Genomic DNA, 55,529 nt, shown 5'->3' with positions numbered 1-55,529 from the left:
GGACAAGACCCTGGTCGGTTTCCGCGAGCAGGATCCGCGTTTCGTCGCCGACCTGTCGGTCTGCCACACGGTGATCCCGCAGATCGGCTTCAAGGTGACCGCGCTGGCCGACCTGGTCGAAAGCCTGGACGGCAAGCGCGACATCCCGCAGATCGAGTTCATCGCCGGCGACGCCGCGGTGGCGCTGACCTTCCGCCACATGCAGCCGCTGAGCGCGCGCGACCAGGACGCGCTGATCGCCTTCGCCCAGGAGCACGAGTTCGCCATCTTCCTTCAGCCCGGCGGCGTGGACAGCGTGCACCCGCTGTACCCGCAGGAGGTACCGCTGTCGTTCCGGCTGCCGCAGTGGGACGTGGAGTTGGCGTTCCGGCCGCTGGACTTCATCCAGGTCAACGCCGCGCTCAACGAGAAGATGATCGCGCACGCGCTGGCGTTGCTCGACGCGCAGCCCGACGACCGCGTGCTGGACCTGTTCTGCGGCCTGGGCAACTTCACCCTGCCGCTGGCGCGCACCGTGCGCGAGGTGGTCGGCGTGGAAGGCGACGCCGGGCTGGTGGCGCGCGCGCGGGAGAACGCGCAGCGCAACGGCCTGGACAACGCGCAGTTCTTCGCCGCCGACCTGACCCAGGACCAGCGCCAGGCGCCGTGGATGCGCCAGGGCTTCGACAAGCTGCTGCTGGACCCGCCGCGCTCCGGCGCGCTGGAGGTGCTGCAGCAACTGCCGCTGAAACAGTTCCAGCGCATCGTCTACGTCAGCTGCCATCCCGGCTCGCTGGCGCGCGACGCCGGCTACCTGGTCAACGAACAGGGTTTCGAGCTCAAGGCCGCCGGGGCGATGGACATGTTCCCGCATACCGCGCATGTGGAGAGCATTGCGGTGTTTGAAAGGCCGGGAATGGGGAATCGGGATTAGGGATTCGTCACAGCGGCTGCGCGCGCGGTTTAAGCTTTTTCCATTCTCCTTTCCCCATTCCCGATTCCCATGGCAATCGAAATCGAACGCAAATTCCTGGTGACCGGTGACGGTTGGCGCGCAGCGGCGCATGCCGTGATTCCGATGGCGCAGGGCTATCTCAACGACCAGGCGGCGCTGGCCAGCGGGGCGCAGAAGGCGTCGGTGCGGGTGCGGGTGCAGGGCGAGGCGGCGTTCCTCAACCTCAAGTCGCGCGAGCTCGGGCATACCCGCCAGGAGTTCGAGTATCCGATCCCGCTGGACGATGCGCGCGCGCTGTTGGCGCTGTGCGTGGGCGGCCTGATCGACAAGCGCCGGCATCTCGTGCAGCACCAGGGCCATCTGTGGGAAGTGGACGAGTTCCTCGGCGACAACGCCGGGCTGGTGGTCGCCGAGATCGAGCTGGACAGCGCCGACGAGGCGTTCGCCAAGCCGGACTGGCTCGGCGCCGAAGTCACCGACGACCCGCGCTACTACAACGTGGCGCTGGCAGGCCGTCCATTCTGCGAGTGGCAGGGATTGGGGAGTCGCGATTAGGGATTGGCAAAAGCGTAGAGCCAAACGTCGCACGCGACCCGCTTTTGCGAATCCCCACTCCCCAATCCCGAATCCCCGCTTCTCGCGGCAATCGGGCTTATGCTTCTGTGAATCCCCAATCCCCAATCCCCAATCCCCAATCCCCAATCCCCGCTCATGCGCATCGATATCTGGTCCGACGTGGTCTGTCCCTGGTGCTGGATCGGCAAGCGCCGTTTGCAGCAAGGTCTTGCATCGCTCGGCGCGGATGCGCCGGCGCTGGAAATCCACTGGCATCCGTATCAGCTGGATCCGGACGCCGGCACCGAGCCGGTGCCGTTGCGCGAGGCCTATGCGGCCAAGTTCGGCGGTGCGGCGCGCACCGAGCAGATCCTGGCGCAAACCCAGGCCACCGCCCGCGCCGAGGGTCTGCCGTTCGACTTCGGCCGCGGCCAGGTGCGGGTGACCACGCTGCCCGCGCATCGGCTGCTGTGGCTGGCCGCGCGCGAGGGCGACGTCGACGCGGTCACCGAGGCGCTGTTCCATGCGCACTTCGCCGAGGGCCGCAACCTGGCCGATCCGCAGACGCTGTGCGATGCCGGCGCCGCAGGCGGGCTGTCGGCAGCGAGGGTGCAGGCGCTGCTGGCCGGCGACGAGGGGCTGGACGAGATCGAGGCGGAATTGCAGCAGGCGCAGGCCATGGGCATCCGCGCGGTGCCCACCTACGTCATCGATGGCCGCCAGGCGCTGCAGGGCGCGCAGCCGCCGGAGGTATTCGCCGCCACCGTGCGCGGTTTGCTGGCCGACGCCCAGGCGGGCCGCGATTGCGGTCCGGAGGGGTGCGCGGTCTAGCAACGCGCGCACGGCACGTTGCGATCCCCGCGCTGCGGGTCGCGCGCCAGGCCGTCGTCTCGGGGCCGTAAGGGACCGCCCGCGGCGTGCGCAGACGTCCTGCCAGGCCCGATGCTGGCGCGCCGGGGCGTCCGCCGCATGCCGCGCGCCCATTCCGGCCACGCCGCCGGCCCCAAGGCCGCATGCAGAGCGCGGACCATGCGATCTGCCGTGCGGCCCGGCCTTTATTGCGCCGCACATCGCTGCGTGCGCCACCGCTCCGTCCGCGTTCATTACCAAGACGTGTCAGCTGGCAGGGGCGCGACCTGCCGCCGACGCCGGCATCTGCGACAATGCCGACTCACAGGCGCCTCCACCGCGCCGGCAGGAGGAATCCCCCGCATGCTCGCGATCGGCCTTGCCGGTACCGAACTCACCGCGCAGGAGCGCGACTGGCTGCAGCACGATGCGGTGGCCGGCGTGGTCCTGTTCAAACGCAATTTCGCCTCGCGCGCGCAGGTGACCGAGTTGAGTGCGGCGATCCGCGCCGCCACGCCGCGGCCGCTGCTGCTCTGCGTGGACCAGGAAGGCGGGCGCGTGCAGCGCTTCCGCGAGGGCTACAGCGCATTGCCGCCGCTGCAGGATTTCGGCGCGCTGTACGCGCGCGATCCGGCCGCGGCGCTGGAGATGGCCGAGCAGCACGCCTGGCTGATGGCCAGCGAGATCCGCGCCAGCGGCATCGACCTGAGCTTCGCCCCGGTGCTGGACCTGGCCCGCGGCAACCGCGCCATCGGCGACCGCGCCTTCAGCGACGATCCGCAGGTGGTCGCGGCTTTCGCCGCGGCCTATGTGCGCGGCATGCACAGCGTGGGCATGGGCGCCACCCTCAAGCATTTCCCCGGCCACGGCACCGTGCTCGAGGACACCCACGTCGACAACGCCGAGGACCCGCGTTCGCTGGACACCCTGCGCCAGGAAGACCTGGTGCCGTTCGCCGCCGGCATTGCCGCCGGCGCCGACGCGGTGATGATGGCGCACGTGGTCTACCCGCAGGTGGCGCCGGAACCGGCCGGCTACTCGCCGCGCTGGATCCAGCAGATCCTGCGCCAGGAGCTGGGCTTCCGTGGCGTGGTGTTCTCCGACGACATCGGCATGGCCGCCTCGTTCGCCGCCGGCGGCGTCGCCGCGCGGGTCGCCGCGCACCTGGACGCCGGCTGCGACGTGGTCCTGGTCTGCCACCCGGAACTGGTCGAAGACTCGCTGCAGGCCGTGCGCGACCGCCCGCTCAACACCGCCGCGCTGCTCGGCCTGATCGGCCGCGGCGGCCTTGGCTGGGACGGCCTGCTGGCCGACGCCCGCTATGGCCATACCCAATCCCATCTGCTCTCCACCTTCGGAAAAACCGCCTGATGTCCACTCTCACCATCGCCCAGGCCCTGGCCCAGGCCGACCTGCTGGTCGATCGCACCCGCATCGACCAGGCCATCGCCCAGATGGCCGACGCCATCGCCGCCGACTACCGCGGCGAAACCCCGGTCTACCTGACCATCATGCACGGCGCGCTGCCGTTCGCCGGCCAACTGGCGCTGGAACTGGGCAGCCGCGGCCAGGACCTGCAACTGGACTACCTGCACGCCACCCGCTACCGCGGCGAGACCGTCGGCGGCGAACTGGTGTGGAAGCACCGCCCGGCCACCGCGCTGTACGGCCGCCGCGTGCTGCTGCTCGACGACATCCTCGATGAAGGCCTGACCCTGAAGGCGGTGCGCGAGTGGTGCCTGGAGCAGGGCGCCACCGACGTGCGCATCGCCGCGCTGACGGTCAAGCGCCACGACCGCTGCGTGCCCGGGGTCAGTGCCGATTATGTCGGCGTCGAGGTGGCGGACCGCTACGTGTTCGGCTTCGGCATGGACGTCAACGAGGCCCTGCGCAACCTGCCGGCGATCTACGCGATGAAGGAGTAAGCGGCCAGGCGAGCCAGCCTCGCCTGTGTCGCTGCCGTTTCCCGCTGCCGGCGCGCGTCGCCGGCGCAGGCGTTCCCTTTCGTTCGAGGATCCGCATGGACAACATCGCACTGGCCGTCATCGGCGGCACCGGCGTCTACAAGCTCGCACAGTTGGACGACGTGCAGACGCACGAGGTCGAGACGCGCTACGGCGCGCCCTCCGGCCCGGTGCGGGTCGGCACGCTGCTCGGCCACCGCGTCGCCTTCCTGGCCCGCCATGGCGAAGGCCATTCGCTGCCGCCGCACAAGATCAACTACCGCGCCAACCTTGCTGCGCTGCAGCAGATCGGCGCCACGCGCGTGCTCGCGTTGAATACGGTGGGCGGCATCACCGAGCGCTTCGGCCCGCGCGTGCTGGCCTGCCCGGATCAGCTCATCGACTACACCTGGGGGCGCATCTCCACCCTGTGCGAAGAACCGGGCAGCGAGGTGCTGCACGTGGATTTCGGCCATCCGTATTCGCCGCTGCTGCGCAGCAAGATCCTCGCCGCCGCGCGCGTCACCGGCGCCGCCCTCGTGGACGGTGGCTGCTACGCCGCCACGCAGGGGCCGCGCCTGGAAACCATCGCCGAGATCGCGCGGCTGCGCCGCGACGGTTGCGACCTGGTCGGCATGACCGGCATGCCCGAAGCCGGGTTGGCGCGCGAGCTGGGCCTGGACTACGCCTGCCTGGCGATCGTGGCGAACTGGGCGGCCGGCTGTGGCGATGCCGAGGAAATCACCCTGGCAGAGGTGCTGGCCAATGTCGAGGCGGCCTCGGTCGGGCTGCCGGAGCTGGTGGGGGAACTGGCGCGCGGGTGATTGTCTTCGTTGCGCAAGCTTTGCATACTCCGCCGGTGCGGCTGCCGCACAACCACCACCCATTCACTGCAAAAGGTCTCGCATCACCATGCCGAACGGTACCGTCAAGTGGTTCAACGACGCCAAGGGATTTGGTTTTATTTCTCCGGAAGACGGTAGCGCCGATGTGTTCGCGCACTTCTCCGCGATCAACTCCAAGGGCTTCCGCAGCCTGCAGGAAGGACAGCGTGTCAGCTACGACGTGACCCAGGGTCCGAAGGGCGCGCAAGCCTCGAATATCACGCCGGTCGAGTAAGCGCTCGCGTTGACTCGGTTGTGCCTTGAACCCCGCTTCGGCGGGGTTTTTTATGGGAGACGCCGTGGTGTCGGCGTCGGCAGGCGGTGCAGGCAATGAAGCAAGGACTGCAGATCGGGATCGTGGGGTATGGCACCGCAGGCCAGGCACTGGCGCTGCTGCTGGCGCGCGACGGGCACCGCGTGCAGGTGTTCGAGCGTGCGGCGCAGCCCGGACCGGTCGGTGCCGGTTTCCTGCTGCAGCCGACCGGCCTGCAGGTGCTGTGGCGGATCGGCCTGCTCGATCAGGCCCTGGCCTACGGCGCGCCGGTGCACCGCCTGTACGGCGAGACCCCGTGCGGGCGCGCGGTGATGGACATGCGCTACCGCGACCTGGAGGCGCGCCTGTTCGGGCTGGGCATGCAGCGCGGCGCCCTGTTCGCCCTGCTGGCGCAGGCCTGGGACGGCTACGCCACGCTGCAGCGCGATACGCGCATCGTCGCCATCGACGACACGCTGCGCCGGGTGCAGGACCAGCACGGCCGCTGGCACGGGCCGTTCGACCTGGTGATCGCCTGCGACGGTTCGGCCTCGGCGCTGCGCGCGCAGGTGCAGGCGACGCGGCTGGACCGGGTGTATCCGTGGGGCGCGCTGTGGTGCCTGCTGCCGCGCGGCGACTGGGCCTTCGCCGACGAACTGCGCCAGCGCTACGTGGCCGCGCGCAAGATGATCGGTCTGCTGCCGGTGGGCACCCGCCCAGGCGATGCCGAGCCGCGGGTGAGTTTCTTCTGGAGCCTGCCGACCGCCGAGTTCGATGCCTGGCAGGCGCGCGGCGTGCAGCCGTGGCTGGAGGAGATCGCACAGCTGTGGCCGCAGGCGCGCGAACGCTTGGCGCAGATCGACGCACCGGCGCAACTGGCGCGGGCCAGCTACCGCGATGCGGTGCAGCGGCACTGGTACCGCGGCCGCCTGGTCCTGGCCGGCGATGCCGCGCATGCGATGAGCCCGCAGCTGGGGCAGGGCGTCAACATGGCGCTGATGGATGCCTGGGCGCTGAGCGAGAGCCTGCGCATCGCGCCGGACATCGACGCGGCGCTGGCGCGCTACCAGGCGCAGCGCCAGGCGCACGTGGCGGTGTACCAGTTCTGGAGCCGCTGGTTGACCCCGCTGTTCCAGTCCGAGCGCGACGTGGCGGCGTGGCTTCGCGACGTGGGCATGTTGCCGGCCGGGCGCATGCCCGGCGGCCGCGGGCACATGCTGCGCGTGCTCAGCGGCACCCAGCACGGCTGGTTCGGCAAGCTGCCGCTGGCGCCGGAGTTTTTCGAGGCGTTGCAGGACGCGGTGGCGCGGCGCGCGTCGCTGCCGTAGGCGGCGAAGTGACCTGCGCGAGCCGCTGGCCGCGATCGCAGAGACGGACATCGCCGCCGAGGAGGACGAGGTCCTCACCGTGCCGCACCAGATCCAGCGCTTCGACCCGACCGGTATCGCCGCAGGGCGAGGTTGCGGGCCAGCGTCCGCGATTCGCCGCGGTAGCTGCGGGGTACAGAGCGCGACCCAGCGCGCGCGGTTGCATCGCCACGCGGCCCCGCCGTAGGAGCGGCTTCGGCCGCGACCGCGCTTTCCTGGTAAAGCCCGGTCGCGGCTGAAGCCGCTCCTACGACAGACCGATGGCAAGACAGTGCGATTGCACTGTGAGAGGGGCTTCAGCCCCGACGCCTCGCTGGCGGACGTGTCGGGACTGCAGTCCCTCCCACAAGGTGATGCTCCTGGATAAGGTCGTACTCCTCGATGGGGCTGTCGACCATCCACCAGCCACCACCGCGCCGACCTACGCCGTCGCCACCGGCAGCGCCAAGGCTGCGCCTTCGACGCAGGCGACCAGACGCTCGCCTTGTGCCAGCACCGGGGCGACGCCGGCGGTGAAGTGCGAGAACGCCGGCAGCACGGTCATGCCCTCGCGCAGCCAGAACGCCGGCCAGCGCGGGCGCAGGCCGGGCAGCTTGACCAGCGGGTGCAGGTGCCCGCACAGCACGTGGCGCTGCGCATCGGTGGCCGGATCGTGGCGCAGCACGAACGGGCCGTCTTCCACCTGCGTGCCGAGGGGCGCGATGTCCAGCCCGGCGCCGGCCAGCGCGCGGTCGTGGTTGCCGGTGATCGCCGCCACGCGCAGTTGCGGATGCTGCGCGCGCCAGGCATGCCACTGGCGTTGCCATTCGGCATCGGGTGCGGCGCCGTGCAGCACGTCGCCGAGGATCCACAGTTCCGCCGCGTCCTGCGCCTCCAGCAAGGCCGACAGCCGCGCCAGGTCGAGCGCGGTGCCGCCGCGCGGCAGGCCGATGCCGGCGCGGCGGAAGACGTCGGCCTTGCCCAGGTGCAGGTCGGCGATCAGCAGCCGCCGCCGCGCCGGCCAGTACAGTGCGCGGTCGCCGAGCAGGCGCATCGGTTCGCCGGCCAGCAACCAGTCCAGTTCAGCGCGCATGGCGCTGCTCCAGTTGCGCCGCCGCGCGCATCACCCGCGCCTTCCAGTCCTCGGTGCTGAGCTGGCCGCGGATGCTCTCGGCCCACAGCGGGAACGCCAGTGGGGTGAGGCTGCGTGGGCTGTGCAGCGCCAGCTCGCGCGCGGCGCAATCGTCCAGGGTGGCGGCGAGCCGGGTCAGTTCCATCTCGCCCTGCAACACCTCGCGCTCGGCCTGCGCCAGCAGCAGGTGCTCGGGATCGAAGCGGCTCAGCACGTCGTACAGCAGGCCGCTGGAGGCCTGCAGCTGGCGCAGGCTGCGCGGCAGGCGGCCGGGCAGGCTCGGCGGCAGCAGGCCGGCGACGCGGGCGATCTCGCGGAACTGGCGCCGCGCCAGTTCGCCTAGGTTGAGGCTCTCGCGCAGATCCTCGAACAACTGCGCTGGACTCAGCAGTTCGCGCAGCAGCGCTGCATCGATCGGTGCGTCCTCCGCCGGCGACAGCACCAGGCCGTAGTCGTTGGCGGCGAAGCTGAAGGTATTGCGCTGCTGCCGGCCCCAGCGCAGCGCCAGCAGCGCGGCCAGGCCTTCGTGCACCTGGCGCCCGGCGAACGGGTACACGAACAGGTGCTGGCCGTCGCGGGCGCGCACGCGTTCGGCCAGCAGCCGCTGCGGCGCTGGCAAGTCCGACAGCGCGCGCTGCAGGCCGAGCAGCGGCGCCAGCGCGCGCAGTTCGGCCTCGCCGCGCGGATCGGCGAACACCGCTTCCACTTCGCGGCCCAGTTCCGAGGACAGCGGCATGCGCCCGCCCATCCATTTCGGCACGCTGCCGTCGCCGCCCTTGGCCAGGCGCACGTAGGCGGTCATGTCTTCCAGCCGCACCAGTTCCAGCAGGCGCCCGGCGAACTGGAAGCGGTCGCCGCGGCGCAGGCGGCCGACGAACTGCTCCTCCACCGCGCCGAGCCGGCCGCCGCGCAGGAAGCGCACCGCCACGCTGCCGTCGCTGGTGATGGTGCCGATCGACAGGCGATGGCGCAGGGCGATGCGGCGGTCGTTCACGCGGTACAGGCCGTCGGCGTCCAGCACCACCTTGCGATAGTCGGGGTACTGCGCAAGCGCACGCCCGCCCTGCACGACGAACTCCAGCACCGCCTGCCAGGTCGGCGCATCCAGCGCGGCGAAGGCGGCGGTGCCGCGCACTTCGGCGTACAGCGCGTCGGCAGCGAAGCCGCCGCCCAGCGCACAGGTGATGCAGTGCTGGGCCAGCACGTCCAGCGACAGCCGCGGCGACGGCCGCGATTCGATGCGGCCGTGGGCGATGGCGCGGCGCGCCGCGGCGTACTCGACCAGTTCCAGCGCGTGCGAGGGCACGCACAGCACGTGGCCGGCCTCGCCGGGGCGGTGCTTGGCGCGGCCGGCGCGCTGCAGCAGCCGCGCCACGCCCTTGGGGCTGCCGATCTGCAGCACCTGGTCGACGGCCGGAAAATCCACGCCCAGGTCCAGGCTCGAGGTCGCCACCACGCAGCGCAGGCTGCCGTCGCGCAGGCCTTGCTCGGCGGCGCTGCGCAGCGCTGGGTCCAGCGAGCCGTGGTGCAGGGCCAGCGTGTGCGCCTCTTCCGGCCACACCGAGGTCAGCGCCTGATGCCACAGCTCGGCCTGCGCGCGGGTGTTGGTGAACAGCAGGCTGGTGCGCACCGCGAAGAGGCTTTCCAGCACCCTTGGCAATTGCGCCAGGCCAAGATGCCCGGCCCAGGGGAAGCGCTCGCCGACCGCGGGTGCCAGCGTCTCCAGGGTCAGCGTGCGCGGCTTGACCCCGGCCACGATCGGCGCCTGCGGCAGGTGCGGCAGGTGCGGCAGCAGCACGTCGCGCGCTTCGTCCAGGTTGCCGAGCGTGGCCGACAGGCCCCAGGTGCGCAGCGTCGGCGCCCAGCCGCGCAGCCGCGCCAGGCACAGCTGCAGCAGCACGCCGCGCTTGTTGCCGAGCAGTTCGTGCCACTCGTCGACGATCACGCAGCGCAGCGTCGCCAGTTGCGGCGCGGTGTCGGGGTAGGACAGCAGCAGTGCCAGCGATTCGGGCGTGGTCACCAGCACGTCGAGCTTGCCGCTGCGCGCCAGGCGCTTATCGCGCGCACTGGCGTCGCCGGTGCGCAGGCCGATCTGCCAGTCCAGGCCCAGCGCCTGCGCCGGTTCGCGCAGCGCGCGTACCGTGTCGGCGGCGAGCGCGCGCAAGGGGGTGATCCACAGCACTTTCAGATCGCGCTGCGCCTGGCGGCGTGCGCGCGGTGATGTGGCGGTCTTGGCGGTTTTTGCGGCGGCGCTGGCGGTGGTACCACCGCGTGCGGGCTTCCTGCTGGCTGCTGACGCCTGCACTGCCGCCTGCGCACGCAGGCCTTCCAGCAAGGGACCGCCGAACGCCGCCAGGGTCTTGCCGCTGCCGGTGGGCGTGTGCAGCAGCCCGGAGCCGCCGTCCAGGTAGTGCCGCCACAGCGCGCGCTGGAACGGCAGCGGTTGCCAGCCCTGCTGCGCGAACCAGGCGTACAGCGGCGCATCGGCCGGGCGCCGCCGCGCCGCCGATCCGCTCATCGCGCCAGCGCCTGCAGCGTGCTCAAGCGGTCGGCCTCGGCGAACGGCTTGTCGTGGCGCCAGCGCAGGATGCGCGGGAAGCGCACGGCGATGCCGGACTTGTGCCGGCTGCTGCGATTCACCGCCTCGAAGCCGAGCTCGAACACCTGGTACGGCGTCACCGCGCGCACCGGGCCGAAGCGCTCGGTGGTGTGCGCGCGGATCCAGCGGTCCAGCGCCAGGATCTCGCTGTCGTCCAGCCCCGAGTAGGCCTTCGCCACCGGCACCAGTTGCTCGCCATCCCACAGGCCGAAGGTGTAGTCGGTGTACAGCGTGCTGCGCCGGCCATGCCCGGCCTGCGCGTACAGCAGCACCGCGTCGATGGTCAGTGGCGCCACCTTCCACTTCCACCAGTCGCCACGGCGGCGGCCGGACTGGTAGGGCGACGTCGCACGCTTGAGCATCAGCCCTTCCACGCCTTGCACGCGCGAATCCTCGCGCAGCGCCGCCGCCTGCTCCCACGTCGCGGCCTGCACCTGCGGCGACAGCGTGAGGCGCGGATCGGCGTGCGCTTCCAGCAACGTTTGCAACTGCGCGCGGCGCTGCTGCAGCGGCTGCTCGCGCAGGTCCTGGCCGTCCAGTTCCAGCAGGTCGTAGGCGAGCACCCGCGCCGGCGTGTCGGCCAGGGTCTTGGCGCCAGGCTTGCGTCGCTGGATGCGGGTCTGCAGCGCGGTGAACGGCAACGGCGCGGTCTCGCCTTCGCGCCAGACCAGCAGCTCGCCATCGATCACCGCATCGCGCGGCAGCGTCGCCGCCGCCGCCTCGATCTCCGGGAAGCGCCCGTCCAGGCGTTCCTCGCCACGCGACCACAGCGCCACTTCGCCGTCGCGGCGGATCAGCTGCAGGCGGATGCCGTCCCATTTCCATTCCAGCAGCCAATCATCGAGGGCGCCGAGCGTGGCGGCCTCGGCTTCCAGCGGCGAGGCGAGGAAGAACGGGTAGGGCTGCTGGCGGTCGCTGGGCAGCACCTCGTCGGACAGTAACTGCTCCAGCGCCTGCGGCGTCGGCGACCAGGCGCCGAGCATGCGCTGTGCAATGCGCGCAATGTCGATCCCCGACATCGCCGCCAGTGCCTGCTGCACCAGTCGCTGCGACACGCCCACGCGCAATGCGCCGGTCAGCAGCTTGTTGAACAGCAGGCGCTCGTCGAAGGCCAGGCTATGCCAGCCGGCCACCACCGCGGCACGGCGCGCGGCGTCGTCCTGTGCGGCCACCGGCAGCAGGCGCTCCTCGATCCAGTCGCGCAGCGGCGCCGGGTCAGGGGTTTCGGCTGGATCGTCCAGCAGCAGGGTGAGCGTCTCGGCGAGATCGCCGACGTGATCGTAGCTGTCGTCCACCAGCCAGCCGGGTAGGCCGCTTTCCTGCGCGACCCACTCGCGCAGTTCGCGGGTGTTGGCGATGCGCCGCAGCTTGCCGCCGCTGAGCAGCCAGATTGCCCAGGCCGCATCGGCCGGCGGCGCCTGCTCGAAATACGCCACCAGCGCCGCGCGCTTGTCCAGGGTCGCGGTGCTCTGGTCCAGTTGCCGGTACAGCGCGGCGAAGCGCTTCATTCCTCGCCACCGTAGTCGGTGCGGAACGCCTCGGCGGCGACGCCGCGTTCGTTGAGGGCGCGGATGATCGCGTCGGTGTTGCCGTGGGTGGCGATCACGCGGCGCGCGCCAGTCTCGTCTATGGTGCGCAGCAGGTCAGGCCAGTCGGCATGATCGGAGACCACGAAGCCGCGGTCGTAGTTGCGCCGGCGGCGATTGCCGCGCAGCCGCATCCAGCCCGAGGCGAAGCCGAGTTGCGCATGGCGGAAGCGGCGCAGCCACGGGCTGCCCGCGGCCGACGGTGGTGCCAGCACCAACTGCCCGGCATAGTCGGCGCGCTTGTCCAGTTCGGACACGGTGCGCGTGTCCAGCATCGCCACGCCGGCCTCGCGATACACCGCCACGCCGGCCGCCACCGCGCCGTGCAGCAGCGCCGGCTGGTCGTCCCACGGCTGCAGTTCGGCGAGCACGCGCTGCGCCTTGCCCAGCGCATAGCAGAACAGCACGGCGGCCTCGCCGCGCGCACCGCATTCGCGGCGCCAGGCGACGATGTCGCGCGCCACCTCGCTGGTGTCCGGCCAGCGGTACACAGGCAGGGCGAAGGTGGCCTCGGTGATGAAGGTGTCGCAGCGCACCACCTCGAATGGCGCGCAGGTCGGATCCGGCTGGCGCTTGTAGTCGCCCGAGGCCACCCAGACCTCGCCATCCACTTCGATGCGCACCTGCGCCGAGCCGAGCACGTGCCCGGCCGGATGCAGCGACACCTGCGCGCGGCCGAGCGTGAAGCGGGTGCCGTAGTCGTAGGCGCGATAGTCCTGCTCGCCCAGTCGCCAGCGCAGGATCGGCAGGCCCACCGCGGTGCAGTGGTATTCGCCCATGCCCGAGCGCGCATGGTCGCCGTGGCCGTGGGTGATGACCGCGCGCGGCACCGGCCGCCAGGGGTCGATATGGAAGTCGCCGGCGGGGCAGTACAGCCCTTCCGGGCGCAGCACCACCAGATCCTGGGAAGCGGCATTCGGCATGGGCGCCACTGTGTCCAAGCCGGTGTGCAGGAGATGAGAATCCGCTCCGTGCGTTCGCGGCGACGCGACGGATCGGCCACAATGCGTTCAGCACTTCTGGGAGGGAGATGCATGCACACGGACCTGCCCGCGTTCGCCACGCATACGGTCGACAACCAGCCGCCGCCGTTCGAACCGCGCGATCTGTGGGCCGACGACATGGTGCTGCGCGCCGCCATCGCACGCGAAGGCGGCGACGCCTTCGCCGCGGCGCTCGCGCAGTACGGCGCGCTGGCCGGCGATGCGCTGTACCGGCTCGGCTTCGACGCCAACCGCGATCGTCCGCGGCTGCGCACGCACGACCGCTACGGCCACCGCATCGACACGGTTGAGTTCCATCCGGCCTATCACCAGTTGCTGGACGCGGCCAAGCGCCATGGTGTGGCCGGACTGTCCTGGCACAGCCCGCAACCGGGCGCGCATGTGGCGCGCGCCGCGCTCAGCTACCTGCACCACCAGGCCGAGGCCGGCACCAGTTGCCCGCTGACCATGACCCACGCTGCGGTCGCGGTGTTGCGCCAGGACCCGGCCTTGCGTGAGTGGGCCGACAAGGCCGCCGCGCCGCACTACGACCCGCGCGATGTGCCGATCGCCGACAAGGCCGGCATCACCCTGGGCATGGGCATGACCGAGAAGCAGGGCGGCTCGGACGTGCGCAGCAACGCCACCGTCGCCACGCCGCTGGATGGCGACGGCGTGTACAGCCTGGTCGGGCACAAGTGGTTCTTCTCCGCGCCGATGTCCGACGGCTTCCTGGTGCTGGCGCAGGCACCGGGCGGCTTGACCTGTTTCCTGCTGCCGCGGCGCCTGCCCGATGGCCGGCTCAACGCGCTGCGGCTGATGCGGCTGAAGGACAAGCTGGGCGACTGGTCCAACGCATCCAGCGAAGTGGAGTTCGCCGGTGCCTGGGCGCAGCGGGTCGGCGAGGAAGGGCGGGGTGTGGCACGGATCATCGGCATGGTGATGCTGACCCGGCTCGACTGCATGCTCGCCGCCGCCGCGCAGATGCGCATGGCGCTGGCCCAGGCGCTGCACCACGCTAGGCATCGCATCGCGTTCGGCAAGCGCCTGGTCGAGCAGCCGCTGATGCGCAACGTGCTGGCCGATCTGGCCCTGGAATCGGAAGCCGCCACCGCGTTCGCGCTGCGGGTGGCGCGCGCGGTGGATGCGGCCGACGCCGACGCGTCGGAAGCGGCATTCGCGCGCATCGCCACCGCGCTGGGCAAGTACTGGCTGTGCAAGCGCGCGCCGGCCTTCGTCAACGAGTCGCAGGAATGCCTGGGCGGTGCCGGCTACGTCGAGGAGTCGATCCTGCCGCGGCTGTACCGGCAGGCGCCGCTGAATTCGATCTGGGAGGGCAGCGGCAACATCCAGTGCCTGGACGTGCTGCGGGCGCTGGCGCGCGAACCGGCCAGCGCGGCTGCGGCGCTGGCGGAGTTGGAGCGCACCACCGGGACCGACCCGGCTTACGACGCTGCGGTCGACGCATTGCGCCCGTCGTTGAGCGGTGCCGTGTCCCCCGACGAGTACACCGCGCGGCAGTTGGCCGAACGCCTGACGCTGGCCCTGCAGGCGGCGGTGCTGCTGCGCAGCGCCAGCCCGGCGGCGGCGAGCTTCGTACGCAGCCGTCTGGCCGCCGCACACGGCCTGGCGTTTGGCACGCTGGAGGCGGGTGTGCCGTTCGAGGAACTGCTGGCGCGTGTCTTGCCGTAGGCGTGTGGCATGTCGGCTCATCGCGCCTCGCCGGGTGAAAAGCGGACTAGCGGCGCACCCTTCTCCCTTTGGGAGAAGGTGCCCCGAAGGGGCGGATGAGGGTACGGCAGCCAACGTCGCCAGGCAGCAAGTGCGGTGATCAGAGGCGGCGCGCAGCCGTACCCTCACCCCAACCCCTCTCCCGGTGGGAGAGGGGCTAATCGTCTGCGATGCCATGGGCGCATGGCGGCCCATCGCGCCTCGCCGGGTGGAAAGTGGGCTGATCGGCACTTTCTTCTCCCTTCGGGACCACGGCCCCCTTTTTGGGGGAAGGTGCCCCGAAGGGGCGGATGAGGGTACGGCAGCCAGCGTCGCCAGGCAGCAAGTGCAGTGATCAGAGGCGACGCACAGCCGTACCCTCACCCCAACCCCTCTCCCGGTGGGAGAGGGGCTAGGCTTCCACGAACCACGAACCACGAATCACGAATCACGAATCCCCAATCCCCAATCCCCAATCCCCAATCCCCAATCCCCAATCCCCAATCCCGGCGCCGCAAGGCGCTAATGCTTCCCGCGCTTTCCACCCCGCACCGGCGTCGCCTCGACCGAGAGCGTGAAACTGCGTTCCTCGCCGTCGAGCATGGCGCCGACGCCGACCAGCTGGCGCTTGATCTCCTCGCCGCGGCCGTTGCGGATGCTGACCAGCACGGTGTACTCCCAGGCGCTGCCGTCGGCAGGGTGGCGGATGCTGCCTTCCACCCGCAGCGGCACCAGCGCCGATGGCGCCGACTGCTGCAGCACAGCCGAATCGAAGCGCAGGTGGTGCTTGCACGCCGGGCAGACGCTGGCGCTTTCGAGAATGGTGGCCTTGCAGTGGGGGCAGGTCCGGGTCGCCCCCGGACTGCCGGGACGCGGGCTGCTCATGCGCCGGCGTCGGACTCCGCGGGCTTGCCACCCTTGCGGGCATGCTTGTCGTCGTCCCAGCCGAAGTCGGCCTGGCCGCGCATGCGCGAGCCGGCGGCCACGGTCAGCGAGCCGGCCTTGACGTCGCCGATCAGCGCGCCGGAGGCAAGCAACTCCACCCGTGAAGCCGATTCGATGTTGCCTTCCAGCTCGCCGGCGATGACCACCTTGTCGGCGCGCACGCCGCCACTGAGCTTGGCGCCGGTCTCGATGGTCAGATCGCCCTGTACGTTGACGTCGCCCTTGAACTTGCCGGCGATGCGGATGTGGCCGGTGCCCTCGATCTTGCCCTCGATGCTGATGTCGGCGGCGATCAGCGATTCCTTCGCGGCCGGGGTCGGGGCAGGGGTGCGGGCGGCAGGGGCGGCGGCGGCGACCGCGGCGAGCGGTTCGCCCGGGGCGGTCTCGCCCGCCGGGCGCGGCTCCGGCGGCAATGCGCCGTTGCCGGGCATGGGCGGGAGGCCATCCTTGCGCGCGGGACCCTGGTCTTTCCAGATGGACATGGGCTGTCGTCTCCAGTCGGGGGAAGCGCGACTATCGCCGCTCTATCGCGTCGGTTTTGTGACGCTTTCTTCAAAACGACGGCCCGGCCGTGGCCGCCGCCGGTTCAGCCCATGCCGTCCAGGGCCGGGTCGTAGGCCTGCACCTGGTTGCGGCCGCAGCGCTTGGCCCGGTACAGCGCCGCATCGGCCTTGCGCAGCAGGGTGGTGGCGACCACGCCGTCGCGCGCATAGCTGGCCACGCCGATCGACATGGTCACCGCCGGCAGCGCCTTGCCGTCCACGGTCGCGCTCAGGTGCTGGGCGGCGCTGCGGATCTGTTCGGCGATGGCTTGCGCCTGTTCCGGCCCGGTCTCCGGCAGGATCACCGTGAATTCCTCGCCGCCGTAGCGGCAGGCGATGTCCTCGCCGCGCAGCCGCGAAGACAGCATCTGCCCAACCGCGGCCAGCAGACTGTCGCCGCCGCCATGGCCGTGCAGGTCGTTGAACTGCTTGAAATGGTCCACGTCCAGCATCAGCAGCGACAGCGGCATCTGCCGGCGCCCGCAGCGGGCCAGTTCGTGGTTGAGCGATTCTTCCAGGTAGCGCCGATTGAACAGGCCGGTGAGCGGGTCGCGGATCGACTGCAGGCGCAGCGACTCGCGCAGGCGCAGGTTGCTCAACGCCAGCGACAGCTGCTCGGCGGCAGCCTCGGCGATGGCAATGCGCGGCAGCGCGCCGGGGCCGCGCCCGGCCAGGAACACGAAGCCCAGCTGGGTGCCCTGTGCCGACAACGGAATGCAGGCGGTGCTGGCGCCGGCGGCGTACGGATCCTCGCGCAGATGCGCGCAGACCGAGTCGTGGCCCTGCGCGTGCACGAAATGGCTCTTGTCGCGACGCAATGCCCAGCAGTCCTGCGGCGCCACCGCCGGTTCGCTGCCGACCGGCGGCTGGCCCCAGCTGACGATTTCCTCGGCACGGTCGCGCGAGGCGCGCAGCAGATAGACGCTGCCGCCGGCGTCGGGCATCAGCGCGGCGAGCAGGCGCGCGGTCACCGTCAGCGCCTCGGCCGGTTCGGCGCAGCTCTGCAGCAGGCCGGTATAGCGGCTGAGCGCGTTTAGGTCGGCACTGGTGCGCTCCAGCTCGTTGATGCTGGCTTCCATCCTCTCATTGGCGATCGAGGCGGCCTGTTCGGCGTTGCTGCGGTTGCGCAGCTCGCGGAACAGCAGCGCATAGACCACGCCGACGCTGCCCAGGCCGAACGGAATGCCGGCCAGGGCCAGGGCAAGCAACATGTCGGCGCTGCGCTGGTTGGAGGTGTCGCGGCTCTGCAGCAGCTGCAGTTCCACGTCGGTCATCTGCTGCACCTGATCGCGGACCGCGCTGGAGCTCTGGTACACGCTGGGCGCCATCGCCCGCTGCAGCGCTTCCAGGCCGTCGCGCTGGTACACCGCCAGCATCTGCCGCATCTGCACCAGCCGCGTGTTCGCCAGTTGCTCCAGCATCTGCACATTGGCGATCTGCACGGGATTGTCGGCGACCAGCTTGCGCAGTTGCGCCAACTGCCGCGGCACGCGTTCGGCGCTGTCGTAGTAGAGGCTCAGATAGGCCTGGTTGTTGGTCAGCTCGTAGCCGCGCAACGAGGATTCGGTCATCAGCAAGGTGGATTGCACCTCGTCGATGTTGCGCAGCACTTCGTGGGTATGCGCGACGCGTGCGGCGTCGGAGATCGCGCGTTGCGCGCCGTAGAACACACCAGCGCCGATCAGCACGAAGACCGCGGCGGAGAACAACAGGGCTAGACGGGTCCTGGCCCGCACACGGTGGAGAATCGGCATCGCAAAAGTCTACTGTGACGCCGCAAACGCCTTGGACCGGCGTCACAAAAGACGCCGCGCCGGCACAGCGCGCGGCACGCGCTGCGCGGCTGGGGCCGCCCCCGCATGCGCGGGGACGGCCAACGACTCAATGCTGCTCGCGGTCGCCGTTATGCGGATCTTCGTTGGCGTTCTCGCGTGCCTTGTCGGCGACTTTCTGCGCCGCATTCGCCGTGGCCTCGCTGGCATCGGCCGCCATCTCCTTGGCAGCGGCCGAGGCATCCTGGACGGCATCGGAGTTAGCCGCACGGTGCGCGGCATCGCGCGCGTCGGCGGCGACTTCGCGCCCGGCCTGCGCGACCTGGCCGGCGGCTTCCTTGGCGGCTTCGCCGGTCTGTTCGGCAGCGACCTTGGCGTCGCGTTGTGCCTGCTGCGATTCGGGACCCTGGCAGCCGGCCAGTGCGAGGGCGCCCAGCAGGGCCACGATCGGGGTCTTGTTCATGCGGCTTCTCCGTCCACGGGTGGGTGACGCGGCGCAGCCTAGGCGGACGCGCATGCAGCCTGCGTCAAGGCGGAGCGGTGGCGCGGGGCAGTGTTCAGGAAGGCACTGCCGATGGTTGGGGAGGCGCCGTGGGTGGAAGCCACGCACGGCGATGCGCGCGGCTGCGGTCGCATGCCGGCCATGCGGGCAATGCGGATGTGCGGCGTCGGCGCATACGCGCGCAGCACTTGCATGGCGCGTGGGCAGCGGTGCGCATCGACCGCATCGCTCACCGCGGACGGCGGTGCGGCGCGTCGTGCGGGTCATGCGTCGCGCTTGCATGCGCGCTACGTGTGGACGACGCAATGGCGCGGACAAATCCTGTATGCGGGGACGCACGCTTGCGAGGCGACGTCGGCGGCTAACGACGGTGCAGCATTCGCGCGAGGCGAACATGCGTGCGTCGTCACCCACGCCGCCCTCCGGGGAACACGCTGTGCCGGCACGCTGTTGGCGCCGTTGCCGCGCCGCTCGGCAAACGCCAGGCAAAGAAAAAGCCGCTGGCGGACCAGCGGCTCTTTCAGGACTGCAAAAAGCAAGAAGTGATTACTTCTTGGCTTCCTGAGCAGCGTCCTTCGCCTTGTCGGCGGTGTCTTCCGCAGCCTTGGCGGTGTCGGCAGCCTTGTCGGCAGCGGCATCGGTCGGGGCAGCGGCGGCAGCGGCCGAAGCGTCGGCAGCGGTGTTGGCGGCGGTCGCGGCGGTGTCGGCAGCGGCCTGAGCGGCGTCGGCGGTCGGGGCGCCGGCGGCAGCCGACTGGTCGGCAGCAGCCTGCGCGTCGGTGGCGGCTTCGTTAGCCGAAGCGGCGGCGTCCTGGGCCTGCTCCTGCTTCGAGCACGCGGCCAGGGCCAGGCCCAGGGCCATTGCGATCAGCAGCTTGTTGATGCTCATTGTGTCTATCCTCGTCGTTTAGTTAGGCAACGCGCGAATGCGCGCCCTCAACATGATGACAAGCCAAAGTCGGCTGTCAAGCGCACGCGCATTCATTTTTGTGTTTCAGGGGTTAATCCCAATCAAATCAATTCGATGGCGACCGCTGTCGCTTCGCCGCCGCCGATGCACAGCGTCGCGATTCCGCGGCGGCCGCCACGGCTGCGCAACGCATTTAGCAATGTCACCAGCAGCCGCGCACCGGAGGCGCCGATCGGATGGCCGAGCGCGCAGGCGCCGCCATGGACGTTGACCTTGGCGTGGTCCAGGCCCAGTTCCTTGATCGGCACCATCGCCACCACGGCGAAGGCTTCGTTGATCTCGAACAGGTCGACGTCGTCCAGGCTCCAGCCAACCTGGTCGAGCAGCTTGCGGATCGCGCCCACCGGTGCGGTGGTGAACCATTCCGGCGCCTGCGAGAAGGTCGCATGGCCGACGATCCGCGCCAGCGGCGCGACGCCGCGGCGGGCGGCCTCGTCGGCGCCCAGCAGCACCAGCGCGGCGGCGCCGTCGGAGATGCTTGAGGAACTGGCCGCGGTGACCGTGCCGTCCTTCTTGAACGCCGGCTTCAGCGTCGGGATCTTGGTCACGTCGGACTTGCCCGGCTGCTCGTCGCTGTCGACCTGCACCTCGCCCTTGCGGGTGGCCACGGCGACCGGGACGATTTCGTCGGCGAAGGCGCCGTCGCGCTGCGCGGCCTGCGCGCGGTTCACCGATTCGATCGCGAACGCGTCCTGGTCCTGGCGGCTGAAGCCGAACTTCTCCGCGGTGGCCTCGCCGAACACGCCCATCGCCTGGCCGTCGTCGGGATTGGTCAGGCCGTCCCAGGCCATGTGGTCGACCGCCTGGAAGTTGCCGTAGCGGTTGCCGGTGCGCGAGTTCGGCAGCAGGTGCGGCGCGTTGCTCATCGACTCCATGCCGCCGGCGACGACGATGCTGGCCGAACCGGCCTTGATCAGGTCGTGGCCGAGCATCACCGCCTTCATGCCCGAGCCGCAGACCTTGTTGATGGTGGTGGCGCCGGTGGCGTCGGGCACGCCGGCCGCGCGCGCGGCCTGACGTGCCGGAGCCTGGCCGAGATTGGCCGGCAGCACGCAGCCCATGATGACTTCGGAAACGTCCGCGGCGGGGATGCCGGACTGCTCGAGCGCGGCGCGGATGGCCGCGGCACCCAGCGTGGGCGTGGGCACGCCGTTGAACTGGCCCAGGAACGCGCCGATGGCGGTGCGTTTGGCCGCGGCGATGACGATCTCGGTCATGGCAAACCCTTATGAAAGTGGTGTGCCGATTATCGGCCGCGGCACGGGTTCTGCCAAATCGCAGGGACTCGGGGCGGCCGTCCGATGGGCGATGTTTCGGTGTAGATTGGCGTGGGTCATCACCGTCGCCGACGGCCGATGAATGGGAATGGCACCGGCCGGTGCGGCAGATCAAGGTAGAGGGGAAGGACATGCGGGCATTGATGGCACGGTCGCTGCTGGCGGCCGCGGTAGCGGTTGCGCTCACCTCGTGCGGTGGCGGCGGTGGCGGTGGCGGCAATCTGGTCCATGGCAGCCCGCCACCGACCTCGCCGCCTCCGCCCCCACCACCGCCGCCTCCGCCGCCGCCGCCGACGTCGCCACCTCCGACCTCGCCGCCGCCGCCACAGCCGGCGTTCGACGCGCATCTGACCCTGACCAATACGCTGGCCGCGCACAGCGCCGGCTACGACGGCAGCGGCTACCGCATCGGCGTGGTCGACACCGGCGTCAACCGCAATCATCCGGCGCTGGCCGGGCGCGTGGTGTCGAACCTGATCTACGTCGATCCGAGCCAGAACAACACCAAGGTCGACGACGTCGACGGCCACGGCACCACCGTGGCGCAGCTGGCGGCAGGCAGGTCGGTCGGGCAGTGGCCGGGCGGCATCGCACCGGGCGCGCAGATCGTGTCCGCACGCATCATTTCCGATACCCCGCCCAAGGACGACGGCAGCGGCAGCGGCAACCAGGTCAGCGGCGGGCTGGGCCTGACTCAGGTGCACCAGGACCTGATCAATGCCGGGGTCAAGGTGATGAACAACTCCTGGGGCGGCATCTACTGGACCGACCTGAACTCGACCAACGCCATCGCCGACGAGTACCGCCCGTTCGTGCTCGGCTACGGCGGCCTGGTGGTGTTCGCGGCCGGCAACGAATCCAAGTCCACGCCCTCGGACATCGCCTCGTTGCCCAGCAAGGCCGGCCCCAACGGCACGCTGCCGGCGGCGGACCTGGAGCGCGGCTGGCTGGTGGTGGCGGCGACGGATTCGAGCACCGGCACGCAACTGGCGTCGTATTCCAACGCCTGCGGCGCGGCGATGCGCTACTGCCTGGTCGCGCCCGGCACCGAGGTGTTCGTCGATCCCAAGGCGACCACCTCCACCAGCAACCCCGACTACTACTACGGCAGCGGCACCTCGTACGCGGCGCCGCTGGTGTCCGGTGCGGCGGCGCTGGTCTGGCAGGCCTTCCCGTATTTCAACAACGACCTGGTCCGGCAGACTCTGCTCGGCACCGCCACCGACCTGGGCACGCCGGGCGTGGATGCGACGTTCGGCTACGGCCTGCTCAACGTCGGCAAGGCGGTGCAGGGACCGGGGCGCTTCGACTGGGGCGATGTCACGGTGGCCTTCACCGGCAGTTCGACCTGGGCCAACGACATCGCCGGCAGCGGCGGGCTGATCAAGCAGGGCAGCGGCACGCTGACCCTCAGCGGCACCCAGAACACCTACAGCGGCGACACCCAGGTGCAGGGCGGCACGCTCAGCGCGGCCAGCCTGGCCAGCTCGAACGTGGCGATCAGCAATGGCGCCACCTTCGTCGGCACCGGCGCGCTCGGCGGCAGCGTCGCCAATGCCGGCACCTTCCAGGTCGGTGCGGCCACGCTGAGCCTGAGCGGCAACTACGTGCAGAGCAGCAACGGCCGCCTGGCGCTGCTGGTCGGCGACAAGCTCTCGGTCGGCGGCAGCGCCACCCTGCAGGGCGGTTCGCTGTACGTGCTCGGCAAGCGCGACTATGTGGTCAACAACACCGCGTACACGGTGCTGCAGGCCAACGGCGGCCTCACCGGCACCTTCGCCTCGGTGACGACACCATCGAACGTGTTCCTGACCTCGTCGCTGTCCTACGACGCCACCAGTGCCTCGATCACCGTGCAGGCGTTGAGCGTCACGGCGGCCGCGGCCGGTTTCGGCAACGTCACCGCCGCCAGCCTGGCCTCGGCGACCCGCGTGGACGCGGCGTTCGCGCAGCTCAACACGCAGCTGAGCCACGACCCGGCCACGGTCGATGGCGTCCTGCTCAAGGCCGCCGGCGCGGTGCAGCAGTCGCCGAGCGTGGCGGCGGCGTCGGCGACGCTGCGCAGCCTGTCCGGCGAGGCGCATGCCGCGGCCACCGCGATGACCTTCGACACCATGGACCTGCAACGGCGCGCGCTGTCCAGCCGCTTCGACACGCTGGTCGAACAACCGCGCGCGGTCGGCGCCTGGAGCCAGCGCCTGGGCGAGACCGGGCAGGGCAGCTTCGCCGGCAGCCAGTTCCAGCTCGATGGCTGGCTGATGGGCCAGGACCTGCGCCTGGGCGAACACGCGGTGGCCGGCTTCGCCTTCGGCGAGAGCCGCGCCAGCGACGCCGGCAGCCTGGACCGCAGCCGCAACCGCCAGGTGCAGGGCCAGGCCTATCTCGGCGCGATGGCCGGCAACGCCTATGCGCTGGCGCAACTGGGCAGCGGCCAGTACCAGCGCCAGCTCGACCGCAGCCTGCTGCTCGGCGACACCGTTGCCGACGCCTCCAGCCGTTATGCCGGTCGCTTCCTGTCCTCCAGCGTGGAGGTCGGCTATCGGCTCGGGCGCGGCCCGGCGTGGCTGACCCCGTATGCCGGCGCCGACTACAGCCGCATCGACAGCGATGGCTTCCGCGAACAGGGCGGCGATGGCTTCGGGCTGATGGCCGGTGCCGCCAGTTCCTCGCGTAGCCAAGCGTTGGCCGGCCTGCGGGGCGGATTCGGCGGGCGCGGCTGGTCGCTGCAGGGTTATGCCGAGTGGCAGCAGACGCTGGCCGCGCAGGGACTGGACTGGCAGGCCAGCTTCGTCGGCGTGAATGCGTGGGCGCCGCTGGTGGACCTGCAGCCGGCGCGCTCCGGCGGCCTGTTCGGCGCCAGCCTGCAGACGCGCTGGAATGGGGCGTTGCTGGGGTTGGGTTACGACCAGCGCTTCGGCCCGCGCGGCGACGACCGCGCGGTGTCGCTGCGCTATCGCCTGGGCTTCTGAGTCCCGGTGCCCGAACCGGCGCGTGCTGCGCCGGTTCGGGGTCGATCGGTCAAGGAGGGCGGGGACGCCCCGGCCCTGCGATCTGCGGCCTTCCGCCTGCGGCGCAGGCGGCGTGAAGCATCACTCGCCGCGCAGGTGCCCCATCGAGCGCGGTGCGGTACGGCCCAGCGGCAGCTTGAGCTTGCCGATCGCCTGCATGCGCGCCTCGGCGATGCGGTCGGCGGCCTGTTGCGGCGGAATGTTCTCGCGCTCGGACAGGTCGAAGATCTTGCCGAGGTTGTGGTACATGCTGCGGATCAGCCGCATCGCGCGTTCGCGGTTGTAGCCATCGATCTCCAGCGACACGTTCATCACGCCGCCGGCGTTGACCGCGTAGTCGGGCGCGTAGAGGATGCCGCGGCGGTGCAATTCCTCGCCGACCGCGGCATTGGCCAATTGGTTGTTGGCTGTGCCGCAGACGATCTTGACCTTGAGCCGCGGCAGCTTGGCCTCGTCGAGCGCGCTCTCCATGGCGCATGGCGCCAGCACGTCGGCGGCGACGTCGTAGATGTCGTCCGGGTCCACCGCTTCGGCGCCGTATTCGGCCACCGCGCGCGCGACCAGCGCCGGGTCCAGGTCGGTCACGTAAAGCTTGGCGCCGCGTTCCTTGAGCAGCTTCACCAGCTCCATGCCGATGTGGCCCAGCCCCTGTACGGCGATGCTGGTCTTGCCGATCTCCTCGTGGCCGAACTTGCGCTGCAGCGAGGCCATCAGCGCCTGCAGCGCGCCGTAGGCGGTGAACGGGGCGGGATCGCCGGAGCCGCCATGCACCTGGTGCACGCCGGTGACGTACTCGGTCTCCAGATAGATCTGCTCCATGTCGTTGACGTCGGTGCCGACATCCTCGGCGGTGATGTAGCGGCCGCCCAGCGAATCGACGTAGCGGCCGAAGGCGCGGAACAGCGCTTCGGACTTGTCGCTCTTCGGGTCGCCGATGATCACCGCCTTGCCGCCGCCGATGTTGAGCCCGGCCAGCGCGTTCTTGTAGGTCATGGTGCGGCTGAGCCGCAGCGCGTCCTGCAGGGCGGACTCGGTGTTGGCGTAGGGGCGCATGCGCACGCCGCCCAGCGCGGGGCCGAGCACGGTGTTGTGGATGGCGATGATCGCCTGCAGTCCCACGTCGCGGTTGTGGCAGAAGACGACCTGTTCGTGGCCGGTGTTGGCTAGCGTTTCGAAAAGCATGGGGGCTCCGCTGGCGTTGCAGGTGTCGGACACCATGGTCCAGGAACGTGCCTGGTGGGTGGCGCAAAACAAAAACGCGACGGTTCCGGAACAGGCCCTGAGCGTCGCGATGCCGACATTTTAAAGCAATTGCCGGCCGCCCGCGCGACGGCGCCGCGGCCACGCAACGCGGGCATCTCGCCGCTCTGTGCGACGCCAGCGGGGGCAGGCTGGGGCGCCTGTTCGTCGGGTGGTCTGCCTGCTGGCGGAGTGGGGCGCGGGCTTCCGCGGTAATGGCGCTGGCCACCCAGGTGTGCGCGGTGCGATGGCGGACCTGCTCGGTCGTGCTGGCGGTGGACAAGCCGGTGCAGTGGCGCGGGGCGAGCGTCGGTGCCGTTGGCGGCAGCAGCGGTTGGCAGCGGTGGGCCCATACCGCCGCGGCCCCGCATGCCGCGGCGGCGTGGGCCGCGATCGCCGCCGGCACGGCGATCGCGTCTCCCCGGGGATGGATGGACTAGCGGCGTGTCCAATAGCCCGCGTGGAAGCGATAGGCGGGGCCGTAGTGCTCCCAGCGCGGACCGACATAGACGTAGCCCGGCCGTTCCACCACGTAGCGGCCGGCGACCCAGACGTGATGGCGTCCGTTCCATTGCCAGTAACCGGGCATCCAGACATAGCCGGGCCGTACCACCACCCGTTCCACCCGCGGTGGCGGCGGGGCGGTGCGGACCGACAGTTCCACCACCTCGCGCGCCTGCGCGGGCGCGACGGCCATGGCACCGGCGAGCGCGCCGCCGAGCAGGGAGGCCAGCAACAAGGGACGAGCGAACATGCGATGTCTCCGAAGGCATCGGCGGGGTGCCGACGCGGGAGGAAACGCCGCGACCGACACGCCTGTTGACGCGTTCCCGAGGGCGTATTCATGCAGCGGATAGCCAGGCGCAGCGGCGCGCTGGCAGCCCGGGACGCAGGTTTGCATGCTGCAGCGCAACCTGCCCGCGTCGCGCCGCGCGCCTAGAATCGCGGCATTCTCTTTTCGATGTCCGCACGATGAGCCTTCCCGCGTCCCGCGTTCCGTTGCCGCAGACGGACGCCAGTCCCTTGCGTTTCGTCACCGCCGCCAGCCTGTTCGACGGCCACGACGCGGCGATCAACATCATGCGCCGCCTGATCCAGGCGCAGGGTGCCGAGGTGATCCATCTCGGCCACAACCGCAGCGTCGAGGACGTGGTGCGCGCAGCGCTGCACGAGGATGCCGACGCGATCGCGCTGTCGTCCTACCAGGGCGGGCACGTGGAGTACTTCAAGTACATGGTCGACATGCTGCGCGAGCGCGGCGCCGGCCATGTGCGGGTGTTCGGTGGCGGTGGCGGCACCATCACGCCGGAGGAGATCGCCGAACTGCAGGCCTACGGCGTGGAGCGCATCTACCACCCCAACGACGGCATGAAGATGGGCCTGGTGGAGATGATCGAGGACGTGGTGGCGCGGGCAGGGCGCGGCCGCGAGGCTGCGGCGGAGGCGCGTGGTGCGACGCCGGCCGGCTCCCCGCTGCCGGACATCGACGACGAGATCGGGATCGGCCGGATGCTGTCGGCGATCGAGGATGGGGCGTTTTCGGAGGCGGAACTGGCGTTGCTGCGCAAGCAGTGGCAGTCCGGCGCGGCCTCGGCGGCCGAGCCGCGCAGCCGGCGCACCGCGCCGGTGCTGGGCCTCACCGGCACCGGCGGTGCCGGCAAGTCCTCGGTCACCGACGAACTGCTCAACCGCTTCCTGGCCAGCTTCCCGCAGATGCGCATCGCGGTGGTGTCGGTCGACCCGAGCCGGCGCCGCACCGGAGGCGCGCTGCTCGGCGACCGCATCCGCATGAACGCGCTGCGCAGCCCGCGTGTTTACATGCGTTCGATGGCCACGCGGCGCCAGCACGCCGCCACCAACCGAGTGCTGAAGGACTGCATCGCGTTGTTGAAGGCGGTCGGCTACGACCTGGTGATCGTGGAGACCGCCGGCATCGGCCAGAGCGATTCGGAGATCGTCGACCTGGTCGATTTCCCGGTGTACGTGATGACCAGCGACTACGGTGCGCCGAGCCAGCTGGAGAAGATCGACATGCTCGACTTCGCCGAACTGGTGGTGTTGAACAAGTACGACCGGCGCGGCGCCGAGGATGCGCTGCGCGACGTGCGCAAGCAGTGGCGGCGCAACCGCGCGGCGTTCCAGCTGGAGGACGAGGCGGTGCCGGTGTATCCGACCATCGCCAGCCAGTTCAACGACCCGGGCGTGAGCTGGATGTTCGTCAATCTGTGCCGCCTGCTGCGCGAGAAGCTGGCCACGCAGGCGGACACCGCGGCAAATGCGCCGGGCGCACAGGCGCACTGCGATTTCCGCCCGCAGCTCGACACCACGCTGAAGGAGCCGCGCGCCACCGTGTTGATTCCCGGCGCGCGCGTGCGCTACCTGGCCGAGATCGCCGAACAGGGGCGCGCCCTCAATGCCGGCGTGTTGCGCCAGGCCGAGGCCGCTGACCGTGCGCAGGCGTTCTGGCAAGCGCTGCACGAACTGCAGGATCCGCAGTTGCCGGCACAACTGGAACTGTATGCGGCGCAGGATCTGCTGCCGGCGTCGCGTGCATCCGCCGATGCGTCCGCCGACGCCGTCGACGCCGTCGACGCCAGCCTGCTGCTCCTGCGCCAGCGCTACAACGATGCGCTGCAGTCGCTGTCCAGCGAGTCGCTGAAACTGCTGCGCGAGTGGCCGCAGCGGCTGAAGTCGATCACCGATCCGGTCACCGAGTATGCAGTGCGCGGCAAGCCGATCCGCGTGGAAAACTACCGGCAGTCGCTGAGCCACCAGTCCATTCCGAAGATCGCCGCGCCGCGCTACAAGAGCTGGGGCGAACTGCTGACCTTCCTCGGCAAGGAAAATCTGCCGGGCAGCTATCCGTACACCGGCGGCGTGTATCCGTACCGGCGCACCGGCGAAGATCCGATCCGCATGTTCGCCGGCGAGGGCACGCCGGAGCGCACCAACCGGCGCTTCCACTACCTGAGCGTCGGCCAGCCGGCCGCGCGCCTGTCCACCGCCTTCGACAGCGTCACCCTGTACGGCGAGGATCCGGCGCCGCGCCCGGACATCTACGGCAAGATCGGCAACTCCGGAGTCAACATTCCGACCCTGGACGACATGAAGAAGCTGTACTCCGGCTTCGACCTGTGCGCGCCGACCACCAGCGTGTCGATGACCATCAACGGTCCGGCGCCGATGATCCTGGCGATGTTCATGAACACCGCCATCGACCAGCAGGTGGAGAAACATCTCAAGGCCGATGTGCAGCGCTGGGCCCAGGCCGAGCAGACCCTGGCCCGATTGTTCGAAGGCCGCGAACGCCCGCGCTATCACGGTGAGTTGCCGCCGGGCAACGACGGCCTTGGCCTGGCCCTGCTCGGGGTCAGCGGCGACCAGTTGGTGGACGCGGAGACCTACTCGCAGATCAAGGCGCAGACCCTGTCCAGCGTGCGCGGCACGGTGCAGGCCGACATCCTCAAGGAGGACCAGGCGCAGAACACCTGCATCTTCAGCACCGAGTTCGCGCTGCGCATGATGGGCGACATCCAGCAGTATTTCGTCGAGCAGAAGGTGCGCAACTTCTACTCGGTGTCCATCTCCGGCTACCACATCGCCGAGGCCGGGGCGAACCCGATCAGCCAGCTCGCCTTCACCCTCAGCAACGGCTTCACCATCGTCGAGTACTACCTGGCGCGGGGCATGCACATCGACGACTTCGCGCCCAACCTGAGCTTCTTCTTCAGCAACGGCATGGACCCGGAGTACACGGTGATCGGCCGGGTGGCGCGGCGGATCTGGGCGCGGGCGATGCGCGAGCGCTACGGCGGCAACGAGCGCAGCCAGATGATGAAGTACCACATCCAGACCTCGGGCCGTTCGCTGCACGCGCAGGAGATCCAGTTCAACGACATCCGCACCACGCTGCAGGCGCTGTACGCGCTGTTCGACAACTGCAACAGCCTGCACACCAACGCCTACGACGAGGCGATCACCACGCCCACCGAGGAGAGCGTGCGCCGCGCGGTGGCGATCCAGATGATCATCAACAAGGAGCTGGGGCTGAACTTCTGCGAGAACCCCTGGCAGGGCAGCTTCATCGTCGAGCAGCTCACCGACCTGGTGGAAGAAGCGGTATACAAGGAGTTCGAGGCGATCAGCGAGCGCGGTGGCGTGCTCGGCGCGATGGACACCATGTACCAGCGCGGCAAGATCCAGGAAGAGAGCCTGTACTACGAACACAAGAAGCACGACGGCAGCCTGCCGCTGGTCGGGGTCAACACCTTCCTGCCCAAGGAGCACGCCGGCGAGACCGCGACCGAGATCGAGCTGATCCGCTCCACCGAGCAGGAAAAGGACCAGCAGATCGGCAACGTGCGCGACTGGCAGCAGCGCCGCAACGCGCTGGCGCTGGCGGCCGACGGTGCCGGCCTGGGCGCGCTGCAGCGCACCGCGCGCGAGCGCCGCAACGTGTTCGCGGCGCTGATGGAGGCGGTCAAGACCCACAGCCTGGGCCAGATCAGCCATGCGCTGTACGAGGTGGGCGGCGAGTATCGGCGCAACATGTAGGCGCCGACGGTCGTGGCTGCCGACGCCGGCGCGCCGCGGTCGGCGAGGGTGCCTGCCGCGCGTGCGTCTGCGGCGCCGCGCCAGCGCATGCGGCAATCTTGCGGCCGCGGCCCGAGCGGTTTCATAGTGTCCCATCGATTCACGCAGAGGGTGCCGATGAAAGCCTGGGGAGCGTTGGCAGTATTGATGGCGTGCGCGGCGTCGACCCGCGCGGCGGAACCGGCCGGGGATGGGGCGGCGGGGCCGCTGTTCGACACCGTCGCGGCGCTGGACCAGCGCCTGTTTGAGGCCTACAACCGCTGCGACCTGGCGGCGTTCGCGTCGTTGTTCGTGCCGGACGTGGAGTTCTACCACGACACCGGCGGGGTCACCTGGGACCGCGCGAGCGTCGTCGACAACACGCGCAAATGGATCTGCGGCAAGGTCCGCCGCGAGTTGCTGCCCGGCACCTTGCGGGTCTATCCGATCAAGGACTTCGGGGCGATCGAGGAAGGCGAGCACCGCTTCTGCGAGCTGGCCAGCGGCCGCTGCGAGGGCATCGCCAAGTTCGTGATGGTGTGGCGCCAGGACCCGGACGGTTGGAAGTTGACGCGGGTACTCAGCTACGGGCATCGCAGCGCGCCCGCACCGGCGCCGCACTGAGCGTGCAGGTGGCCGTCGCCCCGCAGAGGGCGGCGGTCGAGCCCATCGCCCCGACCAGACCCGCCACGTGCCGTCCGCAGGCGGCAGCGAGGAGCGGCGCAACAGGCTGGTGGACTGGTGCAGGGCGCTGTCGGCACGCCGCTTGCTTGCTGCTGAGTAGCGCGATCGCGCGTTGTCCATGACCGCCTCACGGAGGTCGGCCACCGCATCACGTCGGCGTTGCGCAGAAACCCGCGCGGCGTGCTTGAATGACATGGCGTGCCGCGTGGGCGCGCACCGGTGGCCGGGCGCGGGGACCTGGCGATGTTTTGCGGATGACGACGATCGTGCCGATCATGTGGATTGCCATCAGTGCGGGTGCGCTGGTGCTGGGGGGCGGGCTGTGGTGGTGGCTGCGGCGTGGTGCTGACGAAGCGGCCGAGGCGCCGCAGGCGCGCGCCCATGCCGAGGATGCCGACGTATCCTCGGCACCGGCCGTGTCTGCATCCACCGCGGCAGCCGCGCCTGTTGCCGCGGTGGACCCGGGCCTCGACCCATTCGCCGACCCGGCCCTGCTCGATCTGGATCCGGTGCCGGACGCCGCGATCCTGGCGCGTCTGTGCGAGCTGGCATTCGCCGGCCGGCCGGTGAGCACGTCGGCCACGCCTGCGCCGGCGGTCATGGCCGAGGCCGCCGCGGTGCTGGCCCGCATCGACGCGCATCCGCGCTACACGCCGCGACGCCCGCACCTGCTGCCGCAGCTCACCCGCGCGATCAACGACCCGACCGCCGGCGCCCATTCCATCGCCACGATCCTGGGCCAGGACCCGGCGCTGGCCGGCAACCTGCTGCGCATCGCCAACAGCGTCGTCTACCGCCGCCATCCCGAGCCGATCGAGAACCTGGAACGGGCGGTGGCCCTGCTCGGCACCGAGGGTCTGCGCCAGATCGTGCTGGCGGCGCTGCTGCAACCGGTGATCGTCGACGACGGCAGCGTCTTCGGCCGCTGTGCGGCGGTCCTGTGGGAACACACCCTGCTGTCGGCGCACGCCGCCTCCCAAGTGCCCGACCGCGAGGATGCGAACGCCGCGCAGTTGCTGGCGCTGTTGTGCGGGCTGGGCGCGGTCTCGGTGGTGCAGGTGCTGCGCGATGTCCACGCACGCCACGCCGAGGCAGCGCCCACGCCGGCGGCAGTGACCGAGATGCTTGAGGCCTGGTCGGCACACTGCGCCAAGGCCATTTCCGCGGACTGGGGGCTGTCGCCGCGCGTGCAACGCGCCCTGGAGGAGCAGTCGGGCGACGCCGATGCGGCGACCATGAGTCCGCTTGGCCTGGCCCTGCGCCGGCATCGCGCCGCGGCGGCTGCGCAGCTGGCGGTGCGCTATCGCCGTTAGTCGCGGCAGGTGCACGATCGGACGGCACCGGCGAACCGTGCAAAGCCTCGGTGAATCGCGACCGCGGCGGTGCGGCGCAGGGCGCGATCGCCCTGTGCGGTTGCGCAAGGTGCTGCAAGGCCCGCTCCACGCGGGTGAACGCGGATGAGCGCCGTCGACGAGGCGCGCATCCCATGGGCTGCGCCGCCCTGGCTCGACGGCGTGCTCAAAGGCGTGCGCGTTGTCCTGATGATAGTGGGCAGCCTGGCGATGCTTGCCGGCTGCTTCGCCCTGGCGAACGTGGTCACGTCTTCGCTCGCGCCGTTTCTGGCGATGCTGCTGATCTTCCCGCTGGCGGCATTCGCCACGATCGCAATCCACGAGGGTGGGCATGCGTTTGCTGCACGCGCGATCGGCATGACCGTGTACCGGGTGCACGTGGGGCCGCTGCAGTTGCTTGCGCGCCGTCGCGGCTGGCGGATCCGCTGGAAACGCATGCGTCCGGGCGACAACGCGGGCAGCGTGATCGCGGTGCCCAATCCATACGCGGCGCTGCGCCCGCAGTATCTCCTGCTGATCGCCGGAGGTCCGCTGGCCAACCTGCTGGTGTCGGCGGGGTGCGGTGTCCTGGCATGGCATTGGGGTCCGGGCAGCACCAGCGGCGCGTTCTGCACCGGCGCGGCGGTGTTCAATCTAGCGGCAGGCCTGGCCAATCTGGTGCCGTCGCAGAGCGCGAGCGGGGCCAGTGATGGTCTGCAGTTGGTGCGACATGCCCGTCCACGCGATCCTGACGCCCTCGTCGACGTGCTCGCCGAACTCAACGGCCTTTCATCGCGCGGCGTCACCGCGGACAAGCTGCCGGCACACCGCCTGGCCCTGCTCGCGGAAGGCGATGGCGGGTTTTTCTATGTGTGGTTCACGCTGAAAGCCATGCAGATCCGTGGCGAGTGGGCGCACGCCGCTGCCCTGCAGGCGTCTTTCGAAGCGCAGGTCGCGACCCTGCCTGCGCCGGTCGCCGACGCCTGGCACACCCTGATCGCGCTGTTGCGCTGCGAACTCGCGTTCTCGCGGGCGATGGCCGGTGCCGACGAGGCCGATCCCCTGGATGCGGCCTTGACGGTGGATCTTGATTGGGCGGCGCCGGCGTTGCGCCCGCGCTGCCAGGCGCTGATGGCGGTGCGGCGTGGCGACCACAGTGCCGCACTGGCCGCGTTGACGCGCGCGGAAGCGTTGGCCGAGAACGACGTGGACGCGGCGACGCGGCAGTGCGAACGCGGCCTGCGCGAGGCGATCCGCCAGCGTCTGCCGGTCGCCTCGGTTCTCTGATGGTGTCGGCCAGCCGGCGTGCAGCCGGCTGGCATGGGTTGTCTGATGTGCTTGGCGTGCCGCTCAGCGCAGCGGCACGTCGGCGACCTTGTCCTGGTAGTCGCGCTTGGGATCGATGCCGAACAGCACCTTGATGCCGGCCATCAGGCTGGAACCGTTGAGCCAGATCTGCGCGTGATCCGGGTCCAGGCGCAGCAGCGCCAGTTTCGGATCGTCCTTGCCCTGTTCGTACCAGGCGTCGATGAAGCCGTTCCACAGGCGCTCGATCACCGCCTGGTCGTTGTCGACGCTGAGCGTGCCGCTGATGCTGGCGAACAGATCGTGGTTCTTGGCGCTGAACGCTGCGATCACCCGCTGGCTCTGCGTCAGCTTCTGCACCAGCGCGTTGTCCTTGGAGGTGAAGAACCAGATCGGGCCGCCGTGATCGCCCTCGAACTGCGCGGTCATCGGCCGGGCGTGGCCGTCCTCGACGCCGTCCAGGCCCAGCATCACGGTGCGGTCGGACTTCAATGCCTTCCAGAATTTCTCTTCCAGTTCCTGCGGGCTGGCCATGCGGATCTCCGAGCGGGCGACAGTGCCCGCCTGCACTGTGCCGGCAGGCGCGCGCGCAGTCCGTGACGGGAGGGTGCAGGCCACGTGCAGAGCCGGTGCGCGCTGACTCCTGTAGACAAGTGCGGCGATGCGCAGCGCGCTGCGATGCGTATCGAAGCATCGCGCCGATCCCCGGTGCTACTAAGCGACCACGCCACGCATGCAGCGTGGCGGACGGACCACGGTTCCGCAGGGAAGGCGTGTGCCGACTGCCCGCGGCACGCGCCGCTTTCCGACAGGACGTTTGCCGATGAGTGCGATTCCCGCGACGCAACCGCTGTTGCCGCCGCAACTGACCCTGGCGATGGCCGCTGCCAGCATCGCCGCCTACGCGGCCTATGAAGGCAAGCCGGTCTCGGCGCCGTCCGACTACCGTCTGGTCGCCCGCTGGTCCGGCTGGGATGGCGACCCGCTGGGGGGCAGCGAGGAACTGTTCGGCTTGCTGTTCCGTTCCACCGCCACTGCCGGGACCTATCTGTTCGCGTTCCGCGGCACCGATTCGGACCTGGACATCTACGAGGACCTCGACTTCTCCACCACCGCCTTCGTGCCCAGCGCCGGTACCGTCACGCCGGTGCCGCAGGTGTCGGCCGGGTTCTACGGCATCTACAACGGCAGGGGCGGCGCGATGCGCGCCTCGATGCGCGCGCAGTTGTTCGCGCTGCTGGAGCACTTCGCGCCGACCCAGGTCTTTGTCACCGGGCACAGCCTGGGCGGTGCGCTGAGCCAGTTGTTTTCGCTGGACCTGGCGCTGAGCCGGCCGGCGCTGCCCAGCCGCAACATCAACTTCTGCAGCCCGATGGTCGGCGACGCGAGCTGGGAACAGGCCTATGCCGCGCATATCGCCGCGGCCGACAGCACGCGCTGCTACAACTACTGGGACTATGCGCCGTCGCTGCCGCCGTCCGCGTTTGGCTATGCGTCGGTGGGGCAGGCGTTCCGCACCGCCTACGACGTCAACGGCGCCTGGTTCCCGCATCTGCTGCCGCGGCACTCCATCGCCAACATGCAGGTCGTGCTGCAGCACGCCCTGTGGCAGACGCCGCAGGCCTGGAGCGGGACCTTCGCCGACCAGACCGATCCGCAGCGGCTGATGCGCAGCCAGATCCCGCCCACCACGCCGCATCCGGCCTGGGCGGACATGGCGCTGACCGCCCGGGCGGCCGAGCAGGCACTGGGCTTTCCGGAGGGGGCAGCGGCGTCGCCGGCGGCGGCCACGCCATGAGTGCGTGCGCGGCCCGGCGGCGCGCCCGTTGTGCCCGGGGTCACTGCATGGCATCGCCGCCGGTGCCACGCTGACCGCCCATCGATCGCGAGGACGTCGCCATGGCATCGTTCGACCTGTATCTCCCACAGTTGCTGCGGTTCGAGGGCGGCTTCGTCGATGACCCGAACGATCCGGGCGGCGCCACCAATTACGGCATCACCCTGGCCACCTTCCAGCGCTGCGCGCAAGCGCTGCTGGGCCAAGCGCCGACGCTGCAGAACCTGCGCGCATTGACCGTGCAACAGGCCGCGACGATCTACCAGCAAGACTACTGGGACAGCATCGGCGCCGATCAGATCGCCTCGCAGACGTTGGCCGAGCTCGTGTTCGATTTCTACGTCAATGCCGGCGATGTCGCGATCTCGCTGCTGCAGCGCGTCCTGCAGCAACTGGGCGCGACCGGATTGGCGGTCGATGGCGAGATGGGGCCGGCGACCCTGGCGGCGCTCGCCAGTGCGGACACGGCGCAGGCGTACGCGCAGTACCGACAGCAGCGTATCGCCTACTACCAGCGCCTGGTGGCGGAGCGTCCGGCCGACGCCGAGTTCCTGGCCGGCTGGCTGCGCCGCGCGGAATGGTTCCCGGCGAGCCTGCCGGCCGATGCATCGGCGCCTGCGCAGACCGGCACCGCCTGATCCGACGCCGCGCCGTGCACGGCGCGTGCATCTGCGTTTCACCGCATGCGCATGCTGCGCTGTCTAGTCTCCCGAACCAGCGTCGGCCATCTGCCGGCGCCAGCGCACGCGAAGACGGCGTGCGCCTGTCCTCGTTTTCGGGAAGACCGCATCATGATCAAGTGGGCCATCATCATCGCCATCATCGGACTCATCGCCGGCGCGCTCGGCTTCAGCGGCGTGGCGGGCGCGGCGATCGGCGTCGCCAAGTTCCTGTTCTGGGCCGGCATCGCCATCGCCCTGGTGCTGTTCGTGCTGGGCACCATGCTGGCCAAGAAGGTTAGTTAGACATCAGGCCAGGCATGTCGCGTCGATGCAGGTGCGTCGCGCGACAGGTCCGTAGAGCGAGGCCCTGGGGTGGTCGGCAGGCGCCTGCCGTGCCTTTGAAGGCCTAGGCGTCGCTGGCGGTATCGGCTTCGTGCGTTGCAGCGTCGTCGTCGGAGGCGGGCTTGGCCGCTGCGGCACGCGCTTCGCGCTTGCGCGCTTCTTTTTCTTCCTGCTGTTTCTTCTTGGCCAGCTCGCGCTGCCGCTTTTCGAAGGAGTAGTTGGGCTTGGCCAATGCAATGTCTGCCGTCAGGGGAATGCCCTGAGTGTAGCCGCTGCGCGGCTTCGGCGTGCGAAACGGACAGGCCGTCATCGGGACGGCCTGTCCTAGGCGCAGGTGCGGGAGTACGGCCCTCCCGGACCTTGGCTTACGGGCTCAGATACTGCTGGATCGACGAATACACGTCGGCGAAGCGCGAGTAGTAGTCCGGATCGCTCGGTGCGCTGCAGTACGAGGTGCCGCCATACAGGCCGCCGCGCAATTGGTAGGCGCCGCTGCTGTTGACGGTGAACAGGCCGGAGCCGGACGAGCCGCCTTCGGTGACGCCGGTGCTCCACTGCACGCGATACAGCGGCGACTTGCCGTCGATGGAGCTGGACAGCGCGGTGACCTTGCCCAGCGAGTACTTCTTGACGTCGCCGGCCGGGTGGTGGATGCCCTCGATCGCGGTGCCGGTCGAGCCGATCGCCGAACTGCTCCAGCCCGCGTAGAACGCGCCGCTCGGCGGAGCGCTCTTGAGTTCGAGCAGCGTGGTGTCGCGCGTGGTGTTGGTATAGCGCAGGTAGGCGCCGCCGCCGAGCGTGGTGTAGTTGGAGTTGACCGTGGAGCCGCCGCAGGTGGTGGCGTCGTAGAACCAGTAGGTCTGCAGCGTATTGGCCACGGTCTGGGTGCTGATGCAGTGCGCCGCGCTCCAGAACATCGCTTTCTTCGGCGAATTGCTGTTGTTGAGCAGGGTGCCGGTGCACAGGTAGGTACTGCCGCCGCTGGTGAAGGTCATGCGCGCCACCGACTTGGCCGCCGAGGTGAAACCGGAGGTCGGGTTGGCGCGGCAGACGATGTCGCGCTCGCACGAATCGCTCTCGCCGATCATCGGCCGCATCATCGTCTCGCTGGCGACCGGGCTGATGTCCAGGTGCGACAGCTGCGGGATCTTCAACGCGAAGCCTTGCGGATACTGGCCCGCCGGCAGCTCGATCTCCACCACCATGCGCGCGCCGGCGATCACCGCCGACCAGCCAGGCTGGCTACCCGCGAACTCGGCGCCGCTCTGCTGGAACACGCGGCCATCCTCGCCGGCGAAGCGCAGCGTCGCCTTGCGCGGATCGCCGGGCTGGGCGCCGCTGCCGCTGAGCTGCAGTGCCGCGCGCAGCGCCTGCGCGTTGGTCGAGGCGATTTCGAAACTGGTGACCTGGGCGCCGTTGGGCAGGGTCTGCCAGCGCAGGCGACGCAGGTTGATGTCGGGCTTGGCGACGTCGCGGGAAAAGCCGATCTGCAGCGGCTGGCCGTGCTTGACCTGTTGTCCGCGTGCCTGCTTCATCGCCGCGGCCTTGCTGCTGTCGGGCGCGGCAAGTTCGATCAGGCGCGGGGCGTGCGCGCTGCCCGGGGGAAGGCTGCGCAGTTCCGCGCCACCGAGCGCGGCGGCATCCGGGCGGGCTTCGACCGGGGCGGAATCCATTTCGGCTGCTGGGGGAGTGGCAGCCATGGCGGCGGGGGACATGCCGGCAATGCCGGCGAGCAACGCCACGTACAACGCATGCTTGCGATTCATCGATCTTCCTTCTGCGAAGAGGGACGAGACCATCCGGCAGGGGACCGGATGCCATTGCACCCGAGTTCAGGGTGCCTGCCGAGGCTACGGACGACGCCAGGGCGATTGCGTGTCAGGCGTCACGCTCGGAGGGCCGGTTTCGTAGACAGCTGCTCACATTGCGTGTGATGGCGCGAAAGAAGCGCACGGCGCTGCCATGCCGCAGCGACATCGTTGCATGGCCGCTGCAATGCGGAGACGTGCCCGATCGATTGGAAAGGGCAGGATGGGTAGCGCTATCTGGAGCGGCCTGATCGACACGTCGACACGGCGTCGGCCAGTCCGCCCGCTCGCGCTCACCAGCGGCTCGGACCGCCCCGCCGAGCCGCATGAAGCCAAGTGCGGACGCTCCCGCGAGCACCGTCCTGACCGGCTGCCACCTTTCTGCAATCTTTCCGACAAATTTCAGTAGATTCAATCACTTGAATCGGCATCTGGCGTGCTGCGACGCAGCTTGCATCGATTCAAATTCGGCCTATAACGCTGGCGTCGCATATATGAACTTTTCGTTCTTGTATGCACCGCCTTGCGGATGGCCCGCGCAAGGCAGGGGAATCGGGCGGGCTCGGCACATCTCCAACATCGATCGCTCCTGTGGGGGGAGACCAGTGAACAGATCCGCTTTCCGGCGTGGACTCGTCGCCAGTTCCGTTGCGCTCGCGCTGTGGGCGCCTTCTCTGATGGCGCAGTCCGCGCCCGACAGTGCGCCCCCGCCAGGTGGCACCGGCAAGGCCGACAAGCCGGTCGAACTCAAGGCGGTGACGGTCACCGGTTCGATGATCCCGCGCGTGGAGGTCGAAGGGCCCGCGCCGGTGGTCACCATCACCGGCGAAGAGATCAAGAAGCAGGGCTACACCACGCTGTGGGAATTCCTCGACTCGCTGCCGCAGGTGGGGCAGCAGGTGTCCGACCCGGCCTCGTGGGGCTCCAGTTCGGTCAATGCGCGCTCGGTGAACCTGCGCGGGCTCGGCCCCGGTTTCAGCCTGCTGATGATCGACGGCCATCGCGTGGTCGACTACCCGCAGCCGCTCAACAAGCAGAGCAACTTCCAGAACTTCAACAACATCCCCACCGGGATGATCGATCACATCGAAGTGCTCGCCTCCGGCGCGTCGTCGATCTACGGCTCGGACGCGGTCGCCGGCGTGGTGAACGTGATCCTGAAGAAGAACTACCAGGGCGACCAGTTGCAGGTCACCCTGGGCGGCGCGACGCGCGGCGGCCGCGACTACGGCGACATCAATTACGTCGGCGGCCGTGCCGGCAACAACTGGCACGTGACCTACAACCTGGAGCACTCCAACCGCAGCGCGCTGTGGGGCATGGACCGGCCCTACCAGGATTCGGTGGCCGACGCCGGCTACGGCGCATGGGGGCCGGCCTCGCGCATGTTCGGCTACCAGTACGATGCCGCCGGCGCGATCGCCCTGTCGGCCACCGATGCCAACGGCCACTACATCACGCCGCCGGCCGGCACCTGCGACAAGTTCACCAACTCGCGCCTGGCCCAGTCGCACTCGGTGACCACCAACGGCACCCAGGTCACCGGCGTCACCGACAACGGTTTCTACTGCGCGCAGCCGGCGCTGTTCCAGAACTGGGTGCTGACCCCGGGCAGCCGCAGCAACAACGGCTACGTGTCGGGCGAGTACGACTTCCAGAACGGTCTGCAGTTCTACGGCTCGGCCGCGCTGTACCAGACCGTGGGCATCTCCAACACGCAGCTCAACGTGTTCAGTGCCGGTCCGTTCTACGACCAGACCACCGGGCAGACCGTCAACCAGGTCATCCGCCAGCTGACCCAGAAAGAAATCGGCGTCAGCGCCAACACCTATGATCGCGAGCTCAACTGGAACCTGCAGGCGGGCCTGCGCGGCACCGTGTTGGACGGCCGTTTCAACTGGGACCTCAACCTCAACACGCAGAAGTACATCGTCCGCGAGGAGTTCACCGGCTACAACGCCCAGGCGACCAACAACTTCTTCCTCGGCCAGCAGCAGGGCAGCACCGCGGACGGTCTGCCGATCTACGCGTTCAACTGGCAGCAGTTCTGGAACCCGATCACCCCGCAGCAGTACGACCAGTTCGCGGTGACCGGCGTCAACACCGCATCGTCCTGGCTCGACCAGGCGCAACTGCGCGTCAACGGCGACCTGTTCAAGCTGCCCTGGGCCGATCGGTCGGTGGGCTGGGCCGCAGTGCTCGAAGCCGCACACAACGGCTTCAAGCTGTCGCCCGACCCGCGTGCGGCGGATCCGTCCACGTTCCAGAACCCGTTCGGCGCCTACCTCACCGGTGCCGGCACCCGGCAGCGTTTCTCGCTGGGCACGGAGTTCCGCGTGCCGGTGCTGGAGTCGGTGACCTGGACGCTGTCCGGCCGCCTGGACAAGTACAACGACGCCAGCCGTGCCGACATCGCCCGCACCTGGGGCTCGGGCCTGGAGTGGCGCCCGTACGACGGTCTGCTGCTGCGCGGCAGCTACGGCACCAACTTCAAGGCGCCGGACATGCAGGCCATCTACCTGACCGGTTCGACCTCGCCGGTGGGCTTCTACGCCGACCCGCTGCAGTGCGTGAACGCGATCAAGGCCGGGCAGAACAACAACACCTGGTGCAACAGCGTGCAGCGCCCCGGGTCGCAGTACTACACGCTCTACACCAACGGCAGCCGCCTGCTGCTGCCGCAGACCGGGCACTCGTGGACCTACGGCTTCGTCTGGCAGGTGCCGGGCGTGCAGGGGCTTTCGGTGTCGGCGGACTACTGGAACATGGGCGTGGACAACGCCATCCAGTACCTCGGCCAGGACACCGTGCTTGCCGACGAAGCCGGCTGCCTGACCGGGCTGAAGCCGAACGGGACGTCGGGCCTGTCGCCGTACACGGCGCACGTGGCCGGATCGGAGTACTGCCAGATGGTCACCCAGATGGTGAAGCGCGACGCCAACGGCCAGATCGTCTCGGTGCAATCGGGCCCGATCAACGAAGCCTCGCTGTACGTGGCCGGCATCGATGCGACGCTGGACTACAAGTTCCACACCGACGGCTACGGCGACTTCCGCGCCGGCATCAACTACACCAACAACCTGTCGTACAAGCAGCGCGTGCTGGCCTCCGATCCGCTGCAGAACACCCGCTACCAGAACGTGGCCAGCCGCATGACCTGGATCGCCGACTGGACCAGGGGCCGCTGGAACGTGTCGATCTCCGGCGTGCGCAATGGCCGCATGCGTGCCCCCAACTACGCCGGCTGCGACGTGCTGCCCAATGGCATCCAGCCCGGCATGGTCACGGTGTCCAATGGCGGCAACACGATCTCCACCGGCGTCTGCCAGGTCACCCAGGACGGCAACCAGGTCACCGTGCCGGATACGACCTACCGGGGCCACGCGCCGGCGTGGATCACCTGGAACGGTTCGGTCGGCCTGCAGGTCACGCCGGACCTGCATGCGAAGCTCACCGTGTCGAACATCTTCGACAAGGTCGGTGCGATTCCGTACTACGCCGGCGGCTTCGAGTTCGTCACCACCGGGCAGACCGCGAGCGAGTACAACGGCCGGGAAATGTTTCTGACCCTGGACTACACGTTCAACTGAGCGGTTGGCTGATCGTCGGCGGGCTTCGCGGGAAGCGGAGCCCACCGGATCTTTCGTGGGCCTGGCGTTGCCTCGTGTGATCTCTCGTCGCAGCGCGCGCTGTCCAAGCGCACGCGTGCCAGGTGATCTCACCTGACGCCTCACGCTTCGCGATGCGAGGCGATGCGCTCGACCATCGTGCAACAGCCTCTCCCGCTTGCGCAGGAGAGGCACTGCAACCGAAGAGGCGGTCCTGAGCTGCGCTCAGCGGCGCCGGTTCGACGGCACGAACTTGTACAGCTTGTTGACCCCGGTGCCGAAGTTGAAGCGGCTGTAGCCGGCGCCCCAATACACCGCACCATCGACGATCGCCGGTGCGCTGGACACCGAACCGCCGGCATCGAAGCTCCACAGGGTGGCGCCGGTCTTGGCATCGAGCACGGTCATCGCGCCGGACATCGAGCCGGCATAGACCAGGCCCGGCGACGATGCCAGCGGGCCGCGGCCGCCGGCGCCGAACGCGGTCTGCACCGGATCGGTGCCCGGCACCTTGACCTGCCAGAGGATCTTGCCGCTGGCCGCATCCAGCGCGGCCCAGGAGCCGGCGTTCCAGGTTTCGGTGTTGCCCGGCGCCAGGGTGTACGGCGTGTGCTCGTTGTTGTTGATCGCCACATACACGCGACCGGAGAACGGATCCACCGACGAGCCCCATTCGATGCCGCCGGCGGTACCGCCCGGGCCGACCTGGGTCGACCACACGGTCTGCCCGCTGTCGGCGTCGAAGGCCCAGTACACGCCGCTCTTCTGGCCGGCACCGACCAGCGCCTGCGGCTTGCCGTTGCGGATCGCCGTGAACAGGTTGGCGCCGCCGCCGCTGAAGTCGTAGTCCGGTCCCTGCGGGTCCTGGCACAGGCCATTGGTCGGCGCGACCAGGCACGACAGCGACCAGGCGTCGGCGCCCTGCAGGCGGCGCGTCCACACCGGCTTGCCGCTGCGCATGTCCAGCGCCAGCACCGAATCGACGTAGTTGTCCGGCGCCATGCACGCCAGTTGCGCGGTCTTGTCGCCGTTGGCGTTCTTGACGCAGGTGGCCACCTCGGTCGGCACCGAGTAGTTGTTGCCGGTGGTGGCGTAGACGCGCTGGCGCAGCGGATCGATCGCCAGCGTGCCCCACACCGACGCACCGGTGTAGCCCTCCGGCGTGGTGCGGAAGCTCCACAGCAGCTTGCCGGTCTTCAGATCCAGCGCGGCGACGCTGCCGCGGAAGGAATACTTGTAGCCGGCGCTCAGTCCGCCCCAGTCGCCGGAGGACACGCCGACGTAGACGCGGTCGCCGTAGATCACCGGCGAGGCGGTGATGCGCGCCTGCGGGTTGGACTCGACCAGGGTCTTCCACAGCAGCTTGCCGGTGGCCTTGTCGATCGCCAGCACCGTGCCGCTGGCCTGGTCGCCGACCAGCACGCTGTCGCGTGCGATCGCCGGGCTGTTGCGCGACAGCGAACCGGCGATGCCGGTGTAGTCGGCCAGCTTCACCTGCCACACCGCCTTGCCCAGGTCGGTGTCGATGCGATACAGCTGGCCGCCCCAGTCCGGCACGTACAGCGCCGTGCCCTGCACGGTCGGTGTGGCCGAGACGTCGCCTTGCGTGGTGAAGGTCCACGCGGTCTTCAGGCGCGCGGCGTTGAACGGGGTGATCTGCCATTCGCCGGGCGCGAAGCGGGTGTTGAGGAAGCCGCCGCCGGCGCTGTCCCAGAGGCTGTGCGTGGCGAACGGCGTACCGCCGGAGAACGTGCTGCGCCATTGTGCGCTGGCGGCGCTGGCGGCGCTGGTGTCGGTCGTTGCCGCTGCGGTGCCTGCGGACTGCGCCATCGCCATTGCGCTGAACATCAAGCCGGGAATCAACGCCAGCCGCAGGCGGGAGTGGTTCTGGTGTGCATCACGCGTTTTCATGGATGTCCTTCGGGCTTGGGAGTGAGGATCCCCCCGTCACGTCCGCGGCCATCCTAGAAGTGAAAATCCTTGCGTGTCATGTACTTACGAAAAAGTTAGGGCCTTTGCAAAAGGTTGCTGCGATAGCGAAAAACGATGGCGACGGCATCGCGCTGTCATCGTGGCGGCACGCGCGTGACGCATGTCGTCGCGGGCTGCGATGGCCGTCGCGGCGGCGTGTTGCCGCGCATCGACACGACGCGGCAGATTGCGTCCGCGTGGCGCGTGGCGATATGCGCCATCGATCCCGTGTGCTGGATCCACCGCGTGAGCGCGGGCTGAATTTCGGTGCAGTCCGACGTGCCCGCAGTGCGCTGCGGCGACGCCGCATGGGCGGTGCGAGCGGTTGGTTACACTGTGCGATCACCGTTGTCCGCACAAGGAATGCCCCGATGAAATGCCCCTCGCTGTTGTCCCTCGCCATCGCGCTGTGCGCCACCGCCGCCAGCGCCGCGCAGGCGGCGACGCCCGCGTCCACCGCGGCGCTGGAGGGCAAGGTCGATGCGCTGTACACGCGGGCGCCGGACACCCTCAAGCCCGACGAAGTGAAGGCGATGCAGCAGCGCCTGCTCGATTGGGCGCAACTGCAGCGCTATCGCGCCGACAACGCCGCGCTGCCGGCGCCGGCAGCGGACGCGCCGCGCGTGGTGTTCTACGGCGATTCCATCACCGACGCCTGGGGCCGTCGCGAAGGCACCACGTTCTTCCCCGGCAAGTCCGCCTACGTCAACCGCGGCATTTCCGGGCAGACCACCGCGCAGATGCTGGTGCGCTTCCGCCAGGACGTGATCGACCTGAAGCCGGCGGTGGTGGTGATCCTGGCCGGCACCAACGATCTGGCCGGCAACACCGGGCTGTCCACCCTGGAGATGATCGAGGACAACCTCAGCGCGATGACCGAACTGGCGCAGGCCCACCACATCAAGGTGGTGCTGGCCTCGGTGCTGCCGGTGACCGACTATCCGTGGCGCCCGGGCCTGCAACCGGCGCAGAAGGTGCGTGCGCTCAATGCCTGGATGCAGCAGTACGCGCAGCAGCACGACGCGGTGTACCTGGACTACTACAGCAAACTGAGCAACCGCGACGGTGGCATGGACAAGACCGTGGCCATCGATGGCGTGCACCCCAACAACGCCGGCTATGCGGTGATGGCGCCACTGGCCGAGCAGGCGATCCAACGCGCGCTGGCAAAGCCCTGAGTCACCGCGCGCTCCTAGCCCCTCTCCCCCCGGGAGAGGGGTTGGGGTGAGGGTAGGGCGCCGGTAAAGCTGGTAGTCGAGCGGCGCAACCCCTCAGAACCGCTCGCCACCCGGCAAATAACGCCACTCGCCCGGCGCCAGCTTGCCCAGCGGGATGCGACCGATGCGCAGGCGGCGCAGGCTGATCGCCTCCAGTCCCACCTCTGCGCACATGGCCTGCAACTGGCCGGGCTGCACGTGCTTGATCGCAAAGCGCAGGCGGTCCTCGTTCTGCCAGCTGACCTTGCACGGCGGCAGGCTGCGCTGCTGGTAGACCAAGCCATGGGCGAGCCGCAGCATGCCGTAGGGCCGCAGTTCGCCGCGCACTTCGACCACGAACTCCTGTTCGATCGCACTCGCATCCTCGGTCAGGCGGCGCAGCACGCGGCCGTCCTGACTGAGCACCAGCAGGCCGCTGGCCGCCGACTCCAACGGCAACGGCGCGTTCAGACGCAGGAAGTGGCGTTTCAGGACGCGCACCTCGCTCGTGTCCAGGGCGCTGCGCGTGTCCGGTCTGACCAGCGCCAGCGCCGCGTCGAGATCCATGCCGGCCGGCTTGTGCAGCAGCAGGGTAGCCGGTTCGATCGCGCCCAGTTGCGCGTCGGCCGCCAGCGTCACCTGCTGCGTCGTCACCGCGGCCTGCGGCTCCTCGACCACCACGCCGTCCACGCCGACCCAGCCGCCCTCGATGTACTGCTGCGCTTCGCTGCGCGAGCACGGCAGCATGGCGGCCACGTATTTGTCGAGGCGGGTGGGGGCGGAGGGGGCGGACATCGAAACGCTCGGCGATCAGGGCAGCGCAGTGTACGTGCTGCCGCCGCTGCGCTGCCACGCGCGGCGCCGCTCAGCGGTCGCTGCCGCCGGCCAGCTCCAACTGGGTCAGGTACAGACGCAGATCGAACTCCAACTGGTGGTAGTCCGGCGTCATGTGCGCACACAGCTGGTAGAAGGCCTTGTTGTGCGCGCTTTCCTTCAGGTGCGCCAGTTCGTGGGCCACGATCATCGGCAGGAACGCCGCCGGCGCATCGCGGAACACGCCGGCGATGCGGATCTCGCGGCTGGCCTTGAGCTTGCCGCCCTGCACGCGCGACACCGTGGTGTGGGTGCCGAGCGCGTGCTTCACCGCCTGCAGGCGGTTGTCGTAGATCACCTTGTGCAGCGGTTCGGCGCTGCGCATGCAGCGATCCTTCAGCGCCTGCGTGTAGTCGTACAACTGGCGATCGGTGCGCACCGCGTTGGCCTCGGGGTAGCGGCGGCGCAGCCAGTCGCCCAGGCGCTGGCGCGCGATCAGCTCGCGCACCTGGTCCAGGACCTGGGGCGGGTAGCCGACGAGATAGCGCAAGGTGTCCATCCCGCCAGCTTAGCGTGCAGCGCGGCGGGGCATCCGCCGTGGGCGGCTTCGCGGGCGTGCAGCGGTGCTGCGGGTATCATGGGCCTCCCGATTTCGAGTCCGTGGACGCTTCCGATGCGCAATCCCCTGCAGGAGCAACTGCTCAAGGCCGGCCTGGTGAAGAAGAGCCAGGTGGCGCAGGTCGCGCGCGAGCAGGCCAAGGCGCGGCAGGGCAAGACCCCGCCGCCGCCCAGTGCCGAGCAGCTGGAGAACGAGCGGTTGCGGCAGGAGCGGGTGGAGCGCGATCGTGCGCTGTCCGCCGAGCGCAATGCGCAGGCCCGCGTGCAGGAGCAGCGGGCGCAGGCGCGGCAACTGGTCGAGACCCATAAGCTCAAGGCCGACGGCGAGATCGACTACCACTTCACCGATGCCGGCAAGATCCAGCGGCTGCGGGTGGATGCGGCCTTGCGCGCGCACCTGATCGCCGGCAGCGTGGTGATCGCGCGGCTGGACGCCGGCTATGTGCCGGTGCCGCGTGCGGTCGTCGAAAAGATCGTCGCGCGCGACCCGGCGACCCTCGTGTTCGACGCGCTGGCGGCAACGCCGGCCAGCGGCGAGGACGATCCGTACTACAGCCAGTTCCAGGTGCCGGACGACCTGATCTGGTGAGGCGGGGCGCCGGGCGGCGCTGCATGAACGTCTCGGCAAGGTGAAGCCGGCGTGCATTGCATTCACCGCTGCCGGCCGCATCATCCAGGCAAGGCAACAGTGCGGAGACGACCATGGCCACTGGGTGGGCAGGCGACGGCGCGGTGCAGGACCAGATCGACGCGACCGTCGAAGATGCGATCAAGCGGGCGCGCAGCCAACTGCCGCAGGGCCCGGGATCGAGCCACTGCGAGGATTGCGATGCGCCGATTCCCGAGGCGCGGCGCAAGGCCGTGCCGGGCGTGCGCCTGTGCGTGGCCTGCCAGGACGCGCAGGACCGCGCGCAGCACGAGCACAGCGGCTACAACCGCCGCGGCAGCAAGGACAGCCAGCTGCGCTGAGGCTCAGCCGGCGCGATCGGTCTCCAGCGCAGGCGTTGCGTGCAGTGCGATGTTGAGCTGATCGACCACGATCGCCCAGTCGGCGTCTTCCAGGCGTTCCTCGCGCAGCAGCTGCGCCTGCGCGGGCGTCCAGAACGGGGCTTCTTCCAGGCGCATGCCATCGGGCAGCGGCGCGTGCCGGGCGATGAACTGGCGAATCTCGGCTTCGCTGTTGGGCAGCCCGAGCTGGGCGAAAAGGTCGGCGAACGGGGGGGTGACGGGTTCCATGCAGTACCTGATCGGGTAGGGAGGAGCGCCGCACCAGGCGGCTGGCGTCGACCATAGCGGCTGCGCCATGTGCATGGCGTCAGCGTCGGCGTTGCCGTCGTTGCGGCGCTCAGCCCAGCCCGGATGGAACCGGATGGCTGCGCCAGCGGCGCGTGCTGCGCTGGAAGAACAGGCTGTTGGGGATCTGCAGCACGCTCTCGCCGTCGCCGTCGCGTTCCTCGCGCAGCGTGGTGTAGATCAGGTTGATGTCGATCACCTGGCCCTTCAGTCCCGGCTTCTCGCCGTTCTCCAGCAACTCGATGTGGTCGTGCAGGCGGAACGGGCGCGTGGTGAAGATCAACAGCGTGCAGAAGATGTTGGACAGCACGCTCCAGGCGGCGAAGAACGCCACCGCCGCGACCGCGGCGAAGCCGGTGAAGGCGGTCCACAGCACGGTGCCGGAGACGCCGAAGCGGTCCAGGATCAGCAGCAGCGCCGCGGCGTAGATCACGAAGCCGCTGCCGCGGCGCGCCATCATCACCAGTTCCGGCGGCAGCGCGTAGTGCTCGCCCAGGCGCCGGATCAACCGCCGCAGCAAGGTCCGCAGCAACCAGGCGCCGAGCACGATCAGCACGATCTGCGCGCCGGGCACGATCACGTCGAGCCAGCGGTGCGTCCACGGCGGCAGCAAGGTATGGAGCGAGGGCATTGCACTTCGGAACACGCAGGGGAGGCGCGATGGTCGCAAGCGTGGCCGCTGCGGGCAAGTCGTGCTGGCGTGCGCTACGGTAGTGGGCGGCTCAGCCGGCGCGTTCCAGCGCCTCCCACTGCGCCTCGGTGACGTCCGGCAAGGCTTCCAGTGCCGGCTTGGCGAACAGATAGCCCTGGTAGAGGTCGATGCCCAGCGCGCGCAGTGCGCGGTACTCGGCAGGCGTCTCCACGCCCTCGGCGAGGATGCGGCAGCCCAGTGGCGCGGCCATCGCGACGATGCCGCCGACGATGTGGCGGCGTGCCGCACTGCCGTCGATGCCGCGGATCAGCGCCATGTCCAGCTTGATCAGGTGCGGCTGGAAATCGGCGAGCAGGTTGAGGCCGGAGTGGCCGGCGCCGAAGTCGTCGATCGCGGTCAGGAAGCCGCGCTGCGCGTAGTCGCGCAGGATGCGCACAACCTTGGGCAGGTCGGCGATGCGTTCGGACTCGCTCAACTCGAAGATCAGGTCGCCGGTGGGTACGCCAAAATGCTCGGCCGCCCTCAGGGTCAGGCGGATGCAGGTCGCCGGTTCGTACACCGCATTGGGAATGAAGTTGATCGACAGCCGCGTGCGCAGGCCCAGCTGCGCGGCGGTGGCGATCGCCTGCACCCGGCAGGTCTGGTCGAAGCGGTACATCTGCTGCGGCCGCACCCGCGCCAGCACCGCCGCCGCGCCGCTGCCGTCCTCGCCGCGCACCAGCGCCTCGTAGGCGTAGATGGAGCGGGTGGCGGCATCGACGATCGGCTGGAACGCCATGCGCACGGCGAAATCCAGCGGCTCGCCGTCGCGACAGTTGCCGCAGGCGGGCTGGCCGAGTTCGGCGGACAGGGAGCGCAGGAGCATGCCGAAACGAGACCGTGGAAGAGATCGCAGTATGCGCTTTCGGCGTGAAGACGGTGCCGTGCCTGCACGCCGGCGCCGGCGCTTCGAGGACGCCGTGTTGGGCCTGGCCGTGTGGTCGTCGGCGCCAACCGGAGGCGCCGTCGTCGCGTCCCAGGCGCGGCGTCCTCGCGCGGCGTGGACCGGCGTCCACGTCCGGCTGTTTTCCCGCCGCAGGTACGCGCGATGACGGCGGGATGCGCGGGCGCTAGCCCGCGTCGGCGACGTCGACCTTCTTCAGCACGCGGGTGGTGCCGAGCACCTCGACGCGGCCGCCGGCCTGGTGGAACGCGGCCAGGTCGGCCTCGATGCGCTCGCGGCTGAGGCCTTTTTGCGCCTTGTCGGCGGCGCTGGCGCCGCGTGTGTTCCTGGCGCTGGGCGAAGCGGTGGTGCTGGTCGGTCGTGCCATGCTGGAACTCCTGCAGTCAGTACATCGTCAGGGGAATGCCACGGGTCAGTTGCTCGTGGTGGGTACGGCGGATCTCGCGGCAGTACGGGCCGGCCATCGCGAACTTGCGGCAGACCGCCGGGCGCTGCGCGTAGATGGAGCAACACATGCGTGCGCCATCCACCGCCACGCACCAGCCGTCCTCGTCGCGCGCCATCACGTGCAGGCCCTCGCGTGTGTACTCGGTGAGATGCTCGGGGACATGGTCGTCCGGCATCACCAGGACGGTCAGGCGGCAGCAGATCGCGTCGCAGCGGTCGCAGGCGATGTCAGCGTCGGTCGCGTCCCGCGCGCTCTCGCTCATGCGTCGCCGCCCCGATCCGGACCTGTCGGCCAGGAAGGTGGCTGAAGCGGCGACGCCAGACGCTCGATCTGGAGCGTGGCAAGGGCGGGGGACATGGCGCTCCGAAGGATCCGGCCTGTAAGGGGACGGAGGTTGGCGCGAGAAGGAAGCGAGTCGGGCGACAGGAACGGCCGGACGAGACGCGCGTAGCGACGTGACGCTGAAGCGTGCCGCCATGCTACGCCAGTCGTGCGCCCGCTGCATGAACAATGCTGGCCGCAGGCGGCGCGCCGGCCGGGAATGGCCGGTCGGGGAGGGCCGCCGACGCCTGGGCTGCGTCAGTCCTGCGCGGCGGCCAGCGCCAAGCCCTGCACCACGCCGAAGGAGGGATCGCCGTGGACCAGGCGCGCCTGCGGGAAGGCCGCGGCGACCAGGCGCTGCAGGTAGCCGGCGCGCGACATGCCGCCGGTCAGGAACACCGCGGCCGGGTCGCCGCCGATGTCCTGGCGCACCTGCGCCAGCAGCTCCTGCAGGGCTTCCAGGTAGCTGCGTGCGGCCTGCACCAGTTCCTCGGCCTGCACCTGCACCTGCAAGCCGGTTTCGATGTAGTCCAGGGTCTCGGCGTGGTGCTCGGCGTCGCTGAGGCGGATCTTGCTGCGCTCCACCGCACGGTACAGGCGCGCGGTGTTGCCCGGTTCCTGCAGCGCCTGCAGGCGCGCCTCGTACGGCGCGGGCACGGCGTCGTAGCGGTGCTGGCGGAAATCGCGCTGGCGGGTGGTGTCCTGCACCATCGCCGCTTCGACGTAGTGGTGCGAGGGCACGCGGGTGATGCCGCGGCCGAACTGCGGCATGAACCCGGCCAGGCTCAGCGCCAGGTCGATGTCGGTGCCGCCGCGCGGGATGCCCCAGGCGCGGTGCACCTGCGGCGCGGCATCGCCGCCGACGCTGGCATGGGCGATGTCGGTGGTGCCGCCGCCGATGTCCACCACCACCGCGGCGTGGCGTTCGCGGCTGACCGCGTGGTAATGCATCGCCGCGGCGGCCGGTTCCTCCAGGAACGCGACGTCGTCGAAGCCGGCGGTGATCGCGGCGCTGTGCAGGATCTCCAGCGCCTGCGCGTTGCCGGCCTCGCCGATCGAACTGCGGAACTGCACCGGGCGCCCCAGCAGGGCACGGCGCACCTGCACGCCTAGTTGCTGCGAGGCGGTCAGGCGGATGTGTTCGAGAATGTGCGCGGCGATGCCGGTGATGGTCTGGCGCGCGCGCGGATGCAGGTTGTAGCCCAGCATCGACTTGGGGCTCTGCACCAGGTTGCCTTCGCCTTCGACGAAATACGCGTCCAGTGCGTCATCACCGTACACCGCGTTCTGCAGCAGCGCCGCGGAACTGCGCGGCTCGCGCATCTGCGTTTCCATCCACTGCCGGCGCACCACCCGGATCGCGTCGCGGCGCAGCGCGTCCAGGCTGCGTTCGCGCCCGGCGGCGAGCGCGTCGCGGCGGCCGGATTCGATCAGCTCGTCCACCTGCCATTCCAGCGCCGGGGTCAGGTCGAATTCGGCCGGGTCGCGCATCACCTCGGGGAAGTACACCGTGGTGCGGAACTGCTGCTGCGCGCCGAAGTCGATCGGCACCACGCGGCCGTCGATCACCGCGGCGGCGGCGGAATTGCTGGTGCCGAAGTCGATACCGAGGCGCATGACGGTGCCGGGGGCGGGAGGGGCCGCGCACTGTGGGGCAAGCCGCCGCGCGACGCAAGCGCGGCCGCAAACGCACGAGGCCCGCATCGGCGGGCCTCGTTGGGGACGCGAAACCGGGTCGCTTACAGCGCGGCGCCGGCGTGGCCCTGGTTCTTTTCCTGCTCGGTGGCCTCGCGCACGCCGGCCACTTCCACGGCGAAGTGCAGCACCTGCCCGGCCAGCGGGTGGTTGCCGTCGATGGTCACCAGCTCTTCGCCGACCTCGGTGACCGTGACCAGCAGCGGGCCCTGGTCGGTCTGCGCCTGGAACTGCATGCCCGGCGCCAGCGACCCGGCATCCGGGAACGAACCGCGCGGCACCTGCTGCACCAATTGCTCGTGGCGCGGGCCGTAGCCCTCGGCCGGGATCACGTCGGCGGTGACCGACTCGCCGGTGCGCTTGCCGGTCAGCGCCTTTTCCAGGCCCGGCACGATGTTGCCGGCGCCGTGCAGGTAGCTCAGCGGATTGTCCGGCGAGGACTGGTCGATCACTTCACCGGCGTCGTCGGTGAGGGTGTAGTGGATGGTGGCGACAAGCCCGTTGGCGATCTCCATGGGAAACCTCGTTCAGTGAGTAAGGGGGATACGCCGACACAGTCACAGCGCGATGAGAGGGGGTGCTACCCGGCTACCCTAACGAAAAGCGGCGCAGGGCCGCAAGTCGCGTCGGCGACCTGCCATTCAGGCCGGCGGCGGCCGGCGCAGCGCGGTGCGCCGGGCCAGCCAGGTCTCCGGGGTCTGCGGCTTGACGAACAGCGCCTGCAGTTCCGGATGCTCTGCGCGCGCGGCGGCCTCGATGCGCTCGATGCACGCTTCGATCTGCGCGGTGCTGCGCTGGTCCTCGAATTCGGCGCTGAGCGCGGCCACCACCTGATCCGGCCCCATCTGCACGCTGAGCACGCCGTTGACCGCGCGCACGTCCGGATCGGCGGCGGCGATGCGCCGCAGCGCGTCGCCGAGCGGGCGCGCCGCCGGCTCGCCGATCAGCAGGCCCTTGGTCTCGCGTGCCAGCACGAACGCCGAGCAGGCCAGCACCGCGGCGATGCCGATGGAGGCGACGCCATCCAGTTCCGGCATGTCCAGCCATTGCGCCGCGAGCAGCCCGGTCAGTGCGATCAGCAGGCCGATCAACGCTGCGCTGTCTTCCACCAGCACGGTGAACAGGCTCGGGTCCTTGCTCTCGCGGAACGCCTGCACGTAGCTCAGGCGGCCCTTGCGCGCACGGAACTCGCGCAGCGACACCCACCACGAGCCGCCCTCGAACAACAGCGACAGCCCCAGCACGATGTAGTTGAGGGTGTGGTCGCTGGCCGGCTGCGGATCGCGGATGTGGGCGATGCCCTCGTACAGCGACACCCCCGCGCCGAGCGCGAACACCAGCAGGGCGACGATGAAGCTCCAGAAGTACAGTTCGCGCCCGTGGCCGAACGGATGGGTCTCATCGGCCGGGCGCGCGGCGCGGCGCAGGCCGTACAGCAGCAACAGCTCGTTGACCGTGTCCACCAGCGAATGCACGCCTTCGCTGAGCATCGCCGAGCTGCCCGAGATCGCCGCGGCGACGAACTTGGCGATGGCGATGGCCAGATTGCCGGCGAGCGCGGCATAGATCGCGAGGCGGGACCCGGACGAGGCGGACATGAGATTCCTGCGGCTGGCGCGGCCGCACGGCGGCACGGGGCGGGCGGCTACAATAGGTGGCTCGCCGTCGTCGCCGTATCAAGGACTCCCATGCCCGCCGCCCCCGCCTGCCCGCAATGCACCCTGGAAAACACCTATGTCGACGGCGCCAACTGGGTGTGCGCGGACTGCGGCCACGAGTGGCCGGCCGCGGCCGAGGCCGCCAACGACGCGGCGACGGTGGTACGCGACAGCAACGGCAACGTGCTGCAGGCCGGCGACACGGTGGTGGTGATCAAGGACCTGAAGGTCAAGGGCTCGTCGATCCCGCTCAAGCAGGGCACGGTGATCCGCGGCATCCGCCTGGTCGAGGACGATGCCGAACACATCGAAGGCAACTCGGACAAGATCAAGGGCCTGGTGCTGAAGACCTGCTTCCTGCGCAAGGCCTGAGCCTGGCGCGACGGGTCGGCGCTCGCGCAGCACGTTGTGGCCGCGCGCTGGCGGCGTCGGGCGCCTGTATGGAGGCCGCTGCCCCGTAGGAGCGGCTTCAGCCGCGACTGACGTCATCGCGGGACCGCCATTCGCGGCTGAAACCGCTCCTGCACGCGATGCGTCCGTTAGCCGATGGAGGCCGCCCGTCCGGGCGCCAGCCGCGCACGGCGTGCGTCCTGCCTGCGGAGGGGAGAGGCGATCACCTGCGGCGTGGCCGTCGTCGCCCCTGACGCCCAGCGTGCGCAGTGCGGCGGCTATCATGTGCAATGGCGCCGGGGGGCGTCGCCGGCCGGACCGGCGCAGACACGGAACAGGGGATGCAGATGCGAACGTATACAGGGGCGACGGCTGCCGGCCGTCTGGCGCTCACGCTGGTCCTGGCTTGGGGGCTGTGCCTGCTGGCGCTGCCGGCCTGGGCGCGGATGCAGGAAGTCAAGCCGGGACAGACGCCGGAGCTGGCGCCGGGCGAAGGCCTGGTGGTGGTGGCGGTGGACACCGACGTCGCATTGAGCGGCGTGGAGTTGAACAAGGACGGCAAGGTCTTCGGTGGCGGCACCCTGTCCGGTCTCAAGCCGGGCATCAGCTACCGGTTGTACATCGCGCCGGCCGGCGACTACGCCTGGCGCCGGGTGCTGTTGATCTCGCAGTTCGGCTACAACCTGCGCGACAACGACGAGTTCCGCTTCCGGCTCGAACCGGGGCAGATCACCTACCCGGGCGACCTGCTGTTCCGGCCGTCCTCGTTCTTCAGCGGCGACATGGGCATGGTCAATCGCGCCTTGGCGGCGATGGACTGGCTGCAGCAGACCCATCCGGCGCTGTGGGCGCGCTACGCCCTGCGTTACGCCGGGCACTACCCGGATCCGTTCCCGGAGTTCTACCGCAAGGCGCTGGCGCAGCACCCCGACGCACGTCCCGCGGCGCAGGTGGCGCTGCGCGCACCGCCGGCGCCGGGCGCCCTGCCGATCGCGCCGGCCACGCTGTTCCGCGATAGCCGCATCACCGACCTCAGCCTGAATCCGCGCGGCGATCTGCTGGCGTTGCAGGTGCACGAGCGCAAGGACGAATGGCGCATCGAACTGCTGGACCTGACCAGCGATCAGCAGCGCCTGCTCGCCACCAGCGTCGAACCGATCCGGCAGATGCTGTGGGCCGGCAACGACGCGTTGCTGTTCACCGTGCCGGTGAAGAACGGACGCGACGTGGTGCGCGGCATGCGTGCCGATATGGCGGCCGACGGCAAACGCAAATGGAGTCCGCTGACCTTGCCCGATGGCGGGTTCCTGGTCGACGCCCTGCCGCAACGCCCCAACCAGGTGCTGTACGCCACCACCTTGAGCAACGGCGACAACGCCGTGCAGGTCCTGGACGTGTCCAGCCAGGCGGCGATCGACCGCTGGCGGCCGCGCCTGCGCGACCGGGTGAACGTCGGCCTGGAGCGCGACGTCGGCTGGCTGACCGATGGGGAAGGGCGGCTGCGCCTGGCCATCGTGCGCCGCGACGACGGCTACGTGCTGCGCTACCGCGACGGCGAAGGAACGACCTATCGCGACGTGATGACGCTCGATCACCTGCGCGATTTCCAGCCGGTGGGCCTGTCCTATGCGGCGGACCAGATCTATGCGGTGACCGACGACGGACGCGCGCAGCGAGAGCTGGTCGCCTACGACGTGGCCACGCGCAAGATCGTGCGAACGCTGTTCAGCCGCAGCGGGGTCGACGTGGTCGACATGATCCAGGGTCCGCAGCGCACGCCGATCGGCGTCACCTACTACGAGAGTGGACGCCTGGTCAGCCACTACTTCGAGAGCGCCGACGAGCGCCTGGGCCGCGCGCTCAGCGCGGCCTTGCCGGGGCGCAACCTGCAGATCGCCGCGCGCAACGCGGACGGCAAGCAGATGGTGCTCTGGGCCGACGCCGCCGACCAGCCGCCGCAGCTCTACCATCTCGACCTGGACAAGCGCGTGGCGCGGTCGATCGGCGAGACCATGCCGTGGCTGCACGGCATGGCCTTCGCCCCCAGCGAGGTGTTCCGATTCAAGGGCCGCGACGGACTGCCGCTGGAAGCCTTTCTGACCCTGCCGCCCGGCGCCGGACCCAAGCCGCTGGTGGTGTTCCCGCACGGCGGGCCGATCGGCGTCGCCGATGCGCTGGGCTTCGACCCGGAGACGCAGTTCCTCGCCTCGTTGGGCTACGCGGTGCTGCGGGTCAACTTCCGCGGGTCGGACGGCTACGGTCGCGCGTTTCGCGAGGCCGGACGCGGCAGCTTCGGCACCTTGATCGAGGACGATATCGATGCGGCGATCGTGCAGGCGCAGGCGCGCTATCCG

At 69.7% G+C, this 55,529-nt stretch carries 50 protein-coding genes and 1 pseudogene (2 of these 51 running past the window's edge); 25 read left to right on the top strand and 26 right to left on the bottom strand.

Going from position 1 to position 55,529, the window contains the following annotated elements; translation table 11 throughout:
• The 9 genes and pseudogenes from rlmD to PIQ37_RS20705 form a co-directional block, all read left to right on the top strand.
• Nucleotides 1–913, top strand: partial view of a 23S rRNA (uracil(1939)-C(5))-methyltransferase RlmD gene (gene rlmD / locus PIQ37_RS10385; RefSeq protein ID WP_342073402.1) — the 3' portion only. The gene continues 434 nt to the left of window position 1, outside the view; the window shows 913 of its 1,347 coding nt (coding positions 435–1,347); its start codon lies beyond the left edge, outside the window; the stop codon is at nt 911–913.
• Nucleotides 914–982: 69 nt separating this feature from the next.
• On the top strand, nt 983–1,489 hold the full coding sequence (locus PIQ37_RS10380; RefSeq protein ID WP_342073401.1) for a CYTH domain-containing protein: 507 nt from the start codon (nt 983–985) through the stop codon (nt 1,487–1,489).
• A 156-nt stretch (nt 1,490–1,645) separates the two neighbouring features.
• Nucleotides 1,646–2,320 (top strand): DsbA family oxidoreductase, encoded by a 675-nt coding sequence (locus tag PIQ37_RS10375; RefSeq protein WP_342073400.1) that lies wholly within the window; start codon nt 1,646–1,648, stop codon nt 2,318–2,320.
• Nucleotides 2,321–2,701: 381 nt separating this feature from the next.
• Entirely contained in the window at nt 2,702–3,709 is a 1,008-nt protein-coding gene (gene nagZ, locus PIQ37_RS10370; RefSeq protein ID WP_342073399.1) for a beta-N-acetylhexosaminidase, read from the top strand.
• Nucleotides 3,709–4,263, top strand: coding sequence for a hypoxanthine-guanine phosphoribosyltransferase (locus tag PIQ37_RS10365; RefSeq protein WP_342073398.1), 555 nt, complete (start codon nt 3,709–3,711; stop codon nt 4,261–4,263). Before nagZ ends, PIQ37_RS10365 begins: the two co-directional genes overlap by 1 nt.
• A 95-nt stretch (nt 4,264–4,358) precedes the next feature.
• Nucleotides 4,359–5,105: an S-methyl-5'-thioinosine phosphorylase gene (locus PIQ37_RS10360; protein WP_407136582.1), complete on the top strand. Its 747-nt coding sequence runs from the start codon at nt 4,359–4,361 to the stop codon at nt 5,103–5,105.
• 88 nt (nt 5,106–5,193) lie between these two features.
• Nucleotides 5,194–5,400 (top strand): transcription antiterminator/RNA stability regulator CspE, encoded by a 207-nt coding sequence (gene cspE, locus PIQ37_RS10355; RefSeq protein ID WP_003488188.1) that lies wholly within the window; start codon nt 5,194–5,196, stop codon nt 5,398–5,400.
• Between the two features lie 95 nt (nt 5,401–5,495).
• On the top strand, nt 5,496–6,746 hold the full coding sequence (locus PIQ37_RS10350) for an FAD-dependent oxidoreductase (RefSeq protein WP_342073397.1): 1,251 nt from the start codon (nt 5,496–5,498) through the stop codon (nt 6,744–6,746).
• A gap of 13 nt (nt 6,747–6,759) precedes the next feature.
• A pseudogene (locus PIQ37_RS20705) lies at nt 6,760–6,870 on the top strand (RNA polymerase factor sigma-54); the annotation flags it as partial.
• A gap of 336 nt (nt 6,871–7,206) precedes the next feature.
• Here PIQ37_RS20705 and pdeM read toward each other — a convergent pair.
• From pdeM to PIQ37_RS10330, 4 genes are read right to left on the bottom strand one after another with little or no spacing between them, the layout of a single operon-like run.
• On the bottom strand, nt 7,207–7,857 hold the full coding sequence (gene pdeM / locus PIQ37_RS10345; RefSeq protein ID WP_342073396.1) for a ligase-associated DNA damage response endonuclease PdeM: 651 nt from the start codon (nt 7,855–7,857) through the stop codon (nt 7,207–7,209).
• Complete coding sequence (locus PIQ37_RS10340; RefSeq protein ID WP_342073395.1) at nt 7,847–10,414, bottom strand: ligase-associated DNA damage response DEXH box helicase; 2,568 nt, start codon at nt 10,412–10,414, stop codon at nt 7,847–7,849. Before PIQ37_RS10340 ends, pdeM begins: the two co-directional genes overlap by 11 nt.
• The gene (locus tag PIQ37_RS10335; protein ID WP_342073394.1) at nt 10,411–12,003 is read right to left on the bottom strand and encodes an ATP-dependent DNA ligase; all 1,593 of its coding nucleotides are present in this window, start codon (nt 12,001–12,003) and stop codon (nt 10,411–10,413) included. Before PIQ37_RS10335 ends, PIQ37_RS10340 begins: the two co-directional genes overlap by 4 nt.
• Entirely contained in the window at nt 12,000–13,004 is a 1,005-nt protein-coding gene (locus tag PIQ37_RS10330) for a ligase-associated DNA damage response exonuclease (RefSeq protein ID WP_342073393.1), read from the bottom strand. The genes PIQ37_RS10335 and PIQ37_RS10330 overlap by 4 nt, the downstream gene beginning before the upstream one ends.
• A 96-nt stretch (nt 13,005–13,100) precedes the next feature.
• Between PIQ37_RS10330 and PIQ37_RS10325 the strand changes: the two genes are divergently transcribed.
• Nucleotides 13,101–14,756, top strand: a complete 1,656-nt coding sequence (locus PIQ37_RS10325; protein ID WP_407136587.1) for an acyl-CoA dehydrogenase family protein — start codon at nt 13,101–13,103, stop codon at nt 14,754–14,756.
• Nucleotides 14,757–15,296: 540 nt separating this feature from the next.
• Here the strand turns inward: PIQ37_RS10325 and PIQ37_RS10320 are convergent.
• From PIQ37_RS10320 to PIQ37_RS10295, 6 genes are all read right to left on the bottom strand, one after another.
• Nucleotides 15,297–15,659, bottom strand: coding sequence for a hypothetical protein (locus PIQ37_RS10320; protein ID WP_017916930.1), 363 nt, complete (start codon nt 15,657–15,659; stop codon nt 15,297–15,299).
• Nucleotides 15,656–16,201 carry a bactofilin family protein gene (locus PIQ37_RS10315; protein ID WP_342073391.1) on the bottom strand — a complete coding sequence of 182 codons (546 nt, stop codon included), beginning with the start codon at nt 16,199–16,201 and terminating at the stop codon, nt 15,656–15,658. Before PIQ37_RS10315 ends, PIQ37_RS10320 begins: the two co-directional genes overlap by 4 nt.
• A gap of 104 nt (nt 16,202–16,305) precedes the next feature.
• Entirely contained in the window at nt 16,306–18,015 is a 1,710-nt protein-coding gene (locus PIQ37_RS10310; RefSeq protein WP_342073390.1) for a sensor domain-containing diguanylate cyclase, read from the bottom strand.
• A 127-nt stretch (nt 18,016–18,142) separates the two neighbouring features.
• Entirely contained in the window at nt 18,143–18,496 is a 354-nt protein-coding gene (locus PIQ37_RS10305; protein ID WP_267085124.1) for a hypothetical protein, read from the bottom strand.
• Nucleotides 18,497–19,081: 585 nt separating this feature from the next.
• Nucleotides 19,082–19,423 carry a hypothetical protein gene (locus tag PIQ37_RS10300; protein WP_048490955.1) on the bottom strand — a complete coding sequence of 114 codons (342 nt, stop codon included), beginning with the start codon at nt 19,421–19,423 and terminating at the stop codon, nt 19,082–19,084.
• A gap of 122 nt (nt 19,424–19,545) precedes the next feature.
• Nucleotides 19,546–20,721, bottom strand: a complete 1,176-nt coding sequence (locus PIQ37_RS10295; RefSeq protein WP_342073389.1) for a thiolase family protein — start codon at nt 20,719–20,721, stop codon at nt 19,546–19,548.
• 203 nt (nt 20,722–20,924) lie between these two features.
• Between PIQ37_RS10295 and PIQ37_RS10290 the strand changes: the two genes are divergently transcribed.
• Nucleotides 20,925–23,750 (top strand): S8 family serine peptidase, encoded by a 2,826-nt coding sequence (locus tag PIQ37_RS10290; RefSeq protein ID WP_342073388.1) that lies wholly within the window; start codon nt 20,925–20,927, stop codon nt 23,748–23,750.
• Nucleotides 23,751–23,870: 120 nt separating this feature from the next.
• On the opposite strand, the gene PIQ37_RS10285 is transcribed toward PIQ37_RS10290, so the two are convergent.
• Nucleotides 23,871–24,971 carry a Glu/Leu/Phe/Val dehydrogenase dimerization domain-containing protein gene (locus PIQ37_RS10285; RefSeq protein ID WP_148828776.1) on the bottom strand — a complete coding sequence of 367 codons (1,101 nt, stop codon included), beginning with the start codon at nt 24,969–24,971 and terminating at the stop codon, nt 23,871–23,873.
• A 272-nt stretch (nt 24,972–25,243) separates the two neighbouring features.
• Here PIQ37_RS10285 and PIQ37_RS10280 point away from each other — a divergent pair, with 272 nt between their 5' ends.
• Nucleotides 25,244–25,468 (top strand): hypothetical protein, encoded by a 225-nt coding sequence (locus PIQ37_RS10280; protein WP_342073387.1) that lies wholly within the window; start codon nt 25,244–25,246, stop codon nt 25,466–25,468.
• Here the strand turns inward: PIQ37_RS10280 and PIQ37_RS10275 are convergent.
• Nucleotides 25,465–25,782 (bottom strand): YXWGXW repeat-containing protein, encoded by a 318-nt coding sequence (locus tag PIQ37_RS10275; RefSeq protein WP_342073386.1) that lies wholly within the window; start codon nt 25,780–25,782, stop codon nt 25,465–25,467. The genes PIQ37_RS10280 and PIQ37_RS10275 overlap by 4 nt on opposite strands.
• Before the next feature lie 218 nt (nt 25,783–26,000).
• On the opposite strand from PIQ37_RS10275, the gene PIQ37_RS10270 reads away from it, so the two are divergent.
• The 4 genes from PIQ37_RS10270 (at nt 26,001) to PIQ37_RS10255 (ending at nt 32,902) form a co-directional block, all read left to right on the top strand.
• Nucleotides 26,001–29,582, top strand: a complete 3,582-nt coding sequence (locus tag PIQ37_RS10270) for a methylmalonyl-CoA mutase family protein (RefSeq protein ID WP_342073385.1) — start codon at nt 26,001–26,003, stop codon at nt 29,580–29,582.
• 156 nt (nt 29,583–29,738) lie between these two features.
• Nucleotides 29,739–30,224: a nuclear transport factor 2 family protein gene (locus tag PIQ37_RS10265; protein ID WP_342073384.1), complete on the top strand. Its 486-nt coding sequence runs from the start codon at nt 29,739–29,741 to the stop codon at nt 30,222–30,224.
• Between the two features lie 335 nt (nt 30,225–30,559).
• Nucleotides 30,560–31,597 carry an HDOD domain-containing protein gene (locus PIQ37_RS10260; protein ID WP_342073383.1) on the top strand — a complete coding sequence of 346 codons (1,038 nt, stop codon included), beginning with the start codon at nt 30,560–30,562 and terminating at the stop codon, nt 31,595–31,597.
• A 144-nt stretch (nt 31,598–31,741) separates the two neighbouring features.
• The gene (locus tag PIQ37_RS10255; protein ID WP_342073382.1) at nt 31,742–32,902 is read left to right on the top strand and encodes a M50 family metallopeptidase; all 1,161 of its coding nucleotides are present in this window, start codon (nt 31,742–31,744) and stop codon (nt 32,900–32,902) included.
• A gap of 63 nt (nt 32,903–32,965) precedes the next feature.
• Here the strand turns inward: PIQ37_RS10255 and PIQ37_RS10250 are convergent, their stop codons facing one another.
• Nucleotides 32,966–33,454: a pyridoxamine 5'-phosphate oxidase family protein gene (locus tag PIQ37_RS10250; RefSeq protein WP_152237959.1), complete on the bottom strand. Its 489-nt coding sequence runs from the start codon at nt 33,452–33,454 to the stop codon at nt 32,966–32,968.
• Between the two features lie 289 nt (nt 33,455–33,743).
• On the opposite strand from PIQ37_RS10250, the gene PIQ37_RS10245 reads away from it, so the two are divergent.
• The 3 genes from PIQ37_RS10245 (at nt 33,744) to PIQ37_RS10235 (ending at nt 35,722) form a co-directional block, all read left to right on the top strand.
• Nucleotides 33,744–34,718, top strand: a complete 975-nt coding sequence (locus PIQ37_RS10245) for a lipase family protein (RefSeq protein WP_342073381.1) — start codon at nt 33,744–33,746, stop codon at nt 34,716–34,718.
• Between the two features lie 101 nt (nt 34,719–34,819).
• The gene (locus PIQ37_RS10240; RefSeq protein WP_342073380.1) at nt 34,820–35,395 is read left to right on the top strand and encodes a glycoside hydrolase family 108 protein; all 576 of its coding nucleotides are present in this window, start codon (nt 34,820–34,822) and stop codon (nt 35,393–35,395) included.
• Nucleotides 35,396–35,548: 153 nt separating this feature from the next.
• Entirely contained in the window at nt 35,549–35,722 is a 174-nt protein-coding gene (locus PIQ37_RS10235; RefSeq protein ID WP_017908222.1) for a DUF1328 family protein, read from the top strand.
• Nucleotides 35,723–35,825: 103 nt separating this feature from the next.
• Here PIQ37_RS10235 and PIQ37_RS10230 read toward each other — a convergent pair whose 3' ends face one another.
• Both PIQ37_RS10230 and PIQ37_RS10225 read right to left on the bottom strand, forming a co-directional pair.
• The gene (locus PIQ37_RS10230; protein ID WP_342073379.1) at nt 35,826–36,071 is read right to left on the bottom strand and encodes a hypothetical protein; all 246 of its coding nucleotides are present in this window, start codon (nt 36,069–36,071) and stop codon (nt 35,826–35,828) included.
• Between the two features lie 55 nt (nt 36,072–36,126).
• On the bottom strand, nt 36,127–37,527 hold the full coding sequence (locus tag PIQ37_RS10225) for a trypsin-like serine peptidase (RefSeq protein ID WP_342073378.1): 1,401 nt from the start codon (nt 37,525–37,527) through the stop codon (nt 36,127–36,129).
• A gap of 719 nt (nt 37,528–38,246) precedes the next feature.
• On the opposite strand from PIQ37_RS10225, the gene PIQ37_RS10220 reads away from it, so the two are divergent.
• On the top strand, nt 38,247–41,159 hold the full coding sequence (locus tag PIQ37_RS10220) for a TonB-dependent receptor domain-containing protein (RefSeq protein ID WP_342073377.1): 2,913 nt from the start codon (nt 38,247–38,249) through the stop codon (nt 41,157–41,159).
• A 243-nt stretch (nt 41,160–41,402) separates the two neighbouring features.
• Here PIQ37_RS10220 and PIQ37_RS10215 read toward each other — a convergent pair whose 3' ends face one another.
• Nucleotides 41,403–43,013, bottom strand: a complete 1,611-nt coding sequence (locus PIQ37_RS10215) for an outer membrane protein assembly factor BamB family protein (RefSeq protein ID WP_342073454.1) — start codon at nt 43,011–43,013, stop codon at nt 41,403–41,405.
• Nucleotides 43,014–43,519: 506 nt separating this feature from the next.
• Here PIQ37_RS10215 and PIQ37_RS10210 point away from each other — a divergent pair.
• Complete coding sequence (locus tag PIQ37_RS10210; RefSeq protein WP_342073376.1) at nt 43,520–44,326, top strand: SGNH/GDSL hydrolase family protein; 807 nt, start codon at nt 43,520–43,522, stop codon at nt 44,324–44,326.
• A gap of 93 nt (nt 44,327–44,419) precedes the next feature.
• Here the strand turns inward: PIQ37_RS10210 and PIQ37_RS10205 are convergent, their stop codons facing one another.
• Both PIQ37_RS10205 and PIQ37_RS10200 read right to left on the bottom strand, forming a co-directional pair.
• Complete coding sequence (locus PIQ37_RS10205) at nt 44,420–45,139, bottom strand: S4 domain-containing protein (RefSeq protein WP_342073375.1); 720 nt, start codon at nt 45,137–45,139, stop codon at nt 44,420–44,422.
• A 70-nt stretch (nt 45,140–45,209) separates the two neighbouring features.
• Nucleotides 45,210–45,716 carry a M48 family metallopeptidase gene (locus PIQ37_RS10200; protein WP_267105319.1) on the bottom strand — a complete coding sequence of 169 codons (507 nt, stop codon included), beginning with the start codon at nt 45,714–45,716 and terminating at the stop codon, nt 45,210–45,212.
• A 114-nt stretch (nt 45,717–45,830) separates the two neighbouring features.
• Here PIQ37_RS10200 and PIQ37_RS10195 point away from each other — a divergent pair, with 114 nt between their 5' ends.
• Entirely contained in the window at nt 45,831–46,364 is a 534-nt protein-coding gene (locus PIQ37_RS10195) for a DUF2058 domain-containing protein (RefSeq protein WP_342073374.1), read from the top strand.
• A 113-nt stretch (nt 46,365–46,477) separates the two neighbouring features.
• Complete coding sequence (locus tag PIQ37_RS10190; RefSeq protein ID WP_017914689.1) at nt 46,478–46,744, top strand: DksA/TraR family C4-type zinc finger protein; 267 nt, start codon at nt 46,478–46,480, stop codon at nt 46,742–46,744.
• A gap of 3 nt (nt 46,745–46,747) precedes the next feature.
• Here PIQ37_RS10190 and PIQ37_RS10185 read toward each other — a convergent pair whose 3' ends face one another.
• From PIQ37_RS10185 to PIQ37_RS10150, 8 genes are all read right to left on the bottom strand, one after another.
• Nucleotides 46,748–47,011, bottom strand: a complete 264-nt coding sequence (locus tag PIQ37_RS10185; protein WP_342073373.1) for a DUF2789 domain-containing protein — start codon at nt 47,009–47,011, stop codon at nt 46,748–46,750.
• A gap of 109 nt (nt 47,012–47,120) precedes the next feature.
• Nucleotides 47,121–47,699 carry a mechanosensitive ion channel domain-containing protein gene (locus PIQ37_RS10180; RefSeq protein WP_153751310.1) on the bottom strand — a complete coding sequence of 193 codons (579 nt, stop codon included), beginning with the start codon at nt 47,697–47,699 and terminating at the stop codon, nt 47,121–47,123.
• A 91-nt stretch (nt 47,700–47,790) separates the two neighbouring features.
• Complete coding sequence (locus PIQ37_RS10175) at nt 47,791–48,585, bottom strand: EAL domain-containing protein (protein WP_152180853.1); 795 nt, start codon at nt 48,583–48,585, stop codon at nt 47,791–47,793.
• 244 nt (nt 48,586–48,829) lie between these two features.
• Nucleotides 48,830–49,030: a hypothetical protein gene (locus PIQ37_RS10170; protein WP_017908234.1), complete on the bottom strand. Its 201-nt coding sequence runs from the start codon at nt 49,028–49,030 to the stop codon at nt 48,830–48,832.
• A 16-nt stretch (nt 49,031–49,046) separates the two neighbouring features.
• Nucleotides 49,047–49,373 carry a YkgJ family cysteine cluster protein gene (locus tag PIQ37_RS10165; RefSeq protein ID WP_017908235.1) on the bottom strand — a complete coding sequence of 109 codons (327 nt, stop codon included), beginning with the start codon at nt 49,371–49,373 and terminating at the stop codon, nt 49,047–49,049.
• 317 nt (nt 49,374–49,690) lie between these two features.
• Nucleotides 49,691–51,049 carry an Hsp70 family protein gene (locus PIQ37_RS10160; RefSeq protein ID WP_342073372.1) on the bottom strand — a complete coding sequence of 453 codons (1,359 nt, stop codon included), beginning with the start codon at nt 51,047–51,049 and terminating at the stop codon, nt 49,691–49,693.
• Nucleotides 51,050–51,171: 122 nt separating this feature from the next.
• A complete protein-coding gene (locus tag PIQ37_RS10155) occupies nt 51,172–51,642 on the bottom strand; it encodes an FKBP-type peptidyl-prolyl cis-trans isomerase (RefSeq protein WP_017908237.1) in 471 nt (156 codons plus the stop codon).
• Between the two features lie 126 nt (nt 51,643–51,768).
• On the bottom strand, nt 51,769–52,725 hold the full coding sequence (locus tag PIQ37_RS10150; RefSeq protein WP_407136584.1) for a cation diffusion facilitator family transporter: 957 nt from the start codon (nt 52,723–52,725) through the stop codon (nt 51,769–51,771).
• Nucleotides 52,726–52,815: 90 nt separating this feature from the next.
• On the opposite strand from PIQ37_RS10150, the gene PIQ37_RS10145 reads away from it, so the two are divergent.
• On the top strand, nt 52,816–53,157 hold the full coding sequence (locus tag PIQ37_RS10145; RefSeq protein ID WP_048490980.1) for a zinc ribbon domain-containing protein YjdM: 342 nt from the start codon (nt 52,816–52,818) through the stop codon (nt 53,155–53,157).
• 359 nt (nt 53,158–53,516) lie between these two features.
• Nucleotides 53,517–55,529 carry the 5' portion of an alpha/beta hydrolase family protein gene (locus PIQ37_RS10140; RefSeq protein WP_342073371.1) on the top strand. 513 nt of this gene lie beyond the right edge of the window, so 2,013 of the gene's 2,526 nt are visible here — the first part of the coding sequence; the start codon lies at nt 53,517–53,519; its stop codon lies off the right edge, out of view.

The sequence above is a fragment of the Xanthomonas protegens genome, from assembly GCF_038442435.1.
In the GTDB taxonomy this organism is placed as follows: Bacteria; Pseudomonadota; Gammaproteobacteria; order Xanthomonadales; family Xanthomonadaceae; genus Xanthomonas_A; species Xanthomonas_A sontii.
The sequence above is the reverse complement of the archived record's forward strand: the minus strand, read 5'-3'. Positions and strand labels throughout refer to the sequence as shown.

Bases quoted from the DNA above. Each gene is read 5' to 3' on its own strand.
- PIQ37_RS10380 (WP_342073401.1), top strand. From the start codon at position 983: ATGGCAATCGAAATCGAACGCAAATTCCTGGTGACCGGTGACGGTTGG.
- PIQ37_RS10375 (WP_342073400.1), top strand. From the start codon at position 1,646: ATGCGCATCGATATCTGGTCCGACGTGGTCTGTCCCTGGTGCTGGATC.
- nagZ (WP_342073399.1), top strand. From the start codon at position 2,702: ATGCTCGCGATCGGCCTTGCCGGTACCGAACTCACCGCGCAGGAGCGC.
- PIQ37_RS10365 (WP_342073398.1), top strand. From the start codon at position 3,709: ATGTCCACTCTCACCATCGCCCAGGCCCTGGCCCAGGCCGACCTGCTG.
- PIQ37_RS10360 (WP_407136582.1), top strand. From the start codon at position 4,359: ATGGACAACATCGCACTGGCCGTCATCGGCGGCACCGGCGTCTACAAG.
- cspE (WP_003488188.1), top strand. From the start codon at position 5,194: ATGCCGAACGGTACCGTCAAGTGGTTCAACGACGCCAAGGGATTTGGT.
- PIQ37_RS10350 (WP_342073397.1), top strand. From the start codon at position 5,496: ATGAAGCAAGGACTGCAGATCGGGATCGTGGGGTATGGCACCGCAGGC.
- pdeM (WP_342073396.1), bottom strand. From the start codon at position 7,857: ATGCGCGCTGAACTGGACTGGTTGCTGGCCGGCGAACCGATGCGCCTG.
- PIQ37_RS10340 (WP_342073395.1), bottom strand. From the start codon at position 10,414: ATGAGCGGATCGGCGGCGCGGCGGCGCCCGGCCGATGCGCCGCTGTAC.
- PIQ37_RS10335 (WP_342073394.1), bottom strand. From the start codon at position 12,003: ATGAAGCGCTTCGCCGCGCTGTACCGGCAACTGGACCAGAGCACCGCG.
- PIQ37_RS10330 (WP_342073393.1), bottom strand. From the start codon at position 13,004: ATGCCGAATGCCGCTTCCCAGGATCTGGTGGTGCTGCGCCCGGAAGGG.
- PIQ37_RS10320 (WP_017916930.1), bottom strand. From the start codon at position 15,659: ATGAGCAGCCCGCGTCCCGGCAGTCCGGGGGCGACCCGGACCTGCCCC.
- PIQ37_RS10315 (WP_342073391.1), bottom strand. From the start codon at position 16,201: ATGTCCATCTGGAAAGACCAGGGTCCCGCGCGCAAGGATGGCCTCCCG.
- PIQ37_RS10310 (WP_342073390.1), bottom strand. From the start codon at position 18,015: ATGCCGATTCTCCACCGTGTGCGGGCCAGGACCCGTCTAGCCCTGTTG.
- PIQ37_RS10305 (WP_267085124.1), bottom strand. From the start codon at position 18,496: ATGAACAAGACCCCGATCGTGGCCCTGCTGGGCGCCCTCGCACTGGCC.
- PIQ37_RS10300 (WP_048490955.1), bottom strand. From the start codon at position 19,423: ATGAGCATCAACAAGCTGCTGATCGCAATGGCCCTGGGCCTGGCCCTG.
- PIQ37_RS10295 (WP_342073389.1), bottom strand. From the start codon at position 20,721: ATGACCGAGATCGTCATCGCCGCGGCCAAACGCACCGCCATCGGCGCG.
- PIQ37_RS10290 (WP_342073388.1), top strand. From the start codon at position 20,925: ATGGCACGGTCGCTGCTGGCGGCCGCGGTAGCGGTTGCGCTCACCTCG.
- PIQ37_RS10285 (WP_148828776.1), bottom strand. From the start codon at position 24,971: ATGCTTTTCGAAACGCTAGCCAACACCGGCCACGAACAGGTCGTCTTC.
- PIQ37_RS10280 (WP_342073387.1), top strand. From the start codon at position 25,244: ATGGCGCTGGCCACCCAGGTGTGCGCGGTGCGATGGCGGACCTGCTCG.
- PIQ37_RS10275 (WP_342073386.1), bottom strand. From the start codon at position 25,782: ATGTTCGCTCGTCCCTTGTTGCTGGCCTCCCTGCTCGGCGGCGCGCTC.
- PIQ37_RS10270 (WP_342073385.1), top strand. From the start codon at position 26,001: ATGAGCCTTCCCGCGTCCCGCGTTCCGTTGCCGCAGACGGACGCCAGT.
- PIQ37_RS10265 (WP_342073384.1), top strand. From the start codon at position 29,739: ATGAAAGCCTGGGGAGCGTTGGCAGTATTGATGGCGTGCGCGGCGTCG.
- PIQ37_RS10260 (WP_342073383.1), top strand. From the start codon at position 30,560: ATGTGGATTGCCATCAGTGCGGGTGCGCTGGTGCTGGGGGGCGGGCTG.
- PIQ37_RS10255 (WP_342073382.1), top strand. From the start codon at position 31,742: ATGAGCGCCGTCGACGAGGCGCGCATCCCATGGGCTGCGCCGCCCTGG.
- PIQ37_RS10250 (WP_152237959.1), bottom strand. From the start codon at position 33,454: ATGGCCAGCCCGCAGGAACTGGAAGAGAAATTCTGGAAGGCATTGAAG.
- PIQ37_RS10245 (WP_342073381.1), top strand. From the start codon at position 33,744: ATGAGTGCGATTCCCGCGACGCAACCGCTGTTGCCGCCGCAACTGACC.
- PIQ37_RS10240 (WP_342073380.1), top strand. From the start codon at position 34,820: ATGGCATCGTTCGACCTGTATCTCCCACAGTTGCTGCGGTTCGAGGGC.
- PIQ37_RS10235 (WP_017908222.1), top strand. From the start codon at position 35,549: ATGATCAAGTGGGCCATCATCATCGCCATCATCGGACTCATCGCCGGC.
- PIQ37_RS10230 (WP_342073379.1), bottom strand. From the start codon at position 36,071: ATGACGGCCTGTCCGTTTCGCACGCCGAAGCCGCGCAGCGGCTACACT.
- PIQ37_RS10225 (WP_342073378.1), bottom strand. From the start codon at position 37,527: ATGAATCGCAAGCATGCGTTGTACGTGGCGTTGCTCGCCGGCATTGCC.
- PIQ37_RS10220 (WP_342073377.1), top strand. From the start codon at position 38,247: ATGGCGCAGTCCGCGCCCGACAGTGCGCCCCCGCCAGGTGGCACCGGC.
- PIQ37_RS10215 (WP_342073454.1), bottom strand. From the start codon at position 43,013: ATGGCGATGGCGCAGTCCGCAGGCACCGCAGCGGCAACGACCGACACC.
- PIQ37_RS10210 (WP_342073376.1), top strand. From the start codon at position 43,520: ATGAAATGCCCCTCGCTGTTGTCCCTCGCCATCGCGCTGTGCGCCACC.
- PIQ37_RS10205 (WP_342073375.1), bottom strand. From the start codon at position 45,139: ATGTCCGCCCCCTCCGCCCCCACCCGCCTCGACAAATACGTGGCCGCC.
- PIQ37_RS10200 (WP_267105319.1), bottom strand. From the start codon at position 45,716: ATGGACACCTTGCGCTATCTCGTCGGCTACCCGCCCCAGGTCCTGGAC.
- PIQ37_RS10195 (WP_342073374.1), top strand. From the start codon at position 45,831: ATGCGCAATCCCCTGCAGGAGCAACTGCTCAAGGCCGGCCTGGTGAAG.
- PIQ37_RS10190 (WP_017914689.1), top strand. From the start codon at position 46,478: ATGGCCACTGGGTGGGCAGGCGACGGCGCGGTGCAGGACCAGATCGAC.
- PIQ37_RS10185 (WP_342073373.1), bottom strand. From the start codon at position 47,011: ATGGAACCCGTCACCCCCCCGTTCGCCGACCTTTTCGCCCAGCTCGGG.
- PIQ37_RS10180 (WP_153751310.1), bottom strand. From the start codon at position 47,699: ATGCCCTCGCTCCATACCTTGCTGCCGCCGTGGACGCACCGCTGGCTC.
- PIQ37_RS10175 (WP_152180853.1), bottom strand. From the start codon at position 48,585: ATGCTCCTGCGCTCCCTGTCCGCCGAACTCGGCCAGCCCGCCTGCGGC.
- PIQ37_RS10170 (WP_017908234.1), bottom strand. From the start codon at position 49,030: ATGGCACGACCGACCAGCACCACCGCTTCGCCCAGCGCCAGGAACACA.
- PIQ37_RS10165 (WP_017908235.1), bottom strand. From the start codon at position 49,373: ATGAGCGAGAGCGCGCGGGACGCGACCGACGCTGACATCGCCTGCGAC.
- PIQ37_RS10160 (WP_342073372.1), bottom strand. From the start codon at position 51,049: ATGCGCCTCGGTATCGACTTCGGCACCAGCAATTCCGCCGCCGCCGCG.
- PIQ37_RS10155 (WP_017908237.1), bottom strand. From the start codon at position 51,642: ATGGAGATCGCCAACGGGCTTGTCGCCACCATCCACTACACCCTCACC.
- PIQ37_RS10150 (WP_407136584.1), bottom strand. From the start codon at position 52,725: ATGTCCGCCTCGTCCGGGTCCCGCCTCGCGATCTATGCCGCGCTCGCC.
- PIQ37_RS10145 (WP_048490980.1), top strand. From the start codon at position 52,816: ATGCCCGCCGCCCCCGCCTGCCCGCAATGCACCCTGGAAAACACCTAT.